At 37.3% G+C, this 49,394-nt stretch carries 42 protein-coding genes and 1 pseudogene; 7 read left to right on the plus strand and 36 right to left on the minus strand.

The window, feature by feature from the left end; translation table 11 throughout:
* Positions 1–218 precede the first annotated feature (218 nt).
* A complete protein-coding gene (locus FGQ66_RS04475; protein WP_005878127.1) occupies positions 219–419 on the minus strand; it encodes a cold-shock protein in 201 nt (66 codons plus the stop codon).
* A gap of 697 nt (positions 420–1,116) precedes the next feature.
* On the opposite strand from FGQ66_RS04475, the gene FGQ66_RS15110 reads away from it, so the two are divergent.
* The 6 genes and pseudogenes from FGQ66_RS15110 to FGQ66_RS15785 all read left to right on the plus strand — a co-directional run.
* A complete protein-coding gene (locus FGQ66_RS15110) occupies positions 1,117–1,266 on the plus strand; it encodes a hypothetical protein (RefSeq protein ID WP_005878128.1) in 150 nt (49 codons plus the stop codon).
* 514 nt (positions 1,267–1,780) lie between these two features.
* A complete protein-coding gene (locus FGQ66_RS04480) occupies positions 1,781–2,035 on the plus strand; it encodes a hypothetical protein (RefSeq protein ID WP_138301808.1) in 255 nt (84 codons plus the stop codon).
* 250 nt (positions 2,036–2,285) lie between these two features.
* Positions 2,286–2,447, plus strand: a complete 162-nt coding sequence (locus tag FGQ66_RS15115) for a hypothetical protein (protein WP_171024563.1) — start codon at positions 2,286–2,288, stop codon at positions 2,445–2,447.
* A gap of 951 nt (positions 2,448–3,398) precedes the next feature.
* Entirely contained in the window at positions 3,399–3,611 is a 213-nt protein-coding gene (locus tag FGQ66_RS04485) for a hypothetical protein (RefSeq protein ID WP_138301810.1), read from the plus strand.
* A 360-nt stretch (positions 3,612–3,971) separates the two neighbouring features.
* On the plus strand, positions 3,972–4,670 hold the full coding sequence (locus FGQ66_RS04490) for a YdeJ family lipoprotein (RefSeq protein WP_138301812.1): 699 nt from the start codon (positions 3,972–3,974) through the stop codon (positions 4,668–4,670).
* A 164-nt stretch (positions 4,671–4,834) separates the two neighbouring features.
* Positions 4,835–4,966, plus strand: a pseudogene (locus FGQ66_RS15785) (DUF3788 family protein); the annotation flags it as partial.
* Positions 4,967–5,664: 698 nt separating this feature from the next.
* Here the strand turns inward: FGQ66_RS15785 and FGQ66_RS04505 are convergent.
* Positions 5,665–6,660: a S41 family peptidase gene (locus tag FGQ66_RS04505; protein ID WP_138301816.1), complete on the minus strand. Its 996-nt coding sequence runs from the start codon at positions 6,658–6,660 to the stop codon at positions 5,665–5,667.
* A 321-nt stretch (positions 6,661–6,981) separates the two neighbouring features.
* On the opposite strand from FGQ66_RS04505, the gene FGQ66_RS04510 reads away from it, so the two are divergent.
* On the plus strand, positions 6,982–7,488 hold the full coding sequence (locus tag FGQ66_RS04510; protein WP_138301818.1) for a hypothetical protein: 507 nt from the start codon (positions 6,982–6,984) through the stop codon (positions 7,486–7,488).
* Positions 7,489–7,614: 126 nt separating this feature from the next.
* On the opposite strand, the gene FGQ66_RS04515 is transcribed toward FGQ66_RS04510, so the two are convergent.
* The 34 genes from FGQ66_RS04515 to FGQ66_RS04675 all read right to left on the minus strand — a co-directional run.
* Positions 7,615–8,841 carry a glycoside hydrolase family 28 protein gene (locus tag FGQ66_RS04515; RefSeq protein ID WP_138301820.1) on the minus strand — a complete coding sequence of 409 codons (1,227 nt, stop codon included), beginning with the start codon at positions 8,839–8,841 and terminating at the stop codon, positions 7,615–7,617.
* A 135-nt stretch (positions 8,842–8,976) separates the two neighbouring features.
* Positions 8,977–10,575, minus strand: coding sequence for a glycoside hydrolase family 43 protein (locus tag FGQ66_RS04520; protein ID WP_230315246.1), 1,599 nt, complete (start codon positions 10,573–10,575; stop codon positions 8,977–8,979).
* A complete protein-coding gene (locus FGQ66_RS04525; protein WP_138301822.1) occupies positions 10,572–11,501 on the minus strand; it encodes a glycoside hydrolase family 43 protein in 930 nt (309 codons plus the stop codon). Before FGQ66_RS04525 ends, FGQ66_RS04520 begins: the two co-directional genes overlap by 4 nt.
* The gene (locus tag FGQ66_RS04530; protein ID WP_138301824.1) at positions 11,491–12,285 is read right to left on the minus strand and encodes a hypothetical protein; all 795 of its coding nucleotides are present in this window, start codon (positions 12,283–12,285) and stop codon (positions 11,491–11,493) included. Before FGQ66_RS04530 ends, FGQ66_RS04525 begins: the two co-directional genes overlap by 11 nt.
* A gap of 245 nt (positions 12,286–12,530) precedes the next feature.
* Positions 12,531–13,661 (minus strand): glycoside hydrolase family 88 protein, encoded by a 1,131-nt coding sequence (locus FGQ66_RS04535; protein WP_138301826.1) that lies wholly within the window; start codon positions 13,659–13,661, stop codon positions 12,531–12,533.
* Entirely contained in the window at positions 13,661–15,460 is a 1,800-nt protein-coding gene (locus FGQ66_RS04540; RefSeq protein ID WP_138301828.1) for a DUF2264 domain-containing protein, read from the minus strand. The genes FGQ66_RS04535 and FGQ66_RS04540 overlap by 1 nt, the downstream gene beginning before the upstream one ends.
* A complete protein-coding gene (locus tag FGQ66_RS04545) occupies positions 15,447–15,857 on the minus strand; it encodes a PTS sugar transporter subunit IIA (RefSeq protein ID WP_113845659.1) in 411 nt (136 codons plus the stop codon). The genes FGQ66_RS04540 and FGQ66_RS04545 overlap by 14 nt, the downstream gene beginning before the upstream one ends.
* 450 nt (positions 15,858–16,307) lie before the next feature.
* Complete coding sequence (locus tag FGQ66_RS04550) at positions 16,308–17,150, minus strand: PTS system mannose/fructose/sorbose family transporter subunit IID (protein WP_113845660.1); 843 nt, start codon at positions 17,148–17,150, stop codon at positions 16,308–16,310.
* Complete coding sequence (locus FGQ66_RS04555; RefSeq protein ID WP_138301830.1) at positions 17,143–18,003, minus strand: PTS mannose/fructose/sorbose/N-acetylgalactosamine transporter subunit IIC; 861 nt, start codon at positions 18,001–18,003, stop codon at positions 17,143–17,145. The genes FGQ66_RS04550 and FGQ66_RS04555 overlap by 8 nt, the downstream gene beginning before the upstream one ends.
* 5 nt (positions 18,004–18,008) lie before the next feature.
* Complete coding sequence (locus FGQ66_RS04560) at positions 18,009–18,500, minus strand: PTS sugar transporter subunit IIB (protein WP_113845662.1); 492 nt, start codon at positions 18,498–18,500, stop codon at positions 18,009–18,011.
* 72 nt (positions 18,501–18,572) lie between these two features.
* The gene (locus FGQ66_RS04565; protein WP_138301832.1) at positions 18,573–19,385 is read right to left on the minus strand and encodes an HAD family hydrolase; all 813 of its coding nucleotides are present in this window, start codon (positions 19,383–19,385) and stop codon (positions 18,573–18,575) included.
* Positions 19,386–19,638: 253 nt separating this feature from the next.
* Positions 19,639–22,389, minus strand: coding sequence for a sigma 54-interacting transcriptional regulator (locus FGQ66_RS04570; protein ID WP_138301834.1), 2,751 nt, complete (start codon positions 22,387–22,389; stop codon positions 19,639–19,641).
* 384 nt (positions 22,390–22,773) lie between these two features.
* Complete coding sequence (locus tag FGQ66_RS04575; protein WP_171024564.1) at positions 22,774–23,499, minus strand: alpha/beta hydrolase; 726 nt, start codon at positions 23,497–23,499, stop codon at positions 22,774–22,776.
* Positions 23,500–23,600: 101 nt separating this feature from the next.
* Positions 23,601–24,431 carry a PTS system mannose/fructose/sorbose family transporter subunit IID gene (locus tag FGQ66_RS04580; protein ID WP_113845666.1) on the minus strand — a complete coding sequence of 277 codons (831 nt, stop codon included), beginning with the start codon at positions 24,429–24,431 and terminating at the stop codon, positions 23,601–23,603.
* Positions 24,428–25,243 carry a PTS mannose/fructose/sorbose/N-acetylgalactosamine transporter subunit IIC gene (locus FGQ66_RS04585; protein WP_138301838.1) on the minus strand — a complete coding sequence of 272 codons (816 nt, stop codon included), beginning with the start codon at positions 25,241–25,243 and terminating at the stop codon, positions 24,428–24,430. The genes FGQ66_RS04580 and FGQ66_RS04585 overlap by 4 nt, the downstream gene beginning before the upstream one ends.
* Positions 25,244–25,257: 14 nt before the next feature.
* Positions 25,258–25,740 carry a PTS sugar transporter subunit IIB gene (locus FGQ66_RS04590; RefSeq protein ID WP_138301840.1) on the minus strand — a complete coding sequence of 161 codons (483 nt, stop codon included), beginning with the start codon at positions 25,738–25,740 and terminating at the stop codon, positions 25,258–25,260.
* Between the two features lie 130 nt (positions 25,741–25,870).
* Positions 25,871–28,399 (minus strand): sigma 54-interacting transcriptional regulator, encoded by a 2,529-nt coding sequence (locus FGQ66_RS04595; protein ID WP_138301842.1) that lies wholly within the window; start codon positions 28,397–28,399, stop codon positions 25,871–25,873.
* A gap of 88 nt (positions 28,400–28,487) precedes the next feature.
* Positions 28,488–28,904, minus strand: coding sequence for a PTS sugar transporter subunit IIA (locus FGQ66_RS04600; protein ID WP_230315247.1), 417 nt, complete (start codon positions 28,902–28,904; stop codon positions 28,488–28,490).
* A gap of 275 nt (positions 28,905–29,179) precedes the next feature.
* Positions 29,180–31,354 carry an alpha-galactosidase gene (locus FGQ66_RS04605; RefSeq protein WP_138301844.1) on the minus strand — a complete coding sequence of 725 codons (2,175 nt, stop codon included), beginning with the start codon at positions 31,352–31,354 and terminating at the stop codon, positions 29,180–29,182.
* Between the two features lie 3 nt (positions 31,355–31,357).
* On the minus strand, positions 31,358–33,253 hold the full coding sequence (locus FGQ66_RS04610; protein WP_138301846.1) for a glycoside hydrolase family 36 protein: 1,896 nt from the start codon (positions 33,251–33,253) through the stop codon (positions 31,358–31,360).
* A gap of 36 nt (positions 33,254–33,289) precedes the next feature.
* Positions 33,290–33,484, minus strand: coding sequence for a hypothetical protein (locus FGQ66_RS15120; protein ID WP_171024565.1), 195 nt, complete (start codon positions 33,482–33,484; stop codon positions 33,290–33,292).
* 771 nt (positions 33,485–34,255) lie between these two features.
* Entirely contained in the window at positions 34,256–36,307 is a 2,052-nt protein-coding gene (locus FGQ66_RS04615; protein ID WP_138301847.1) for a pectate lyase-like adhesive domain-containing protein, read from the minus strand.
* A gap of 34 nt (positions 36,308–36,341) precedes the next feature.
* On the minus strand, positions 36,342–36,689 hold the full coding sequence (locus FGQ66_RS04620) for an EF2685/EF0750 family sortase-dependent surface protein (RefSeq protein WP_138301849.1): 348 nt from the start codon (positions 36,687–36,689) through the stop codon (positions 36,342–36,344).
* 17 nt (positions 36,690–36,706) lie between these two features.
* Complete coding sequence (locus FGQ66_RS04625) at positions 36,707–37,750, minus strand: WxLIP family cell surface protein (RefSeq protein ID WP_138301852.1); 1,044 nt, start codon at positions 37,748–37,750, stop codon at positions 36,707–36,709.
* A complete protein-coding gene (locus FGQ66_RS04630) occupies positions 37,737–38,396 on the minus strand; it encodes a WxL domain-containing protein (protein ID WP_113845676.1) in 660 nt (219 codons plus the stop codon). The genes FGQ66_RS04625 and FGQ66_RS04630 overlap by 14 nt, the downstream gene beginning before the upstream one ends.
* Positions 38,397–38,633: 237 nt before the next feature.
* The gene (locus FGQ66_RS04635; RefSeq protein ID WP_138301854.1) at positions 38,634–40,115 is read right to left on the minus strand and encodes an AcpB/EbpR/MafR family transcriptional regulator; all 1,482 of its coding nucleotides are present in this window, start codon (positions 40,113–40,115) and stop codon (positions 38,634–38,636) included.
* 282 nt (positions 40,116–40,397) lie between these two features.
* The gene (locus FGQ66_RS04640) at positions 40,398–41,732 is read right to left on the minus strand and encodes a replication-associated recombination protein A (RefSeq protein ID WP_138301856.1); all 1,335 of its coding nucleotides are present in this window, start codon (positions 41,730–41,732) and stop codon (positions 40,398–40,400) included.
* Positions 41,733–41,788: 56 nt separating this feature from the next.
* Entirely contained in the window at positions 41,789–44,299 is a 2,511-nt protein-coding gene (locus tag FGQ66_RS04645; RefSeq protein ID WP_138301858.1) for an ATP-binding cassette domain-containing protein, read from the minus strand.
* Positions 44,300–44,314: 15 nt separating this feature from the next.
* Positions 44,315–44,767: a MarR family winged helix-turn-helix transcriptional regulator gene (locus tag FGQ66_RS04650; protein WP_113845681.1), complete on the minus strand. Its 453-nt coding sequence runs from the start codon at positions 44,765–44,767 to the stop codon at positions 44,315–44,317.
* A 456-nt stretch (positions 44,768–45,223) separates the two neighbouring features.
* Positions 45,224–45,652 (minus strand): hypothetical protein, encoded by a 429-nt coding sequence (locus tag FGQ66_RS04655; protein WP_138301860.1) that lies wholly within the window; start codon positions 45,650–45,652, stop codon positions 45,224–45,226.
* A 159-nt stretch (positions 45,653–45,811) separates the two neighbouring features.
* Positions 45,812–46,183 (minus strand): hypothetical protein, encoded by a 372-nt coding sequence (locus FGQ66_RS04660; protein WP_113845683.1) that lies wholly within the window; start codon positions 46,181–46,183, stop codon positions 45,812–45,814.
* Between the two features lie 29 nt (positions 46,184–46,212).
* Positions 46,213–47,634, minus strand: coding sequence for a helix-turn-helix domain-containing protein (locus tag FGQ66_RS04665; protein ID WP_138301862.1), 1,422 nt, complete (start codon positions 47,632–47,634; stop codon positions 46,213–46,215).
* 294 nt (positions 47,635–47,928) lie between these two features.
* Positions 47,929–48,351, minus strand: coding sequence for a beta/alpha barrel domain-containing protein (locus FGQ66_RS04670; RefSeq protein WP_138301864.1), 423 nt, complete (start codon positions 48,349–48,351; stop codon positions 47,929–47,931).
* Positions 48,352–48,669: 318 nt separating this feature from the next.
* A partial coding sequence (locus FGQ66_RS04675) for an LPXTG cell wall anchor domain-containing protein (RefSeq protein WP_171024566.1) occupies positions 48,670–49,394 on the minus strand: 725 nt, incomplete at its 5' end.

Here is a 49,394-nt window from a genome sequence, read left to right on the forward strand (position 1 = left end):
TGGTAACTTCAATATAACATGGAATTCACGTGGCGTTTTTTTTATTTTAAATGGCTAAGTTCATTATAAAATCCGCCAATAAATACTTAATAAAAAATTTACTATTTCAAAACAATTCGACTTCTTGTACTATACAAAACAAAAAAGCTCACTAATAAATGGACGGTTGCACAAAAAAAGACCTCTCATTTAAGAGAGGCCTTTTGTTCATTCACTGATTAAGCTTTAACGATGTTAACTGCTTGAGGGCCACGTTGACCGTCTTCAATATCAAAAGTCACTGCTTGACCTTCGTCTAATGTTTTGAATCCGTCACCTTGGATAGCTGAGAAATGTGCAAAAACATCATTTCCGTCTTCAGCTGTGATGAAACCAAAACCTTTATCTGCATTAAACCATTTTACTGTACCGTTATTCATGTATATTTCCTCCTGATACGTATCAAAATACGTTGATTGATGCAATAAATTATTGATAGGCAAAAGGAGTCTTAAACTAAAATAGTAGCTCGAATTACGTTTCAAAATAGATTACTTATATAATATACCATGGTTCAAATCGAAACACAAGAATAACGATCGCATCTTTAGCTATTTCTTTTTTAAGCGCATGGATCCTCCAATAGTCGGGGAATAAAATGTGGTTTCACTTCTTACTCAATAAATCAGTCCAACGTTCAATAGAGGTTTTTAATAAATCTGAATTGTCTCACTAATAAAACAGTATCCCGATCATTAAGTAATCTATGTGCTTTATTTCAACTATTATTTTTTGAGACTCGTCTTCTAACTTGGACTCATTGATCAATCAACTAAATGAAGATTCAAACTCCAGTTAAATCATTGCCATTTCACGATCATGCTCATTTTATTGAGACTTACACTATTGTTTATCTCTTTCCCCTACACTCCACAGGATTTTGTTCTTTGCCCCCAATACATTTTTTTCAAAATAAGCTATATTTTTTCTCATTTTATCGTTGCAATTACTGCCTTCTCGTTTTGTTAATAAATATTTAAGTAGCAATTATTCGTTGTTTGTGTTATATTTAAAAGTGGAATTTCGTTATCAACGTGTAGTTGCCTTTCGTATGAAACAAAGAAAGGAGAATGAATTATGACATTCTATAACAAAGAATTACAATATCGCGTAACATTGGATACACAATTGAATCTATTTATCGTATTTGATAAAAAAGATGAAAATCGTGTGGCTACAGGTGTTACGATCGAACAAGCTGTCCAAGAATTGAAAAAATCCGCATAGGAGTGAAAAACTCAATGAACGATTGCAGTTCTAGTTCACTGTAAAAGCATCTACTTTTAACTGAAAGTAGGTGCTTTTTTGTTTCCATTTTTATTTTCTTCCATCTATAACAACGGTCATTTTTTAAATCATTACGTTTTATCCATTTTTATTCTTCAGCTCTACATATCGATTAAAAAGAGATGGCTAAGACTTTCGTTTAGTCTACATGTGAATGTCTCGCTTATTTATGCAAAAAAATTTAGGACATTCGACTCTTTGGAGATCGTTTTGGGGAGATGTCCTAAATTTTTTACATGTTCATTATCTCACAATGATAAAATGACGTCCACAATTTAGGCGTTGCGAACTTATTTTTTTAATATCGGTAACTCTTTTAGATTTTTCTCTCTTGTCCCAAAAACCTTTCGCTATCCCAGAACTGAGAATTATTCCAAGAAACCCAAATCTCTTTTCCCATTTACAAGAACATGCTATCATTTAGCTTATGTGGGGGCTATAAGAGGGAGATAGTATGATTACTTTAAGCAAGTTATTATTTTGGGTTCCTTTTATTAGTATTATTCTTTTCTTGCTGCTGTTTACCAAATGGAACAAATACGACACGTTGATGTTCCTATCTGCTTTTCCAGCAATTTATTTTATGATTAAAATCATTGAATATTCTTACGAACAACCGATACAATTATTTGACTACTATCTTAAAGGGTTGGTTATTTCGCTTATCCTATACGTGATTTTCGCTTTTTTTATTATTAAAAAAAAATAAAGCATAAGAGCGAACGACTGTGGGACAAAAGTAAGAAACACTTTTGTCTCATTCTTTAAAAACGAATAAGCGACTTTTGTCTCGATCTCACTCAATATGTCATCATCCTTTTGATTTTCTAATGCTTTTTTTGACACTTCTCTTCTATTATCCATTTTGAAAATCTATTATCCATCTTCTCTTTAAGGTATAATTGGTGTTACAGTGGACACACAAACCATTATCCAATTACTTAAATAGGAGGAAACAGATGAAACACATTATATATGTAGGAATGCTTCTACTATGTATTTTGATTGGATCGATCCTTTTACTTTTGAATATCATCAGCTGGTATTCCTATCTAGTCGTAGTAGCAATCGTCGGCATAACTACTTGGCTAGTTGACCCACAAAAAACTCAATCATCATGATCGATCTTTACTTAAAACTAGAGAAGAACCATTTTTTTGATACAGAAAACCTGATTTCTATCCCTTCATAGGATTTGTCAGAATCTCAGGTTTTCTTCACGTTTCATTTTTATTGTATTTCTAGACACTTTCTTCTGATAGTTTTGATCATGTAACTATACGTTCAAAAAAAGATGAGACAAAGTAACGATCACTTCATCTCACCTACGATATCCGAAAAAAGTTGTAACAGGAAGTCCACGCTTTGCAATAGACGACCGTCCTTAAAAAGTTAGCAAAGTAAAAATCCTGCTGATTTTTTCAGGTTTTCATACTCCGACACTCATTTCTTTTAGTTCTTATAAGCTCTGCCGAATCTTTTTTAACATCTAAAAATGAAAAAAATCATCAACTAAAATATTTATCCAAACATATATAGCTAAAAGATAAACTATAAAGTAGCAGCGAATTACTTAAAGATTCAATTAAATGAAAATCATCAACGACACTAAAAGTCCAAAAAAGCCAACAATCGGAATGATTCCCCAAGTTACAAAGGTTCGATCCTTAGCAAGCTTAGAGTCCCTCTGGTCATTATCCATTTCATTCACCTCTACTTTCTACTTAAATAAAACCATAATCTAAAACGTTTGTCAAAAATATATTATTTTTATTCGCAAGATCATTCGTCATTTGTCTAATTGCAAGATCATTTCGTTCTTGATCTGTTAAATTGCAGAACTCTCTGAGTGATTCGGCGAACATTATCGAGCGTTTTCTTATATTGAACGATCCGAAAGATGTTCATTGATAAATACTATCCTCAGCATTATTTGTAACCCTATTCAAAAACAAATATATTTTAAATATAAACTCTCAAATACAAATAAAAGCTTGATTAAATAAAGACAAGTTGTATAATTAAATCATCAGATAAATAACACTGATAAAAAATTAAGGGAGTGTAAGAATATGCCACTTTATATTGCGAATAAAAATCTTGATGATAAAGGTTACCACGAAATTCACGAAGCGTCTTGTTTCCGTTTACCAGATGAAAAAAATCAATTATCGATAGGAAGATTCACAGATTGCACCCAAGCGATTCTCGCTGCAAAATCCTCAGATCCGACCGTAAAATATGATGGTTGTTACTTCTGCTGTCCTGGCTGCCATAGAGGATAAATACTAGTTCAGGAATTTTCCTATTACCGTTTGTGTTTTACTTCACAAAATACAAATATGACTCAAAAAGGTTATAGACTATTTGAAAATGAACCTTCATTCGGGAAGGTAAGAATCAGTTTGGATCATTCAACAATTGATTGCTTTTCCAAGCAAAGTTAGACAGTCTTTCTAATACAGTCAGCGTGGGACAAAAGTAAGAAGCACTTTTGTCTCATTCTTTATAAACGAATAAACGGTGGGAGCAGAATCAAGAAACACTTCTGCCCCAACCTCTTTTTATGAAGTTGTTCGTCTCCATGCTGTTTTTGTCGCTCAAATTATTTTATAATGGAGTATATAAAAAAAGGAGACCTTTAAATGAAAAAATCGATCCTCTTGCTACTTCCAATCATCTTTTTGATTTCTGGATGTAGTCAAAACGATCCTACTGACACAACGAGTTCAAAAAAGGCAACCAATGAGAGTACTTCATCGGTTGAGACTAGTTCGACTGATAGTAACACATCATCTACAAAACAAGTAACAAGTAGCACCCAAAAAGAAAGTAACACATCTGATATTCAATCGACAACGACAACAAATTCTGCTGAAGCAACAACTGAGTCAGCCATCCAATCGTCAGTTGCTGCAACTGACATTTTAGCCGGCTATTCTGATTTACAGATCGAATACGCTAGAGTCTGGTTAGCCACTATGGGGACGCAATATAAAGAATGGTTGACAGATCCAGGATTTAAATTACACGTAACGAAGCAACCTGCTGGTACGCCAATCGATCCTTATGACCAAGGAAGTGTTACTTATCCAACTGAAACGATCATACTTAGTGGTGAGTATGGCTATCAAAGTTTAGTCGTGTACTCTAGCAATCATAATGGTACGATCACCAGATACAATGTGCCGTCTCATTGGCAAGACCCACAAATGGCACAAGATCCAGAATATGCAAGAACGCAAACACAGAACATCCTAGATTCCGTTGCAGTCATTCCCGTACCTGTAGGAAATCCTGAAGATGTCAAACAGCTTATCGATGTCTTAGTGATCAACAATTGAGCACCTCCGCTTTTTTTGCTAGTGAAACATTCATCTCAACCATAAACAGAGGTCGAGACAAAAGTCGTTTAGATTTGAGAAATTGGAGAAAAAAACGAACAATACGCTTTTTGTATTGCTCGTTTTTTTTAATTTCCGAAAAACCTGACTTTTGGACACCGTTTATTGGAGAGAGGCTGGGACAGAAGTGTTTAACTCCGAGAAATAAGAAGAAATGAACGAAAATTGCTTTTCAAATTTTTGTGAATTTCGGCTTATTTCCGAAGGAGTTACTTCTGCTCCCGCCGTTTATTCGAGAGTCTATAGCAAAACTGATTTTTAGATTTATCCCACATTCTGTTTTTCATTACATGGAAGTAGTCAATAACAATAGATTCTATAAAAATTCTTTATACCAACCATTATTAGATTTTATCAATCTTATGTCGGTTATTTGTTACTATTAATTAATGGTTCGGTACTAATGAATCCAATAAAATAAATTCTTCAAAAGGGGGGGAAAAATGCCGTTTATTGTTTATTTTTTTGTTTTGTTATTGACTCTTTATATTCCTTTACCCACTCTCTTATTGCTTATCCATCGTCTATCTTACCAACACGACACGATCACTATGCTATCTAAAGGATTTTTGCTGTTATTTGTTTTCTTGGATTATAAATTTAGTTTCTACTGTATCTATAACTGTCGCGTTAAAAAAAGATACTACTGGTACCTTACACTTGCTAATCTTTTCGAGTTCTTCGTTCACCTTTATTTGCTATTCACTTACCGTACTGTCTATTTAAGTCTCATCTGTCTTATCCAATTTCTTTTACTTGCGTGTATGCTCTTTTTTCCTCTATCAAAAAAATTCAGAAATACATTATTTACTTAATAAGCATAACGAATGGTTCGAGAAAGTAATGAGAGTGACAACTTTTTCGGACCATCCTATTTTTAACGGTTCTTAAAACAAAAAAATAGTCTTTCAACTTCTACCATTTTTCGCTCTATTTACTTATTAGTGGAGAGCGTAAATTTAGAAAACCATTCTTTTGCTGTATCAAGTGGCGCATCTGTTTGTATATCTGGTGAAATCGGTGAATCGATTTTGTGAACAATTTTATCATTTGTCTGGATCGCTTCTGTAGGCAATCCTAGATAAACATTTCCATATAGTTTGTATCCTTCTCTACCGCTTACATACCCACCAGTATCCCTTCCTATAAATATGCTCTCTTTCACAGTAGTAGTGATCGCTAATAACAGTATCTCGGCAGAACTACTCGTTACGTTACTCCCCATCACTGCAACAGGTACATTCAATTTAGGATAATTTTTAATCTGATAAGAATAGTTTCCTGTTTTTATCTCTGTATTAGATAAGTTTAAAGTGAATGAATCATGTTTCCCCTTAAAAGTGAGTAAGTTTCCATTGGGTAAAAGCTGCGAAACACTTGCAAGTAGCACGTTTGAATCTCCACCATTATTTCTTGTTAAATCAATGATTACTCCTTTAATTGTATTTTTGTTTGTTTCGATAAATTGGTTCACCGTTGAAACATACGTTTTTCCTTCATCTTTCGTTCCAGAAAAGCTTGGTAATACAATGGTTGCAATGCCATTTTTGTCTATACTTGTTATCGGATAACTAACAAATTTAGCATATTTATCTTCTTCATTTTCATAAAAATAAATCTGTGTATGCTTCCCGGTTATCTTCTGTAGAGAATTTGTTAAATCAGGCATCATTTTTTGATAAGAATCATAGGTTTTAGCGTCTAGTTTTTTCATTTCTTGTTGAATCATTCTATTTTCCTTTTTTGTCGATAATTCACTAATTCCTCTTTTTTCAATTAGATAAAATACATCCGAAACAAACTTTTTATTTGAAGGTGGAAATAAATAGGTTGCTTCATGGTTTCTTACTAAAGTAATTCTAGGGAGCCAATAGTTTACACTAAATACAATAACTAGTAATATGCCTATTCCCAAAAAAATTCTTTTCATATCCTACCTCCCACTTGTATAGATCTTTTTATAAAAGGACTCGAGAATTACGTTCTTCATTATTTGAAGAAATCAAATCGTTCATTCAACTATAAAAACATGCTAAAATCTTACTGATACTAGACAAGATTCAATCACCCGATCATACTTATACTGTATTCTCTCGTAAAAATATGCGCAACAGAATATCATGAATAGAAGAAAATCGATCCTGAAGTAACTCTAATTAATGAAAATGTTCGCATGAAACCCTGCACAAAAACTAACATTTCTTCGTTTTGTTTATGATTAACTTATTGCAACTGAAAGGAAGTATGGAGAATGAAAAAAATTCTTTTTCTTGGTTTGTTAGGTTCGCTTTTGTTACTTGCATCCTGTGGTACATCCACTTCTAAAAGTGAAGCATCCGCCAACAGCTCTACAACTAGCACTACAAATGAAACTACGTCTGTTGAAGAAACTTCTGACACGAAGATCAAAGAAAGTATTTCTAGTGCCGAAAATTCTGAAACACAAGGAACTATTGATTCAAGCGTTGCCCTTCAAGATAGCGCTGAATCAACAGTAACGACGAATCCCACAGATAATATTCCACCTGTTTTCACACCAGATCAAGAGCAAGCTTTACAGATGCTTTATACAAGTAAACCAGAACTCAAAGATCCTGATATCAGTTTTGCTTTTTTTAAAATGATTGAATCTGATTATCTCTTTAAAGCAACGAGTATTTCTATTCGGCAACAAGGTGGTTCGGGTACGCTAGGCTTTTATCGTGTTTCACCCCAAGGAACCGTTACAGAAACTGATCCTTCAGGTAACCCATATTAAAACAAAAGATCCGGCCTTGATGTTTGTAGCGAAAAGGTCGGATCTTATTTCGGGTTTATTCGAGATGCATGAAAAATATGCAGCTAACAATAGAATGTGCATCCAGCGAACATTGGCATAGCTTGCTTACTTTTCTGCAATCAAGTTTGTTGAAGTGACTTTACCAGTCAATTCAATCTTACTCATCCCTTCTTGTATGATCGTCACAGGTTTAATAAAATCGACATTTTCTAACTTCAACGTAATACTTGCATCAATAATCAAAAATGGTTCATCCATCTCACTGTCAATAATGACATCTTTTAAATGTAATGTTCCATTTTCACTATTTCCTTTGAACAATGAAGTATGTCTAATTCCTGTAATCTTTACTTTTTCCAAGGTAAAATCATTTAGTGGCACATCGTTTTGCAATAATTGCTCTTTTCCGTTGTCATAAGTAATCAACTTATCTGCATTATCTATCACGCAATCGATCAGCTTTATTCCCTTGCTGTTTTCTTTAGTAGGATCTGAGTCTAGGGCGTAATACTTAAAGATTGCATGCGTGTAATACGTATCCTCAGAAAGATGAGGATAGTGTCCAGGACCTTGGAAAGTGCAATCTTTAAAGACAATCTTGCTTCCTCCAATACGCGCGCCATTACATGCTGTATTCAAGAAGCAATGTTCAACTAATAGATCATTGACATCATATCCTGCAAAACAATCATCCCCTGTCTCTAAATGGCAATCGGATACTCGTATTTTTTTCGAATGATGAAAATTAAAGCCGTCATGTCCAGCTTTAATAGCTAAATTTTTGATTGTGACATTTTCGCAACCATCCAACGTATGGCTCCAATTTGCACTATTTTCAAAAACATAGCCTTCTAATGTTAAATTTTTGATTTGAGACATGATGATCCCCATTGGACCACGAAATTTTTCTTCTCCATTTGGATCAAAAGTATCTTGTCCATTGATGATCGATCCTGGTTCGCCAATGATCTTGATGTTTTCCTCTTCAAAAGCGGTGATCATTGCATAAAAATAATAGTCTGGTAGGTTCCATTTTTTTACATATTTGTCATCGTACAAATACTTTATGGTTGTTGGCACATTGAAATTTTCGTACTCTTTATAATTTTTGCTTCCTAATAGGATAGCACCTGACTCAAGTTTCAACGTAATGTTCGAATATAACCGAATAGAGCTGATCAAGTAGATCCCCGTTGTAATTACGATTACTCCACCGCCTGCTTTACTACAAGCATCGATACACTTTTGGATACCTAGCGTTTGGTCTTTAGGATCATTGGCTTTTACTCCATAATCCGATACCAAAAAGATATTGTTTTCTTTTCTGTCCATCGTATACTCCTTTTTTATCTATCATTGTTATATACAGGATTTGAGCAAGAACTTTGCTGGGTCTTCAGAAAAAATCGTATTTCATTCTGCAAGACATGACAGCCAAGCTATATAAAATAGCCTTAACCTACCACTCTATTCATGGACCTCCTGATAATCAAAATAGTCGAAATCAGCAAAACTACTGTGATCATCCATATCTTGCGTACACACTCCCACCATCGCACCAGTAAAGGCTAACTTCCCATTTGCTTTGATGTAATCATCACTCAAATGATCTGCAGCTGTTTCTTCACCTATTGCTTTTAATTCGTTGTCTCCCACTGCATAGAAAAATCGCGCTTTTTCTCGTTCTACTTCGACTTTTAGTTTAACTGGCTGGTTGGATTCAATAACCATTCGTTCCGATGCATAGGTCATACTATTTACTTGGTTGATTTCCAATTGAATATACTTTTCCTTCGTGCTTTCATCATAAGAAAGGTGCAGATAGTGCCAATTGTCTGTATCATAGAATAAAACTAAACCGGCCATTTGCTGGAAAGTCTTCGGATTGAATTCTAGTACAGTTTCTACTTGGAATGAAAAATGCTGCCAACGTCGAGCAACTAATGTTTGTTTATGCAGACTGCTGAGACTTTGTTCTCCATATAATCGCAGCCAACCAGGTCGCTCTGTCAATGAAATCATTGGGTGTCCTTTAATTGGTTGCCGTAAGCTTTTAAAATAGTTAGGCAATACAGTTTCATCAAAATCAGTATACGTAGAAAAATCTTTTTTCTGTTTTATGCCTGCCGCGATACTTGGCATCTCTACTTCTAAGTCTGGAAACATCGTTCCATTGCACAGACGAGGCCAGCCATCGATCCATTCAATTTTTTGTAACGCCGTTTCACGACCTAACGTACAATTGCCACGTTCAGTCAATGGTCGAGCGCAAATATGAACGACATACCATTCGTCTTCTGAAACATGAACAAATGACGCGTGACCACTTTTCTGCAAAGGATTCGTCGGGTCTGGTTTCGTTGTTATAAATGGGTGATATGGTGATAATTCATACGGACCCATCACATTTCTTGAACGGCAGACCGTAGCCGCATGGGAATACCCTGTTCCACCAGCTGCGCATAAAAGATAGTACCAACCTTCTTTTTTTAGAAGTTGTGGTCCCTCACATACACCAAGATCGGTTCCATAAAAGAAATGTTTTCGTTCCCCTACTAACTTCATTTGATCGATGTCATATTCTTGGATCACTAACCCATCAAATCGCGGTTTTTCTAACCGATGATCAAAAAGCATACTCATGATATAGTGTTTGCCGTCCTCATCATGGAAGAACGCTGGATCAAATCCACTAGCTGTAACAAAAATCGGCTTACTCCATTTTCCTCTGATATCATCAGCAGACATCACGTAATTAAGTGTATCTTTAAATTCAGTCCCTGTCTTTACGTCTGTAATCAATAACCAGAACTTGCCATTGGCATAACTGATATGGGGCGCCCAGATACTCCCAGAATTATAATTCCCAATAAGATCAGCATCATCAGATGTTTGTAGTGGACAAGCTACCCACTCCCAATTTACTAAATCACGGGAATGGTAGATCTCTACTCCAGGCATCCATTCAAATGTTGAAGTTGCCAGGTAATAGTCTTTTCCTACCTGTACGACTGTTGCGTCAGGATGAAAGCCACGCAAAATCGGATTCATTACTTTTGTCATCATCTATTCCCTCCAAAAGGTTCATCTGTCCAAACTACTCGTAAGTCACGTTTTTTTTCGCCAAAGATTTCAATGGGTAGAATACTATAACCAGACTCTTTTAAATCATCTGGCTTCCAATGATCTAGCATCAGATAGAACTTATTTTCAAATTCAAAAATATAATTGATTTGAGCATGAAAAGTTTTACGATATCCAGATCCTTCACAAGGATTATCGATCAATTTGTGCGGAGAAAAAAGATGGGTTGATCGAGAATACAGTGCAGCGTTTGGTTCCCATCCAGTTGTTCCTGAGGTTAACATAAAATAATAGCCGTTTTGACTAAAAATCGCTGGGGCTTCTCTTTCTTGGTCTTCCATTATTTTTGTATAGAGTCCCGTACAATCTAAATAGTCTTCCGTTAATTGAGAAATATACATTGTTTTATTCAAATCGGAACTATGGATCAAATAAATATCCTCGCTATCTTTGAATAATGCCATATCTCGAGAATCTTTTCGATTGGGTTTGATTATCTTTTCTAATAAAAATGGTCCTAGTGGCGAATCAGACGTGGCAATACCACAAGCGGCATAAAGATAATCATCATGATCATAGTGAAACCACATCACAAACTTATGAGTGTTCTTGTTATAAACAACTTTCGGTCTCTCAACGATTTTATCTTTAAATAGTAGATCTGTTGGATTAGTACTTGCTTTTAAAACTAAGCCCTGATATTGCCAGTCCTGCAGGTTACCTGAAGAATAGCAAGATATACCAATAAAATCGACCTTTCGACCTCCTATAGAAGATGAGACATTAGGACCTTCCTTATTCTCACCATACCAATAAAATCTATCTTGATAGTTTAGGATCATTCCTCCATGCGCTTGGATTCTTTCTCCGTCTTGGGTATACCACATTTCTCCATTCTTATTGTTCATCTGACCCATAAACCTCCAATTCAGTTAACGCCGGAAATGGTGCTTCATCTTCGTGTTTCACTAAATTTTTCAATGTGATAGAGGTTGTCTTTTTCTGCGGAAACGTGAAGTATTGTCGATCCAATTTATTCGTTGTATGAAGGATTCGTTCTTCACCATCAGAAAAGACCATAGTTATTTGGGTCCAGTAACTGTCGTGAGGGTAATCTCCCCGTAAAACGAGCGCAACTTTATCTGTCCATATCTCTCGTCCAAAGTCGACAGTGATCTCCGCATCTGCTTGTTGATTGATTCCCCAAGATTGATATGGAAAAGAGCCATGACTTTCATTTGCTATCATCCCATCGATCGCATTACGAGCAAAAAATGTCGAGTCGTTTCGCGTCTCAACATTGGCATACGCATGAGGATACGCCCCACTGTCATCCTTTTGGTCATGAGGATTGAGTGCCAAATTACGGTAAGCACGTACTTCATATTCTTGTGGTTGCCATACACGAATGTAATGCCGCTCTCCACTAAAGATTTTAGGCGAATAAGCTCGACGTAATTCAGGATCTGTTATAACAGGAAATTCCCAACGCTTTTCTTTTAAATAAATCAAACTTGGTGCCAATGCTTCGTCTACTTGGACCCATAAATATTGAGGAACTGTTGTCGTTTCTAAAACGATCTTTTCTCCTGGTTCATAGTTTCTCGATTTATAAACCAAATACGTTTCTTCTGCATGCTGACGGCTATCCACAAGCGCGCCATGTACATCGTATAAACTCAATGTCAGCATCGTGTTTCCTCCCGATTTTTATTGTTCGATTTTAAAAAAATGTCTTAAATAGAAGAGGTTCAAAAAACAAGAGAAAATTTATGAAGACTTCTTCAATTTTTTGAGGATCTCGACTAATTTTTCTAACAGGTTGGTTCTATACTTTAGAGAAGGTTGAAGCAGAAGCATCTAACTAGCTTCTGCAACCACCATTTATTCGTGAATGCGGAAAAAAAGTCAGGACCTATCCCGCATTTTTCTCATGATTACCAGATCAAAAAGTCTTTGTCTAATAGACGTAAAATCGCTTCGACAAAATAATAGTCTGCATAGATGATTGGGACTTCGGTCCATTTTTCTTCATGGTAAGAACCTGTTGAATAATCGATCAAGCCATCTTTGTCTTCATCCCAGATTGCATATTTTTCTTCTGTTGCTTTTAAGATATTGACTGCAGCATCGATATATAATTGCTTTTCATATTCTCCTACATGTTTGGCAATCTCTAAGAATCCACATGCTGCACACATCCCAGCAGAAGTGTCCCACATTACTGGCTCTTTAGGTGCTCTAAAATCAACTAGAGGGATCCAACCTGTTTTTGATACCTCAGAAATAAAATAATGGGCTACTTTTTTGGCTGTTTCTAAATATTCTTGTTTTCCTGTGTGGACGTAACTTAAAGCAAACCCATAGATTGCCCAAGATTGTCCTCGTGACCAAGATGATCCTGAAGCGTATCCTTGCCCTCCTGGTGTTTCGACTAATTCTCCTGTATACGGATCAAAAACGCCTATATGGTTAACCGATCCATCTGCACGAACAATGTTATTCATCACTTTGTCTGCATGATCTTCGGCAACAAAACCAAATCGAGGATCACCAATCGTATCTTTTGCCCAGTGTAGCAATGGGATATTCAACATCGAATCGACAATGACCCATCCAGAACGGTCTCGATTCCATGAACGGATAAATTTTCCCCGAGGATTATAGCGCCCAGCTAACAAATGTGCAGCATGTAAGCCACGCGCTTTAGAGCGTTCATTTCCTGTTAAGCGGAAATTTGCTACTGCAGTATGCAACCACATGAAACCAACATCATGATGCAAACCTGTATAGATATCAAATGCTTCATCTAGTCGCTTTTCATTCGATTCGGCAGTTGTTTTGTAGATTTCTTTTTCAGTTGCATGGTACATCTGCCACATCATGCCAGACCAAAAACCATTACACCACCAGACTGGATCTGTTTTGGCCCAGTCTTCGTACAATCCCGTCTCTTCATTGGGAATATAAGGGATCTTATCCCCTAATCGTTCTGCTTCGATTGTCAGTTTATGATCGATTTTGTTGAAAACTTCTTCAGCCCATTGTTGTGTTTTTTCGTTGAACATTAAAATCTCTCCTTAGTAATTTTTACTCGTTCAATTGAATCATTTTGCTGTATTTTGTAATGATCTGCGGATTCACTGATACTGTAATTTTTTTCCTCTAGCGCTTCGGACAAACTGCCACTAACATACGTTGCAAAAACATGCTCTCCTTCGGGTAAGATATTGGTTTTCAATACAGGAATCGCATTTTTTTCACTGGAATAAATATTACTATTTGGTCCTTGTGTTACGACAGCGCCTTCACGATTGCCAAACAGATCCTGTATCCTTGAGTAACCTTCGTGATTTGTCAATAAAACCGTATCTCTTGTAACTACAGGTGTTTGATATTTTCTATTCCAATCATGTAAAGGAAATCCACCTTCAACTGCGATGACTGGTAACTGATTATTGATTTGATGGATGCGGATATGGCCGTTATCTTCTAGAGGAATGAGATATGTGATGATTTTTATCTGTCCCCACAACTGCCAACAACTGACACCATACGTTTCATACATTTTTGTTTTTTCAATCACTCCGCGTGTCTGCCACTGATTCGTCCCAGGAATAGAAAATGCTAAAGTAGAATCTATGGCAAAATTATCTAGTTCTTGGACATCTCGAGTGATATTGAATCCAAATGAAGAAGAATAAGCAAACTTACTATATTTTTCACGACTATGATAAAGCAACTCGTTCGTGCCAAACTGACGAGAACTCAATGCAACGATTTCATTAGACGAAGCTTGGATATGGAATCCGGCATGGTCCTGAACACTTATCTTTTGTCGATTCGGCATGTCTTCTTCGGTACTCTGCCAAAAGGCGGCATCCTCGGATAATTCTAAAACGATAAAAGCTTTGAATGCCCACATTGGTGAACCTGGAGCATTATAATCTTCAGACATCAACAAATTACTATAACCATAACCAATCGTTAAGTTGTGTTCTTTGGGTGCAGTGATCGGTTGGTTCTTCCAAAAGCGCAAGTTCCGCAGAATCAATCCCTTGATCTCACCTAAAGATAGATTCGTTTCTTTCCAAGTATCTGTAACAACCATCGCTGCCCAAAAACTTACATGGGCAAAACGATAAGTCAAACTACGACCATAAGGGATCGACCGTCCAGCAGAATCAAACCAATACAAGAAATCGTTGGAAAAAGTGATTGCCCGTTGTTGGAACTTCTGGGCCGTTGCGGTTTCACCAAAACGGCTATACAGTAAACCATAAAAATGAAAGGCAAAAGAGATATAATAATCTCGTTGTTGATTCTTACCATCCGAGTACCAGCCATCGCCCAAATAGAATCCTTCTATCCCATCTAGAGCAAAAGCCAACCGTTGTTCTGAATACGTCAAACCAACTTTTTTTAAAGCAGCGTTCACTAATACTAAGAAAAAATACCAATTCCCAGCTGGAAACTCTATCTGATTGATTTGATTCAACCATTGGACAAAGTACGTTTGCTCTTCCTCAGAAAGCAAATCTAAGAACTCTGTACCGAATGTTCCAACTGCATAACCGATTACACCCAGCTCTACAGCAATCTGTCGATTTTCTGTCGTTATATTCGGCAAAGTGCGTTCATGGATCATTTTTAGTAGTTCTTGGAATTCCTTTACTTGTAACAATCCAGAAAAATTGTTGCTATATGCTGGAACCAATCCCCATAATGGACGTAGCAATGATTCCAAATAACGGATATTTTCTGGATAAGAGCCTCCACTTTGTGCTAAGTAATCGTTACTCTGGGGCAATAGATCCATCATCCAATGAGATAGTTCTTCTCTTGCACTTGATTTAGAAAAAATCATCGCAATCTTCCCCCATCATCGGCTGTACTTTTAGCGTTTTCATTCCTTCGCGAACGTTTGCGATGATTGCTTCAATCGCTTCCTTGTCTGTCGTTTGTGTCACGATGATTTCCATAGCTAAAGGCAGATTAGTACCACTAACTAGAACAACGTTTGGACGAGTCGTTAAGACTAAGGCAGAATTGCAAACTGAACCACCTGCAATATCTCCCAAAATGACAACTTCCATATCCTCTGTGATCTGTTCTTCGATTTTTGCCACAATATTATCTGGATGATCCCCTGGCATCAAGCCATATGCGGTCAGATTCTCTTGTTTACCAACAATCATCTCAACTGCTTTTTTTAATCCGTATGCAAATTCATTATGAGAAATTAAAAAATATGCTTTTTTCATTTTAGACCTCTTTCTTACATTCATTTCATATTTATATAAGCAATATTTGTGCCAAGATGTGTCGGATGTATGATCAATATTTTTTGTAGAAGTCACTAACCTAAATGAGCCATTGCTTCGACACAAATTTTTTACCTGACTTTTTATTCATTCGTCTCTTTCTTCTTTTATAGAAAAAAGCGTGCGAAAGACACATAACATGCAAATAAATTTTGATTGGGTACTATCCACTCTTTGCTAAAACAATAAACTAATGCTAGATATCAAAGGAAAAAAAGAGTTTTTTTCAAAATGAGAGTTATTTTTTTGAAGAAGAGTGCGGGACAAAAGTAAGAAACACTTTTGTCTCATTCTTTAAAAACGAACAAACGGTGGGAGCAGAAGCAACTCCGTTTAAACAAAAAAAGAGTATGACAACGATTTGCCACACTCTTCTTTCACCTCTTAATATTATCCTGCTATGCCTAAAACAGTCATTACGACTGCCACTAAGAACATGACAACCAATGCAGTTACAGGTTTGTTGTGTTTTCGTAAGTAAGCAAAACAAATCATCGTAATTGCTAACGGCAACAATCCTGGCATAATGGAATCGAACACATTTTGTAAATTGAATGTTGTTCCTGATAGTTTCGCTTCAAAGGTCGTTTTGAAGGTAACAAATTGTGCTGTCATCGCACCTGTCATAATCAACCCTAGTACAGCTGCCCCTTTTGTAATCGCTGAGAAAGTGCCAGATTTTAGTGCATCAGAGATGAACTGACCACCTGCTTTATATCCGATAACAGTTGTAAACCAACGGATCAACATGTTAGGAATATTAACAATCAATAAGAACAAAATAGGTCCTAAAATGCTGCCTTTTTCACTTAAGCCTAACGCAACCCCTGTAGCGATGACACGTAATACAGAAAGATAGATCGCATCACCGATACCTGCCAACGGTCCCATTAACGCTGTTTTCAACGCAGAAATGGATGTTGGATCAAAGAATTGACCCTTATCTTTCATGGCTTTGTTATCTTCTTCCATCGAAACATTCAATGCACCGATGAAACCATTCATTGCTGGTGCTGTATTGAAGAAGTCTAGATGACGTCCCATAGCAGCATAAAAATCATCTGTATCTTTACCGTATATTTTTTGTAAAAAAGGAGCCATCAACCAACCATAAGTGATCCCTTGCTGTTTGGTATAACTTGTACAAAACATCAAATATTGATTACGCCAAAACATTTTTGATACTAATTTTCGTTCATCTTTAGATAATTTAAACATCTCATTTTTAGTCATTGAAGAAATCCTCCTCATCTTCATCATCCGTACTAGCAACGGCACTCGTTGTTTTTGCCTTTGCCTGCTTGTTACTCTTCAATTCAGCCATTACCACTAAAGCAGCAATGATAAAACCGATAAAGGCGATTTGGACCAAACTCAAGATATTTGAAGGAGCAGAAGTAATCACTCCTTTGCTGACCTCAGTAGCTTTTTGATAGAAGAAGAACGCGCCTAATGCAAATCCTAGAAAATAATAAGGTGCTAATGATTTTTGCCATAACATTTTTAACAGTAAAGCTAAACCAATTGCTGGTAACATCGTTGACGCAACAGTCATCGAAGATTGTACCCATGCAGGTAACCATTCAACAAACGCTTTGACAGCATCTGCACCAACCAAAATAACAATGAAACCAAGTAAGAAGTATGCTAGTTCAAAACCCCAGAATTGCATGTGCCATAAGCGGGCAAACTTGCGATAATTTTTATCTTTGATATGTTTTTCAAATCGTGGAACCAATGAAGTAATGACCATTTTCATGAAAGAGTACAATAATGTACCTAACATAGAAATCGGCACTGCCAACGTAATCGCCACAGTTAAATCAGAATTCGTCAACATGGCAAAAGCTGCACCAAAAATAGAACCTAAAGTGATGTCAGAAGGCATTACGCCACCTAAACTAACATTTCCTAAGAAAATAAGTTCTAACTGTGCCCCAATGATGATTCCTTCCGTTGGATGACCTAGTAAAAAACCTAATAAAGCTACAATAAAGATTGGCCGTGCTAACTGAGTCGAACCCCACCAGTCAAGAAATTTTGCAACTGCAACAACTAAACCTACGATCAATGCTTGTACAATCATTTTTATTATCCCCCGATCAATTGTTTTAGTGATTGTGGAGTATCATCAGGTAATGGTTGATATTTGAAGTCATAACCCATATCAAAGATTCTTTCTACTACTGCTTTATCTTCAGGTGATAAATAAACTGTTTCAGTAATCTTTTCTTTGTCAGATAAAGCTCCGCCAATTCGTCCATAGTTCGCCATATTCAAAAATAGTTCTTTTTGATTCAATAGCGGTAATAATTTTTCAACATTTGCAGGATCATTTGTAACTACTAAGATCTTCATTCCTTCCGAACGAGGATCGTTAATGATACTAGCCGCCTTCTCTATTCCTAACACAACTACCTTTACACCTGCAGGAGCTGCCATTTTTAATGCACTTACTTGGATTTCATTTTGAGCAATACTATCACTTACTACCACGATCCGGCTAACACTTAATTGTTTTGACCATTTAACAGCAACTTGCCCATGTACTAAACGGTCATCGATACGTACCATTGAAATCATTTGATGATTCCTCCTTTAAAATATTAATCACTTTTACATTAGCAACAAGTGTGCCAACTTGTGTCGAAAACGCTATCTTTTTTGTAATTTCTGTAAAATAGTGGCTACACCGTCTTGATCATTGGTGCTGGTTTGCAGATCAGCAACCGCTTTTACGTGTGCTTTTGCATTTCCCATCGCTACGCCTATGCCACTCACAGTTAACATTTCAATGTCATTTTCTTGGTCACCAATAGCAACGGTTTTTTCTAAAGGAATCATGAGTTGTTTGCATAGATATTCTAAACTAGCACCTTTATTGATCCCCTGTGGAACGATTTCAATATAATGTGTATCAGAAAAAACAGTTGAGATTCCTTGGTCGACCAAAATTTTTTGTAAGTTTTTGAGTTTTTCGACACTCGTGTCAGTAAAAGCAACTTTCAGATATTCTGTCGTACTATCTTGAATCGCACGCAACATGTCATCTTCTGTAAGATTTCGTAAATCTGGACGCTCCATCATAAATTCTTGCACGACTTCTTTTTCTGTATTGAACAGCACACGATCGCTGCCAAATTCGTTACTTGCAATAAAAGTGATACCTTGTTCCACTGCCAGTTTCAACGCTTCTTCCAAAATAGCATTATCCAAGACTGACTTTCTTAAAATCTTTAGTTCGCCTTGGTGGATCTTTGCGATGAATGTTCCATTCAAAGCCAACACATAAGCAGGAACCCCTAATTCCGCAACGATTTCCTTAACCGAAACGACAGATCTGCCAGTTGCAATGACGACAGTTACTTTTTCAGATGCTAACTGTCTCACTATTTCTTGATTATTAGGTGATATTTGATGGGCACTGTTCAATAACGTCCCATCCAAATCAATTGCGACTAAGTCCATTTTTCCACCTCCCCATAATTACATAAGCAATTATCGTGCCACATTGTGTCTGTTTACACAATATCTGCTGAAGATACAAAAAAAGAGTAGGACAAAAGTAAGAAACACTTCTGTCCCAACCTCTTCTCATTTTGATTATTCGATAGCTGTATTCTTTGAGCAAACAAGCGAAATCTTTCCCCAAATCCTGAATGGCTCTTTTTGCAAATCACGGCTTAAAATCCAAGGGTCCCAGACATCCTGTTTCTTATCGTCAAATATCAAAAATGATATCATAAAGATAATTCAACTCATAGTCACTGATTTTGATAGCATACGCATTCTCCAGTGTTTCTAAAGAATCGGCGATGATTTTTAACGTTTGGTTCCTTCCAGTATCAGGTGTTCCCTTATATTCTACTACTTCATGATTACGGATCAATCGCTCTACTAAACTCGCTATATGAACGTAAAGAATGGCTTTTTTACTATTGATCAACTCTAATTTCAATCTACGTTCGATTTCATTGATCGACTCTTCAATGTAAGTGATGACCCGTTTGACGTCTAAAATCGTGATTGCTGACAATAGTCGTTCGATCGATAAGTTTCGGATCAGATTATTATTGATTATTTTTCGTGTTTCTTCATCTTCAATACCTCTGAAAAGATTGTCGACAGATTTATCGCCTTGTCCAGTAATCAAGTCTTCTAAAGAAACAAAACTGACCTCAGCGATTTCAGGATCTGCTGTGCCAATGATGCCTTGGACTTCATACTGCTTGAACAATGAATTGTCTTTGCCATATTTTTTTAAGTAATGATAGTCGACCGCCTCGACCGAATACCCCAACTCTTTGGGTAAACTACTGTCCATGAATTCTTTTAATTGTTGCGCGGCTCCAAGTCCTGTATGACAGACTGTGATGATCAACGGTTTCTTTCTTATTTTTGGATAAATCACTCGATAATCTGTATGCATACTGTCGCATAGCTTCTCACCGATGATTTCTAGATCCGTTTCTTTTTTGATCATTTCTGCCACAAATAACGCTTGTTGCGTAGTCACGTTATTGATCATCAACAATGGACCCGTTAGTTCATCTTTCAATTTATCTGTTAAAATCATCAACGACCCCATATCCGCTAGTACAACTAATCCCTTACTGCAATCATTTGTTTTAACGTAGTGATGCATGTAGTCTTCTACTTTATCAAGGTTGACATTGAATGGCATATCAAATGAATCAAAAAGATGCTCTTCCATGAAATGGTTCACCACATCGGCGATACTACTTGCAGTTGAAAAACCATGCGCCAAGATGACACTGCGAATTTCTGGTTTACGGATTTTCAAATCCAACCCCTTCAAATAGAAGACCAATAAAACCTTTTCCGATTCATTGATCGATACATCTAATTTAGATTCTACTAATTCCAATAAAGCGTTTAAAATTTTTTTCTCTGTTGGTAAATGCACACTGACAAAATCGTGGATTTTTACCAAGCTGCTAGGATCGAGTGTGATCAGATCCGCTGAAAAATTATTTCGTTTATAAAGGTAGCTTGTTAATGCAACAATAAAATTGCCGGAAATATTCACAAAATAATTGGATTCTAAAAAGTTCACTAGTTCTTTGATACTATTTTTCAGTAATTTAAGGGTATGCCCTTCTTCAGAAGCATCATAAACGATCGTTTCAATCACCGTACTAGCTTCTCGCGAGAGTTGTTTTACAACGTACTCATCCTCCACCTTTTGTTCTCCATATTGCTGAAAGATTCCTTCGAAAACTTTAAAAATACTGCGGATCATCCGGCTATCTTCGTTCTCCGTTCGCATGTAATCGGTTACTTGGCTTTCTGGTGTGATCACCACATCTTTGGTCTCTGTGTTATCGATTTCTTTTAATGACAGGAATTTAGACAATAAACTATTTTCTAATGCACTTGAATTGATCTCGATGTAGTCCTTATGCACTTGTTTACTGTACGCACTCGCACTAATGATCTTAATCAGATTTTTCAATTCGCCCACGTTATCCCGATAATTCAAGGATATCAAGCGGTTCATGATCCAGGGAGAAATGACAAGTTTTTTATTTAGTTTTGAACTTTCACGAATAAAAAAAGTATAGATATATTCAGATATTTCTTGGCTCGTCCGTTCTTGTAGGGAAGGTACATTGATCGTTACTGGCACCCTTCTAGTAAACGTTCTCAAAAAACTTTTGGAGATATCTTCCGTCGTGGCAAAAATCAAGCGGACTTTCGACTCGCGGGATCTATTATTCTCACCAATACGAGAAAAATGGTTCGTATCCATAAAAGTAAACAGTTTTTCCTGACTTTCAGGGGACAAGCGATGGCATTCATCTAAAAACAAAAATCCGCCATTACTGGCTTCAAGTAGACCTACATAATCTTCATTAGCTCCTGTGAATGCTCCTTTTTTGTAGCCAAATAAAATACTACTTAACAACTCTTGGTTATGATAATACTGTGCACAGTTCAATTCTAAGAAAGGTGCATGCTCACCAATGATTCCTTGTTCGACACAATACTCATAAGATTTTGCTGCCAACATACTTTTGCCTACGCCAGTTTCCCCATGAAACATCATCGGAAGACCTGTTCCTGGATAATAGACAGAAGCTTTGATCTGATCGATCGCCATACGTAAACTAGACTTAGCGCCGATGAGGTCTTGGAATGCTGATGCTTCACTTTCTGAAGTGTTTTGCTGTCCATCTTGGATCAACTGATCAAGGTTTTCATACACTTGTTTTGAAGGAACAAAAAATTTTTCCGCAAACGTCGCTCGCTCAAAAAAAATCGCGGGTCTTGTTTTGACCTTGATTGCGATATTACTTTTCACTAATTCATTTAGATATTGACTTGTTGTATTCCTGCGGATTGACACAGCATCAGAAATGGATTCTGTAGTTAATGCTTCAGATAAACTGATTTTTTCTAGATTCTGTGTATTCTTTAGCAGTTCACTTTGTACTTGGTCCTTTGACATATGATTACCCCTCCTATTTACGACATTCGACAGAATGATCGATAGCTCTCAATATGTTCGACACTATTGTAGCACTATTCACTTGTCAAAAATAGTGTGTTTTTTCACAATCCTCAGATAAACAAGAAAATCCGCTTTGTTTCCTCTTCGTTTTTATTTGAATAAAGAACTATCCGTATGGACACCATTTCTTTTTAAATAAAAAAGCATATACAGCAGCCTCTTTTCTTAGAGTACTCTGTATATGCTTTTTTTATAGAAACCACTAAATTAGTTAAGCCAGTTTGCTCTATTGCTTACAACCAGATCTCTACCAAGAACTCTCCGCTACTTTCAGAATGTGTCGGGATTCATCGGACATATCAGAAATAATGGGTAATCCTCTTACTTAGCAAACTTTTCAAGAAACATCGACAAATCATTTTTCCATAAACTAAAATCATGGAATCCTGACTGTGTCTTAAATTCTATTCTTGCTTTTGGATCAATTTCTTTTAATTGTTGAATAATGTTTTCAGTCTGTTGACATAACGGATCTTCTACTCCACAAGTAAAGATGATTGAAGGAATTGGGCTGTCGCTTTCTAGTAGTTCCTGATATCGAACCAAAACATCGTTTTCACTTCCATAATCACCCTTAGAAAAAACGTGGTTGAAGTGAGCTTCGTTGCGTTCTTTTTTATAAAAGACAAAAGCTGGAGAGAATCCACCGATCCAGCCATAAAATTGGCTAAACCGTAATCCTAGTAAAACTGAACCGTATCCTCCCATGGAAAAGCCAGCGATAGCTGTGTTTTCACGAGTCATATCTAAATTGAACACTCTCTGCATTTCTTCATAAAACTCTTTTCCAATCGCTTCTCCATAATTTTGGCCATCTATATGGTCTGTATAAAAACTAATTCCTGCATCAGGTGAAAAGAATGCGACATTATATTTTTCAGAATACTGAACTAAAGGAGTATTGTGCAACCAAGATTGTTCATCAAAACCAAAACCATGAAGTAAAAATATTGCTTTAGTTGCAGCATTTAGTTTGTTCGGTAAAACAGCTGTATAATGATTAGGTCTTCTCAAAACTACTGATGCATAAGTACCTGTAATCACCATGATTAAATTCCTCCCCAAAAATCTATAAGGCATTCTGAGTAAGCGACTTGACTCAACTTAGTTTATACCTATTTTTTGCTACTATCGGATCACAACTATTTCTATTTACCAGCTATTCCCAATCCACCAAGTACAAAAGACACGAGAATGATCCCAATCAATAATTTTGTAACAGACACTTTTTTATTTTTCAGTAGATAAATGCAGATCCAGACTAACCCTAATGGTAACAACCCCGGTAGTATTTGATCCAACACATCTTGCAATACAAACTTCTGCTTCGCCATTTTAGCGACTACATCTACTTTGAACGGAACATTCAAATAAGTCATTGCACCAATCATCATTAGACCCAACATGCTACATCCTTTAGTTATCGAACTCAGTAATCCACTTTCTTGCGCTTCACTAATATAGTTTGCCCCAAGTTTATATCCGATCACACCACCCATATAGCGAACAAAGTAATATGGGATATGATAAATCAATAGGAACAATAGCGGGCCTAAGATGTTGCCTTGTTGAGCTAACCCCATACCTACCCCTGCAGCAATCACTCGAACTGTTCCAGTGAAAAATGAATCCCCAAGTCCAGCCAAGGGACCCATTAAGCCAACTTTGATTCCGTTTACTGATTCATTGATGTTATCCATAGGTTGTTTGGCATTTTCTTTTTCCATATTGTAGACAATTCCTTGGATGAACGGAACAAAAGCAGGGTTTGTATTAAAATATTGTACATTACGCTCTAGCGCTTCATAATAGGCATCCTCATCATCTTTGTATATTTTTTTCAAAAGTGGCATCAAGGACCATCCAAAGCCTGGTCCTTGTAGACGAACATATGTCAATTCGCACATAACTGCTAGTTGTCGCCAGAATATTTGGTTAACATCTTTACGCTCTTCTTTTGTTAAAGTAAGTCTACTCATGATAGGAAATCCTCCATTTCATTGGTCATATTAGGGTCAGAAGTCACAGGTGTAACAGTATTCGTTCGTTTCATCGCTGCCATCTCTTTCTTTCGTTTGAAATCAGTGAAAATGAAGTAGATAGCTGCTGATGCGCCTAAAATTGCAATAGCCATAGTATCTAATCCGAGATAAGCAGCTAATGCAAACCCTATGAAGAAAAACGGCATGATTTCTTTATCCCACATAGATTTTGTCAAGATCGCCATCCCTAAAGCCGGTAACATTTGAGCCATTACATTCAGCATTTGATTGATCTGTACAGGCATATTGTTCATAAATTCTTCAATGGGAGCGACTCCTGCATAAATCGCAAAAAATGCCATGATTGCAAATGGGATTGGATAAAAGAACATAGCGAAATAATGTGCGCCATTAAACTTATAGTCTTGCTTATTTGCAATTGCTCGATCTTCATAATCAACTAAAAAGTTAAAAAATAATACGACTAAATTGAAAAGTAAAGTAGTTAATAAACCGACAGGTATGGCCAGCGCCACCCCTGTTGCCACGCCTTTACCTGTTAAGATCCCAAATGCAGTACCCATTACTGCTCCAGCAGCAACATCGGACGGTACGGAACCACCTACTGAGAATGTGCCCATGAATACTGCTTCAATAGCCGCTCCAATAATAATTCCTTGAGTTAAATCGCCCAACACCAATCCTACTAACGGTCCTAGGATAATGGGCCGAACTTGGATGTTCAAATAGCCCCAATCAAGAAACTTAGATAAATACATAACTAACGCTACCATAAGTGCATTAAACATCTTATCTCCCCCTTTTATAAAATCGTTTTTATATCTATAACAGGTTGATCAGGAACTAATTGGTATTTTGTCGTAATTCCTAAAGCAATGATTTTCTTTAAATCGGAGCGATTTTCTTCGCTCAAGAAAACGTTATCATTTAATTTCTCTTTGGGTCCTCCAGAGGTATCTGCTTTTCCATAATTCCCGATGTTCACTTTGGGGATTCCCTTCACATTTTCAACTAAAAACAACGCATCTTTTGGTGAATTAACTACTACTAAAATTTTCAATGCTGCAGCACGCGGATCATTTAACAATGTTTTAGCCTTTTCTTGATCCAAAATAATTGCTTTTGCTGTGTCAGGTGCTGCCATTTTTAAAGTTGACGTCATGATCGGATCATTTGCTGCCTTGTCGTTCACTACGATAATGCGATCGACTCCTAATTGTTTCGTCCAGATCATCGCCACTTGACCATGAATCAATCGTTCATCAATACGAACCATTTTTATCATTTTATACACTCCTTCAAATTATTTGTTTCACTTTATTACTAGCAATAACCATGCCAATCTTCAGAAATTAAAATCCTTGGTACATAAGTATTTTTGGACAAAAAAAGTGTCCAATTTCAATCGGACACTTCTATTCTTTCATTGATTGTTGAACCAATTGATAAACTAGTCCATATTCGGTTACAGGGATAAGGATATTATATTTTTCTTTGATAGACTGAAAAACCAAATCTGAAAAATCACAAAAGCTTTGAAATTCTACTGTTTTTGGGGGAGTAAACCCTGATTCCTCTTGAGATTCACCATATTTCAGTATTCTTTCAATCATCGATGAAAGATGCAAAAAAAGATTGATTCGTACAAAATTTGGAAATTCTAACTTATAGTATTCTTCATAAGAATCAATGACCTCCCCGACTTCATTGATCACTCTTTCTGGATTCAAAAAAGATAAACGTGAAGCAGCTCCTTCAATAGTAAAAAACTTTAAAATATCAGTCATTATATTTTTTGTATTTTCAGCAGGGATATAGGTGCTCAGTCCATCCAAAGCACTTTGATTCCCAATGATTTCTTCGATTGAAATAACCGGTAGATCCTCACTATCCATTTTCGGCGTCGTTAAGATGGATATAGTATTTTTAAAGAAAACTTCATCTGTTTTTTTTACTTTTTCTTTTAGTAGGTTATAGTCAATCGTAATTACATCAACTTTTTCAGAAATATATTGGACTAAAATATCTCTGATTTTTACAGCGATTCCTTCACCAGACATACATGCTACTAAAATATTCGGTTTTTGTGAAACGCCTTCAAAATACTTTTTATTTACAGCAAAAGATGCCATATCCATTTTCTCTAGTTCCTTGATTGACGTATTCTGCAGTAACTTCATACCGACTTCGGTTGCTAGTGCTGTAGACGTATTATTCATTACGATCAGATCACCAATAACGTTACCTGATATATCTCGATAAATTTTTTCCAACGAACCCATATCAACTAAAATCACTAAACCTAGATTCGTGTCAATTTGGCGCGAATAATTTACGATTTTTTTGATGATTTCACCTGTATTTACTGTAAGAGGCATATCAAAATAGTCAAAGACAAAATTACCGATCATTTCATTAGCGGTAGCTGCTACAGTGGCTGCATTATTCTTACCATGCATGATGACTACCGCATTGATTTTAGTTTCAATAGGGAAATGGGTAGAGAGATAGGCAGCAGTCAATGTACTAAACTGCTCCATAAGTGGGTGCTGATAAAAAAGTTTTTGTACAAATCCTCGAGCCATCTGACTATATTTCCGATACTCTACCTTTTCAGTTGTTGTCGTTAACGGTAGCTGCTTCATTTCATAGCCAAAATCTATAAAAAACATCATGATTTTTTTTAATTGTTGTATCATCTGATTTTCTGGAAGGTAGCCAAACATTCTGAAGTATTCTCTTGTCATTGAACAAAATCCACCATAACTTGAGGATAAAAAATCAATACGTTCCTCGGTTTCTTTGTTTTTGTTACAGATCTCTTCAGCTAAATAACCGATTTCATCTGAATGTTTCACCAACTGTGAAAACGTCTTGATTTTTGCTAATCTATCGTGTAGATCATCATTTTTCGTTGACAAATATTTCCCCACACTAGTTTGTGATTCAGGATCAAAAATACTAAAATGACTGCCCATATCAATAGGAATCTTTATATCTCCCACTTGACAATTTGGTAACTCGTTAGCAACTAGAACCTTTATCTTATTTTTTAATTCACCGACATTTCCATCATAGTCTGTACGCGCTAAGTGTTCTAATAAAACATTATCTACCATGATTTTTCGTTGTATTGCCTTACACTCTGACATAAAGAAGTTTTTTACTAAATCTAATCGCTCATTATAAGGACGATCTAAATACTTAGGCAGAACTACTTCATAGGGAATGCGTCGGCGAAAAGTCGTCAACATCGATGAGCGCGGATCTTCCGTAGTAGCCATGACCAGTCGAACGTTTGTCTTGATCCAACTTTCATTATCTCCCAAACGGCGAAAACGTCCAGAATCAATTAAAATAAATAATTTTTCTTGATTTTCTGCTGATAGATTATGCACTTCATCGAGAAATAGATACCCACCATCCGCCTCGTCAAGCAACCCTCGTTTCTCTTTTTCTGCTCCAGTAAATGCGCCTTTGATATGACCGAACAAAACAGACGAAAGTAGTTCAGGATTATTCGCATAATCTGCGCAGTTTAATACACAAAAAGGGGCATTCGCTGCAATATGACCCGTTTCTTTTGCATACGCATGAATCACTTTCGCAATGAAGCTTTTTCCAGTACCGCTAGGACCATTTAAAATAATGGGAAGTCCTTTAGGGTAAGTAACTGCTGCCTTACATTGCTTGATGATTTCCCGCATAGAGCCTTCATAGCCGATAATGTTAAAAGCATCTTGTCGTTTTTTTGGATCGTTCAATCGAAATCTTGTTGGTTTTTCTTTCATTTTGATCAGAAAGTTTTCGTCAACTAAACGATTCAAATGGTGGCTAACTGTATTGCGGCTTAGACCTTTCAGTTCAGCAATCATTGATGCAGTTACTGCTTCGTTAACAAATCGTTCTTTGATCAAATCTAAAATATCTGATTGTACTGTCATAGTTTCACCTCTTGTCACTTTTATGAATAAGTGTGATGAATACCTTTAGAAATCAGCAGTTAGCTGTAGCCCATTATTTCAAGTTTTTTCACACAAACAGATCATCTTCCGGGCTATCGTTATTCCCTATCTCCAAAGATAATATTTTTATACTTTGACGAACATTGAGAATGATCGAATCAATCACTCCTTTTTTTGTCGCTTTAGTTAAGACAATTTCCATAGCCAATGGTAAATTGATTCCTGAAACTAATACCACATTAGGCAATAGACTTAGGCGCATTGCGGCATTGCACATACTACCACCAGCCATGTCTCCCAAAATCACAACTTCATCCTTTTCATCAAAAGTATTCATTAACTCGCTAATCAGATCATTCGGATTACATCCTGACATCAAACAAAAAGATTGGACACTTTCTTGTGGTCCTGCTATCATCTCAAGAGCACTTTTTAGCCCTTTTGCGTATTCGCCATGCGAAATCAAATAATATTTTTTTGCCATAATCATCTTCCTTTCCATTGTCATTTTTAAATAAGCAATAATTATGCCAAAAAAACAAATCTTTATTCTACCAAGAACTCTCCGCTACTTTCAGAATGTGTCGGGATTCATCGGACACATCAGATAAGGGGCTTTTTATCCATATTCTAAACATGAATAAGCGAAAGCAGAACTACTCTTGCGAAAAAAGCGGAGATCCACCATGATTTGAAAAGCAATTGCCGTGAAGCGTTTCTTATTTTTCGGAGTGAAGCACTTTTGTTCAAGCTTCCATCTTATCTATCTGGAACTTGTGTGAAACACCAACGAGTGGCAAAATAATCGTGCGTCGGAACAGGTAGGCTTAGTCCAATGTGCATTAATTCTTTACCTGAAATCATTTTTCCATCGTCAGCAGACAAATAGTATCGATCTGGTTGCACCCCACTGAGTTTTAGCCTTTTAGGAACTGTATTTCCATGTGCTTGGACAAACACATGACTAACGATCACCTGATCATTTTTTTGCTGTAACCAAGCATATTCATTCCTGTTATCATAGACTTGCAGTTGTCGAAACTCTCCAAGTTGCATCGTTTCTCGAATGGTCTTGTATTCTGTGATCTGCTGCTGAATGTCTGCTTTTTCTTTTTCTGATAGTTCTAACAAATTGAGCTCATAGCCAAAATTTCCTTGTTGTGCCACAATCCCGCGAGTTTTCAAAGTCGTGATCCGACCTACTTGATGATTGGGAACTGCCGATACATGACAACTCATAGATGCTTGAGGATAAATCAGTACGGTACCTTTTTGAATCTCTAAGCGTTCGATAGCATCCGTATCATCGGAAGTCCATATTTGCGGGCTATAGGCTAACATCCCCGGATCAAAACGTCCCCCGCCACCAGCGCAACTTTCCAATAGAACATCAGGAAAGCGTTTAGTGATCTCGTCAAGTACGCGATACAGTCCTAAAATATAGCGATGGGCTAACTCTTTTTGTTGTTCCCTTTCCAAAGAAGAGCTTCCAGAGTCAGTGATATTTCGATTCATATCCCACTTGATATAAGAAATATTGTTTTCCGTCAAAAGATTGGTCAATGTAGTAATTAGATAATCTTGGACTTCTTTACGGGATAGATCCAGCACATATTGGTGGCGCACTTGTTGCGGTTCTTGATTTGTCACTCGAATGATCCAATCAGGATGTTTTTGATATAGCCGACTATTGGGTGAAACCATTTCTGGCTCGACCCATAAACCGAATGCCATCCCTATTTGATTGATTGCTGCAATCAATTGTTCCAACGTTCCTCCTAACTTTTCTACATTTGGTTGCCAATCACCTAATGAAGAAGTGTCGTCATTTCGTTGACCAAACCAACCGTCGTCTAACACAAACAGCTCCATTCCAAGCTTTTTTCCTTCTGCCGCTAAGGCTAAAATCGTTTCTTTATCAAAGTCGAAATACGTAGCTTCCCAATTATTCATCAATATCGGACGTGTCTTTTTTGCAAATTTTTTGGGAATCAAACACTCTGTGTAAAATTTATGATAACGAGCGGATAACTGATTCAATCCTTGTTGCGCTTCGACCATCACAACTTCTGGCGTATGAAAGATTTCTTTAGCATCTAGCTTCCAAGAGAACTCAAAAGGATTTATCCCAATTTGTAAACGAGTATTTTGATGCATGTCGACATCTGCTAATGCCAAGAAATTGCCACTGTACACTAGATTCATACTATATATTGAGCCATGGTTTTCATCGACTTCTTGATCTAATAACGCGATAAAAGGATTTTGACCATGCCCACTAGCTCCACGTTTACTATCTACCCCTTGAAATCCTTGAACCAACCTTCGTCTATTTTGATGGGCTTCTCGTCCCCATGCACCACCTAAAGTCAATAAATCATACTTGTCTGAAAGAAAATCTAAACTTCCGCTCATACAACGATCAATAGTAATTGGTGTACTACCTAGATTTTCGATTTGGATGTTTTGTGTGAAAACATCATGTTGCGGAAAGACACTGATCAATAAAGAAACTCTAAGGTTATTTTCTTGGTCCACCAGTCGTATCGTCAACATCTCAGCAGTTTCATGCTGACAGGAAGGCAGTCCAGGAATCGGCTGTTTCTCACTGATTCGATGATCTAAGTAGCGTAGATTAGTGATTCTAGTTCCATCCGCTAAAATCAGTTGGACTGCTGGTGTCCGCATATCTGGATTCCCATATGCAGGATAGGCAAGAGGAATCTGCTCCAGTTTAAAATCTTTTATACAATCCGTATCAGCCATATAACTTGCACGTTTGATCTCTTTTACTACATAACTTAAATCTACCGTTCCCACTTTCTCACCGTAATAGTAAGTTGCCAAATGACCGCTTGGTAAGACACCCAAAGACAATTGAGAATTTTCCGAGATCAAATCAAATTGTTGTGTTTCTTTTTGAAAATGGATCATTTTTTACTCTCCCACCTTTTTTAAATAAAATGCAGCACCTTGAAAATCCTCTGTAAAGCAACATCGAAATCCTTTCTCTGACTGATCCAAAGCTACTGTTGCTCCATACCTATCGATGATCTCATATCTTGCTTCTGTTTCAATGCTGATTTCTCTCGACATTTCGAACCCGTGAACTACTAATAATGCCTCGGTACCATCATCAGAATACCGCAAAACTGCTTGTTCACCTTTAGGATCACGATAAGATAATACTGACTTACCGAATCGACGACTATTCCCTGATTTTATGATATCTTTTACTTTTCGATAAAATCCGATTCCCTCATCCACTGCTCTCCACTGAAAATCTGATAGCTCGGTAATATCTCCTGAGAGACATATCCGACCTAAAAAGTTAGCGGTCATCGAGTAGTAGATCCGCTCAATTGGATCTTCCTTTCGCAGAACAGCCCACATCAAATTTTGACGGGGTGGGATCAATTCGTGCATGTTTGCACCAATGATCGGCAAACACACTGCCTCATGGGCGTCAGAAAAGGAAGAAAGATCTGTTCGCCTCATCATCGAAGGTTCTAAACGATGGCCGCCAGATGAACAGTTTTCAATAATCAAATCTGGTAATTCTCTCTGGATCTTGTCTATAAATCGCTGTGTCCCTTCTAATTGTTTTCGGTTTTCTTCACCCAACGATTCTTCCCCATCAAAACCAATACCAAAATTATCATTGTAATCGATTTTCAGATAGCCAACTTCACTTTCTTTCAAAAAATCGATGACTCGTTCCGATAAATAGTTGATCACCCAAGGATCATTCATATTCCAAAAACGGCGATCGCCTGTAGTGATGACAACTCCTTCTTTTTTTAATAGATGATCCACTAAGCTAAATGCAGTAGCATCTCGCCCGACTGTCTCGATTTCAAACCAAATACCAGGGACCATCCCCGCATCACGAATCTTATCGATCACAGGCTTCACTCCATTTGGGAATTGCTGCGGATTTGGAAGCCAGTCCCCCATATTCTTTTCCCAACCTTTGATTGCATCGGCGTACCAGCCACAATCAATAATGTAGTAATCTAGATCATGTTGTTTGAGAATAGGAATAGCCTCTGTGACAGATTTTTCAGACGGTTTTCCCCAAGTCGTACAAAACTCATTGAACATGACCGCCAATGACTCTTCCGTTTCATGCTGATTGTTTGAAACTAAATCGGAAAAATACTTATTGAATTGATTGCCACATTTTTCTTCAGAACCGATACAAACAGTTAGAAAAGCCGAGGGTGTGCGATAAGATTCACCTGGCGCCACCGTTTTTGTCCAATCCCCATAATCATGATCTGCTAATCCTCCTGAGAAACATAGATCTTCATCTAGCCGATAAAATTCTCCTTGCCATGATCCCGGATGAGCCAATCGGATTCCCCAAGTGACATTCTCTTTGACATCGGTAATAGCGGCAGTTGGAAAATAATTTCTGACAGGCATGGAACCGATCTGACCAAATTTTTCTAATCCTACTCCTGATGGTTTCCATGACGGCTCCAACTGGTATTCTTCGATAGGATTCTTTTCTTTGCGTCCTTCAAAACTCCATTTGCTCCGATAACGTGTCATCAAAAGATTGCCTGCTTTATTCCGAGTGTTGAAAGGAGACAAATTAGACAATGAGAAACTACTGACCATTTCCAATGTTTGATTTCTACCTGACTCATTGATAAATCTCACAGAAGTCTCAAAAACATTTTTTTCTTTATCACCACTCAAGATATGTTCATAACAGTTATGATGGGCATCTCTCAATCGAGTGATGATCTCCACTCGATTCTCTTCAAACTCATAAACTTTTTGTGTCTCATAAACCAAGCCTTTAACAGTTTCGCTATTGCGCATCGTACTTCCAGTGACAAACCCTTTTGGATAATCATCCTAACGTAGTTTGACTTGGATAATCGAATCTTCTTTTAGACGATTTGGCAACTGAACAGCTTCTAATTTTGCTGTTGGAACAATTATCCACTCACAACCCCCAACAGAATTTTTATAATAGATGATCGTTGTTTCAGCAAATTGGTACTTAGCGATTTCCTTCATAGCTGTTTTTCCTCCCAAAATACGTTTCATTCATTAAACAAGCAAAAACTGTACCAGTTTTTTGAAACCCACTCGTTAGTAGCTTTCTTCAGGAAACATCGCCACAATAGGAGAAGTTTTCGACAGATCGTACCACTTCTAAGAATGAATCAGAGAAGAATAATGTGGGACAAATCTAAATATCAGTTTTTTTTACAGACTCTCGAATAAACGGTGTCCAAAAATCAGGTTTTTCGGAAATTTCAAAAAAAGAAAAACGAGCAATACAAAAAGCGTATTGTTCGTTTTTCTCTCCAATTTCTAAAACCTAAACGACTTCTATCCCGAACTCTCGAAATACGAATAAAAGTCGAGAGCAAAAGCAACTCCTATGAAAAATAAGTCGAGATTCACAAAAGTTTGAAAAACGATTTTTGTAGATCCCTTCTACTTTCTCGGAGTAAAATACTTCTGTCCCGACCTCTACTCTATGAGTATCATCAAAGATTATTTTTTTATCGATCAGCGATTTTAATTTCGCCTTTTCCTTATATTTTTCCTTCTTGGTGATCCATTACCATTAAAAAGTACGTAAAAAGAAGATGCTAACGGACTAGGACACCCCGAAATTTTACGGTGACTGACTTTCCCCATGTAATTTCTGTAACAGACTAAATTAAAACAAATATCTTATTAAAAACATTCGTTTCATACCTTGACTACCCCGGTTGCCTCCTGTAAACGCAATGAGCAAATCGCTACTTTTGATTACTCAATAGCAGACAAGTCTTTTCTCTACTTCAAGTTCTATACTAGATGCTTTTATTGCGGGCCATTCATAAACGTCCAAGTCAATGTACCTTCATATGAACCCGTCTTATCGGTAGGATGTAAAGTGAGTCCCATACAGTCGGCGAGTTTCAGCTGAGCGGAACCTGTTCCTTCCAAAACTGGCTGATTCGCCGCAGTGATCTGGATCAAGTGATCTTGCGCAGAGATGCTTAGACGATTGGCAAGTTCTCCATTTGTTTTGTTTTTTAGTGGCTGCTCTTCACGCACTAGCAATGTCCATTTTATTTTTTGCTTTTGGCTATTGTCGGAAACATTGATTTCCTGCGCATTCGCCAAATTGACAAGTCTATCTGAAGCAGGAATTTCCTGTACATCGAAAGTAAGATTCTCAGGTAGTTCAATACGTGGACCAGCATATTGAACGACTGTGCTAGCTTCGGCACTCAAATTTTTTCGCTTCGCAACCGCAACCACTATGGTTCCCTCTTTTTGGTTTGGGATCGGTAGTTGATACTTTCCATTTGGATCAACAGTACCGTTAGCGATCACCTTGTCGTCCACTTTGATGTCGATCGTTGCGCCTGGCTCAGCATTTCCACTCACTTGTGTACTCTCTGTAGTCAGTGCTTCGATAGTCGTTGGTGTCATTTCAGTATTTTTTGCGAAGCAACCACCAGTGATTTTCCCAACTTTCCCTGAATCAAATTGTTCCTTGAATGTAGGATCATTCGTTGTCAATTCCATAGTATGTTGAGCAGTCGTAAATGTATCCAATTTAAAACTTGCTGAAAGTGGTCCTTGATACGCAGCATCTGGTTCTTCTGCCTCGGTCTGCCCAACTTTCCAGGTACTTACTCCTTGAGAAGAGGAAAGAGCTACTGCAGTTTGCAGTTCCCACGCCCCCAAAGCGCTTCCTTTTCTATTTGCAACCAGAAAATTGGCTCCTTCTTCTATCTCTAATTGTTTACCTGTTTGAAGCGTAGCTTGCAGTCCTTCCGATGTTGTAACTAAAGTACCATTACTTTTTACGATGACAGAGCCGTTATACAGTAGGATCGCCTCTTCATCTGTTATTTTTGAATGGGCCTCCAATTCAGCATTGGGTTGTACCACCAACGTACCATTAGCTGCTCCGCCTCGAATTGCAGAATCTGTAGCAGAATCAATGATCACTTTTCCATGCAAATCGATTTTACCGGTAGGATTGTACATAAATAACCCTAATCCTTTCGCATCAACAGACAAGTTCGCTTTGTCTTCAACAGTTAAACCATCACCAGTATTGATTGCAATTGCGCTTGCGGTATCTTTAAAGTGCACATCAGCGTTCTCTTTTATGGTAAGCTTTTTTCCTTGAAAGACTTCTTCTAACTGGGCAGTTGCCTCAATGGTTCCTTCCAGATTGGCCGTGCCAGCAGCTAGATAGATGAATTGGTAGCCAGAAGAAGTCACATTCCGATAATTGACTGTTACTCCTGGAAATTCAGACCAGAAAAGTGGATATATCGGTTGATTGATCAGATGTACCTCTTCAATCGTACAAACTGCATTGTTTTGAGCCACTCCGATGCTTTGAAAATTCACATCGATCGTCTGACCATTCCCGCAAATCTTTTTACCCCCGACAAAATTAAATGATTCTACTAATTTGATGTCTTTTTCTAAAGAAATGGTTTGCACATTTGAATCTAACAAAGCCGCTTTGAACGCATTATAGGTGCTGACCTTTGCTACTTCTTGGCTACTAGCACGTTTAGTTTCTGGTGTATCTTCCTGACCTTTTTGTTTTTCAGTCGAAGATGTATCTGTCCTTGGTAGAAGTTCTTCCGCACTTTGAACCGTATTTTCTTCCCCTGAAAAAGAAGTGCTAGCCGACTGCGTATTATCCATAGATGTATCTTCTTTCGTCTGTTGACTTGGTTCATCTGTCTCAGTCGTTGACTGGCTGACAATCGTTGAACGGTCATAAGAAGCTTTTTTTTCTTCAGAGAATCCCACTTCGGCTTTATAAAGGAAACTACTTGTTAGACCGAATACTAAGACGATCGATAAAAGATATTTTGTTCCTGAAAAATTTTTCATGTTAAAACTCCTTTATTGAGTTGCCAAATCATGGCTACAGTTTCCCATCTGGCATCTCACCATGTATATGTTTATTTTTCAAAAAAGAAAGGAAGACCATCAGGAGTAATACCAACATTCCAACTCCAGCAAATAAAAAAGGTTTTGCTTCATTTGTTTTGGGATATATTTTGGAACCTACATCTGCTGAGATCCTACTCGCCTGTCGCTCATTCTTTTTTGGATTTTCTATTGTCACTCTTTCCATTGGGATCGTTTGATTTTTGTTCGTAGGTTGATAAAACGTGATACCTACTTCATTGTTTGCTTGTTCAACCGCTGACACTGGTATGGAGATACTAAACAATAGCATCAACAGAAAAAGAGTAATCGCTTTTTTCATTTTCCTCCTCCGCTCTATCATTTATTCCGTTTTAATTTGTAAATATACGCGATCAAGCCAAGAATGATCCCTAAAAATACAAGACTTATCAGAACGAACGGTGCATTATGTGTTTGTTCTTCTTTGACTTCCACGGCTTGCTTGTTCAATTTCTCGTCCGTACCTTTGATTTCGAAATCTTTTCGAAACTGCCATTTCTTACCGGCATCATTTTTTACATGTATCGTTAATTCATATTTGCCTTTTTTTAGCGGTTCATTGTCCCAACTGATAGGCATGCAAAACTTGGTTCGTGGCGCAAAAGAGATTTTCTTATCCAGTACTTTCAATACATCCTTTTCTCCCTTTTTAGTAACCGTCGCATGCATGTCTACCTTACTCATCAGAACTGGCTGTAGATTTTCCAAATCCGCAAATACTGTCAAGTATCCGTTATCTAGCCCTGGCTTCACTTTTTTCAATGCGATTTCTGGCTGGATCTCTTTGTCTGAACAGTTAAGCTTGACCCCAATCGTATACGCAAATTTATTTTTCAAACTAAATCCTTCACTACTTTTCTCTTGTTCCTTTGCATCTTCATAGCAATAAAAACCGCCTAGAACTGTTCCATCAAAACCTTCCGCAGGTATCTTTAATTGAAAATGGACATCCCGCTCTTCTTCAGGTTTTAGCACAATCGTTTGTGGTCCTGAAATCAGCTCTTTAAAGGTTGGACCACCAAGCAACTTGGCGTCAGGATCGGAATAATCGATTGCCCCATTTTGATTCGTTGCAGCATTATTCCCCTCGACGATCACCTTAACTTGATCTGTACTTGTATTACGTAATTTAAGGATCAAGTCCTGTGTTACGCCTGGTTGGACCTTCAAATCATAATAACTTGCATCGGATTGCTGGTTCTCTGGTAAAACGGCTTGGGCATCAAAGGAAATGTTGTTCGCCTGTTTATCGGCTGTAGCAAAAACTTGAGCAGGCAAAGCAAACAGCATAAAGTAAAGCGAACAAATAAAAAAGAGGGGAAATGTTTTTCCCCATCCTCCTGATACTTTATGCTGGGGCATCAGTCAACACCCATGTAAGGTTTGCTGTGTAGCTTTGCGCTTCTACTCCTGCTCGTGGTACATGAAGCTTGACGTTCTCATTTTGCCCATCTTTCCCTTCAAAGACTACCGCGAATGCCCCAGCCCCTTGACCTTCTTTCGCTTGCATCACATCTTGGTATTTCCCATTCAATTCAAACACATCGCCAGCTAATTCTGGGGGTGTTGATTGATTGTTTTTTGTTACGATTTTACCTTTCATAAGGGACATTTTAGCACCTGTCAACTCTTTACCATTTTCACCGACAAAAGGTGAGATCGATACCCCTAGCTTCCAACCTTTTGCGCCCCCACGAGTATCATTTACTTGGACATGAGGTTTTTTGTTCAATGCGAAGTAATCCGTATCTCCCTGCTTGATTTCTTGTTGCCCAAATGTGATATTCGATGCATATGGGATCGACAACGCTCCAACATTGTCCGTGTTTGGATGATCATCATGTGTGTCATCTGGAACTATTGGATCGACATCTTTCCCTGATCCAGCTGTCAAAGTAACATCTGTTTTGTTTTTTGCTTCCATAGGTTCATCAGCAAATACTGACATACTTGTTGCACTCATAGCCAATAAACTAAGTGCTGCGGTCGTAACCATCATTTTTTTCATTTTATTCTTCCTCCTAGATAATAATCAGTCTAATTTGACCTAGGACAATTCTTACATGGACACATATTTTTTTCTAGTTCGTCATTTTTCCAAGATCCGGAAAAAAATTGAACGTTTTTCTTCCAAAAAAAAATGTAAGACAAATCTAAAAATCAGGTTTGCTACAGACTCTCGAATAAACAGCGAGAGCAGAAGCAAGAAACACTTCTGTGCCAGCTTCTTTTCAATTTCTCAGACCTAAACGACTTTTGTCTCGAACTCTTTTTGGTTCGTCAAATGATAAACCAGCTCCCCAAACTGGCGCCAATTGCGCTCTGTCGGGATATTTTTCATTAAAACTAACGGCGTTTCTCCTGTGTTGAAATAATAATTCGACACAACCAGGTCCACTTCTGACACTTTTGTTTTATAATCATAAAAAGCAAACGTGTAAGAATGACCGAAATAGGCATTGATTTTATTCATCAGCCACAAACGATGTGTATGATGCAAGTCATCTTGGATCAACACTTTCAATGGCGGATATTTACTTAAAAATAAATCATAATAATCTAATATAAAGTAGTAATTTAAAAATAATTGTTCCCAATTTTCTAATACACTCGCTAGGTCAGGGTCCGCTTGCTGTTTTAATGTGTCGTGAAGTGATTCAACGAGGCTGTAGTTTTTCGGTTTCTCTGCTTGTACTTCTTTTCGATAGGATCGATTAAAAAAGAGATCGGTATTTCCATAGAAAAGCCGACTGCGCTCATGAAAAGCAATAAAATTGAACAGCAATTCTGGATCAGTGACTGCTAGTTCAAAATGAAAATTCTGCTTTAAAGCCACTGCCAAATTCTCTACTGCTCGATAAGAACAGGTCAGCATCTCCTGATGTGCTATGGCATAACTGTTTTCATAACGTGCATTCCCATCGATAATCCCAAAAGAATAGATGATCTGATAAAGAAAATACACTTCGTTTACTGCTAACCTCAAAGCAGATTCTCTCTGCCATTTTTTCAACTGTAAAAAATGCGGATCACGATCGATCACTGCCTGCGTGTGAGTATCGATTGTGACACTCGCTACATTGCTTCTTTCCAAAATTATCGCTAGCCAGTAAGAAAAAATCCTTTGTTGTAGCGGTTCCAATGAAAGATGGTAAACATTCTCAAAATCTTTTATATATTTCTCTATCCTACTCAATTCCGTGTCAAAGGGCCAGCTATCCCTATTTTCACGAGTGGAGTTCCAATAAAAATAATAGTAAAAGCAACGAATCTCTTGTTCTTTAGCATTCAAGTGCAACTTATATGGTTGAAAGCCAATCTGGTACCGCTGAAAATAAGGCGTAAGCAACTTAGCGTAACGAAATACTGTTGAGATACTCGTAAATTGCTCTTCCGCAAAATCCTTTAGTGATTTTTCAGGTTGGCGGTACATGAAATCAATCAATTGATAATTATAGGAAGCTTTATAAAAATATAAGTAAATCGTATAAATTGGAAAGTCTTCTTCCTTTTTCACTCGAAATCGTTTGTTTTCATCATTCAGCAAGTGTATCCCATCATAGTTCTGGAACAATTCTGTCAACTCTTCGATGTAATGTAAAATAGATTTGTCTGTAACTTTGAGTTTTTTTTGTAATTCTTTGATTGTTGACCAGTCATCTTTTTCCAACAGATAATCAAGTAAAACTACTTTTTTCACAGAAGTTTTCGTTAAGAACGTTTGCATTTTTACATATCCACCTTTCTACGAAAGAAATCACTTTTTCTTCGATTATACCCTGTTTCTCCAAATTAAAAGAATGCGTTTTCTCTTTATGAAGAAAGATCCTTTCATAAGTTGCTCATAGAACAGGCAAGTCTAACTTCTAAAAGTAAAACCTCATTGTTCCTTACTTAAAAAACAATCAAGAAAATCCCTTCCAGCACGAGATAACCATCATCTTGTGTTAAAAGGGGCTTTTCCTATTAGAGTTATCCAACATAACTTTGTTGATACAACTCTCACGCATTAGATAGGCTCACTATCATGGTTTTTCTTCCATTCCTCAATGTAATCCAATCTTTTAGCTATTTTCGCTTCATTTCCTTGCTCTGTCGGCTTGTAATATTTATGATCAGCGATACTTTCCGGACGAGTACTCATAGTGGTGAGTTTTTCCTCATAATGATGTGCCAATTTGTACCCTTTACCGTATCCGACTTCTTTCATTAATTTCGTTGCTGCGTTGCGAAGGTGCAATGGAACAGGCTCACTTATCGTTTGTTTGATATCTTCTTTTACTGCTAACCTTGCTTTGTAAGTGGCATTCGACTTTGGTGCCAATGACAAATAGATCACACATTGCGTAAGATGCACATCACATTCGGGAAGTCCGATATAACGGCAGGCTTGAAATACATTCACAGCTAAATTAAGTGCATTATTATCAGCTAGACCGATATCTTCACTTGCAAAACGGATCAGCCGTCTGGCAATATAGATCGGGTCTTCGCCACCATCAATCATTCTCCCAAGCCAATAAATCGCCGAGTCAACGTCACTATTACGCATGGATTTATGCAGGGCTGAAATGATATTGTAATGCTCCTCACCATTTTTATCATAATAAGCTGTTTTCTTATCAAGCAATTGATCGAGCAATCCTCCAGATATGGTTGTTTTTTTATCTGTTATATCACTGTTGATGACTAACATTTCCAGCGTATTCAGTGCTGTTCTAGCATCGCCATTTGAGTAAACCGCAATTTGCTTTAATAACTCATCCTCTATCTGGATAGTCAAACCTGGAAAAGCGCGTGGTGCTGTGATGACTTGACGTAAAAGTGTCACTATATCCTTTTCTGTCAGCTGATTCAGGATAAACACACGTAGCCGTGAAAGCAACGCTGAATTGACTTCAAAAGAAGGATTTTCTGTTGTTGCACCGATCAAGACGATACTTCCCTTCTCAACATAGGGCAAAAAAGCATCTTGTTGTGCTTTATTAAAGCGATGGATTTCATCGATGAAAACAATGGTCCGTTCGCCTAGTTGCCGGTTTTCTTCTGCTTCATCCATGATTTTGCGAATCTCTTTGATCCCATTCATTACTGCACTAAATGTAATAAACGTTGACTGTGTTTTTTGAGCAATGATCTCTGCTAAGGTGGTTTTTCCCACACCTGGTGGTCCCCAAAAAATCATTGATGGCACTTGGTCGTTATCGATCATCTCTCTAAGGAATTTTCCTTCACCCACCAGATGGCTTTGGCCCACGAAGTCATCTAAACTCGTTGGCCGAACACGGCTAGCTAAAGGCGCAGTCCGCTCGTTTTCCTGATCAAAAAGTGATGTTTGTGGCATTTGAATTCCCTCCTCAGTGCTAAACTTTCTTCTCTTCATCCTGTCCTTATTTGAATCTATAATCGATATGTTTCAATATGTTCTCTAAGATAATCCAAAGTCAAACTCTTTTTAGCTGACCGAACCAATTCGAATGGATTTCCCTGTGCCATTATTTGGCCACCTTGATCCCCACCTTTTGGTCCTAGATCAATCAAATAATCTGCGTTCGTGATCAGATCAAGATCATGGCTAATCATAATGATCGTTGCACCTTGTGCTTTGAGCTTATTGATCACGCCCAGAAACACTTGGACATCACTTGGATGGAGTCCGATCGAAGGTTCATCAAAGACAAATAGCGTTTCAGCACGTTTTTTATTGAGATGTTTTGCCAGCTTCAATCGCTGTGCTTCACCTCCTGAAAGACTAGGCGTGCTTTCTCCAAGATGGAGATACGGTAACCCTATTTCGTCTAAGATCGTCAATTCTTTTAAAATCTTCGGTTCATTCTTAAATACCTGAAGTGCTTCCTCTACTGATAAATCTAAAATATCAACGATACTGTAGCCTTGCCACTGCACTTCCTGTATCTCCTTTTTATACCGTTTGCCATTGCAAGTAGGACATGGTTCTTCCATATCAGGCAAGTATTGGATATCAAGCACGATATTCCCAAGTCCCCCACACGTAGGACATGCACCTTCTTTATTGTTATAAGAGAAATGAGCGATTCCATAGCCTTTTTCTCGGGAAACTGGTAATTCAGAAAATAGCTGACGAAGATTATTCATGATCGTCGTATACGTAGCTATCGTTGAGCGTGTATTTTTGCCAATAGGTTTTGCATCGATACTGACTACTTCTTTTAACGGTGTATCTAATTTACGGATATGAGAAGGGAGCTTTTCTTGGTGTTGCTTTGCAGAAATCGCCACTACTAGACTATCCAGAATAAGACTTGTTTTTCCTGCTCCAGAAAATCCTGTAACAGCCGTTATTTGATTCGTTGGAATCTTGATTGAAAGATTCTTAAGATTGAAATACTTATTCACTTGCAGAGTTGTCTCACTAGTTATTTGTGTTTCTACTTTCGTGTGCAAAATATCTGCTTTTCCAGTAATAAACGGTCCAATCAGAGAATTAGGATCAGAGACGATATCCCGTGGTGTCCCTTGTGCGACAATTTGTCCTCCGTTTTCCCCTGCTCCAGGACCTATCTCAATGATCCAGTCCGCTTGACTAATAATACTTGCATCATGGTCGACCACAACTAATGAATTTCCTTGGGCAATCAATTGTCGAAAAATGGCAACCAACCCCTTGATATTATCCGGATGTAACCCGATCGAAGGTTCATCTAATACGTAAAGCACGCCAGTAGTTTCTGTTCGTAATGTTTTAGCTAATTGGATACGTTGTAGCTCACCCGTAGAGAGTGTATTCCCGTTGCGTGATAAGGTAAGATAGTCTAATCCTAGATCAAGTAACGGCTTCAGCGTATCTGTTAGATTTTTAAATAAGATCGTTGCCATATTTTGAATTTCTTTAGGTAACGTTTCTTTTGTCTTTTTCTCCCAATTTTGTAACTCACCTAAAGTCAGCTCAGCTACTTGAGCAATATTTAAGCCACCAGTTGTTTGCTTCAATAGTTCAGGATTCAAACGAGTGCCTTGACAAGTCGGGCATGTCGAAAAATGGAAAAAAGAATTGATCTTAGCTAATGCCCGATCACTTTTGACAGATTTTTGGGACGCAAACACAGCCTCATACGCATTTTCATATAAAGTGTTTTCAGTGCTGAACACCCGCCCAGTAGAAGTTGGAAAATCGACTGCTACTTTTTGTTTTTGACCATGTAAGACAACCTCTTTTTCCTTCTCAGTCAAATCTTTGTAAGGAATATCGGTCCTGACACCTAATTTGGCTACGACCGTAGGCATAAAGTTCCTTCCAGGTAACCGCCAAGAAGCAATAGCGCCATCGGCTAGTGTCAGATTTTCATCCGCAATAATCTTATCATGATCTAACTCCTGTACTTTCCCTGTACCATGACAAGTAGGACAAGCTCCCGTAGAGTTGAACGAAAAATCTTCCGCAGATTTCGCCATAAACTGAATGGCACATGTTGGACAAGTAATCACACCCATTCGTTCACCGGAAAGATCCATCGCTTGAGCAATTTCCAAACTAGGCTCAATTTTGTGTCCATTAGGGCAATATGTTGTCCCTAACCTCGAAAAAATAAGTCGGACAATATTGAAAACTTCACTCATCGAACCCACCGTAGAACGTTCAGATGGCGTATTTGGACGCTGACTAAGTGCAATAGCAGACGGAATATGTCTGACTTCCTGTACACTAGAACGTTTGGTTTGATGGATACGACGTCTAGTATAGGTAGATAAAGCTTCTAAATACCGTCTTGAGCCTTCCGCATATAAAATATGCATAGCTAAGGAACTTTTGCCTGAGCCTGATGGGCCTGAGATTGCAACAAATTGATTTAATGGGATATCGATATCAATATTTTTTAGATTATTGACATTTCCGCCTCTTACTTCTATCGCCTTTGGATAATCATTCATAGTTATTCGCCTCTTTTATTTTCTAGGAAATTTCGCAGATTCGTTTTCAAGGTTTCTCAAGATACGTTCCAAAAGATGTTCCACTTCACTGATCTCTTCATCCGAAAAATCTTGGTAAAAAACTTCACTCAATCGATCGCTGATTTCATTTCCAATCGCTTCCTGCTCTAAGCCTAATGCAGTAAGCTCAATCACTTTCTTGCGTTTATCCTCCTTTGAAAGAAAACTCTTTATTAACTTTTTTTCCTCCAAACGTTTCAACATTATTGATAGGCTGCTGTTCGCTAAACCAGTTACTTGAGCCAATTCACTCGCAGTTTGTGGATGCTTATCCCATAAAGCGGATAAAATCTTTCCTTGCTCCGCGTTATAAAGTGCTCGCCCATCCATTAATAAATACCGATTAAACAAGCGAGCGTTCAATAAGTGGATTTTCAACGTCAAGTAGCCACCATTTTTTGTTTTCATATTCCACCTCTTTTGTTTTTATATAGTAACACATTTAAAATAAATGTTACTATATAAAAACAAATGATGCAAATAAAATTCACACAGTTTCCGATTCACAGTGTTCAGCTTCAAGAAAGAGATATTTTTTGTAATTATTTCTTGGATTTTAGTGGACTCTCGTCTTACTTTCCACGCATCTTCCTACATGGAAATATCGGTTATAAAAAAAGATGTGACTTGACTCTTGCCACATCCTCTTTTCCAAAAATTAAAAACCTTTCGTCTATCTGTCAATTAGTGATAACACAATTCTTCTACCCATTTGATTAAATGGTTTCTTTTCTTAGATACATCCATGTTTTAGAGTCAAGGCAAAGAAAAATCTTAGAACAAAATTCATTTTTTCTAGCATAATGATATAGTTCCCGTTTTATTATAAGCACTACTTATTTTTAAATCAGTCTCAAATAACTATTATTTTTGCAGTCCATAAAAATTCTTTTCAAGTAATGAATAGTAGTTGTAGCTTGAATAGGAAAAATCACCTAAGGAAAAGACGTCATCAGCATCAATGTAGAAATAGTATTTTTTCTTCAATACCCTAAAACTGATGCAATGATAACTTGTTAGGGGCAGTTCTCTTGCTTTGAAATCCAAAACAGCTTCATGTGTAACGATGAGGGGCGTTGGTTGATCCTCTTTTTTTAGGATCAATTCAGATGGATTAAAGAGCAACAAGTATCTTCTTGAGATAAAAAATTCGTAAAAAGCACTACCTTTCGCATATGTAAAAAAGATTGGGTTCAGCCCTTTTGATACTGCGATAAAATTGTGATTCGGTACAATCCCTAATTCTCTAATAAAATTTTCGTAGGCCTGTTTTTCCTCATATTTAGACTGCATACTTAAAATTCCTTTCGTTAGGTAAATACTACAATAACTGCCCTCCATTCTTGAAAAATCATGAGGACCTAGCACAAACGCAGTTATAACTATCAAAAACTTGTCGATATTTTAAAAATAAATCATAGAAATGTATCTAGTCTGCTCTTGAATATCTATTCAGTGGATCAAACGTAGTTTTGTAAAGGGAATATCTGGATCGATTTCTAAGTATTCGGTTTTATAGTATTTTTCAAATTCTTCAATCACCCCTGCATAGGTCCGCTCCTTCTCGGAAACCAATATCTCGATTATAAGATAGTACAAACGTGCATCCAGATCTACTAATTCCTTTGTCTTATTGGCAATTCCATAGATAGATGTTTTGTTCTTATTTATTGCCTGAGCCTCCATGGCATAGGATTGATACAATTCAATCAATTGATTTTCCACTTGTGGGAGTATCTCACAAGGAAATGTTCCTTTGATTTTATCATTTTTCTTTAGTTCTTCTAAATATTCTTTAATGTCCAAGTCCCATAAATACATCATTATAGGTCATCCCTCTCTGAGATTTCCAATTACATTTTTATAAGTTTTCTTATCTCCCTGATATCCGCATCTCTAATCGGGGATTTAATGAGCAAAACCTTTTGAAGATCAAATTTTTCATGTCCAATTGGTACAGTGGACAAAATAAAACGCGCATCAGTAGCATTTTCCACAAAATCGATTTTATAATCACTTCTCAATATCGATTTCACGCGGTTCTTTAAATAATGATTGTATAGTTGATCTCTGTCTGAATACAGGAATAACTTCAATTCTGGTAAGATCTCTTCTGTTGAGCAGATCGATAAACATAGCAATAAACTTTTGTGACGAAAATAATTATTTCCGACCTTATTTAAATTCGTTTTTTCCAAAAATGATGCCCAAAAATCCGCAAAAACAGTAGCATAACAGGGAAATAGCTTTTTGAAGGTATTCATATTAAAGCTATTTGTCAACGTGAACAAATCATCTATTTGGGGAACAAATACCCCTTGCATGAACTGCTGATAAATTTTTTGCTTAGCACATTCCTGTTCACTTTCGTCAAGTATTTTAAAGTATTCCTCAAACGTTTCAAGCCATCCGTCCGAAATCTTATGGTAGAATGCCTCCAATCGGGTATTTTCAAATGTCTGGATCGTTATAGGAACCTCATACATATCGGAGGTGCAGATGACTACGTATAAAAAGTGCCAATCCAATTGTGACCAACTGAAAAGACTCTCGGGCTGTTCAGGGAACTCCATTGTTTCAAGAATCGATGCTTGGTATTCATCCAATTGCAATTCTTGATTATGTGAGCGTGAGAGATTGATACAAAACAGCCAAATAGCAAGTTCTTCCACCTGGATATCAAAGTGAGGGATAGCTAATCTTTCCAGGATATCTTCCGCCAGATCTAGTGTGAAAGACTTGTTTGCAACCCAAGGAATCCTTGAAAACTGCCTATGGATGCCTAATAAAAACAGGTTAGTCATATTTCTTATATCAATCTCTGCACCAACAAAACTTGTCCTATTTGACACCGTGATATGAATCCTATAATTCGACAATGATTGGTTGATCATTTGTATCTTTCTTCTTAATGTGGACAAGCTTATCCCATTTTGGAAACAGAAATCATCGGTATGAAATATACGATGAACAATAAGTGTCTTGATAATTTGATAGGACAAATCTTGAGAAAATAACGCCTCAAAAAAATACTGCAAGCTAGAGTTTGTTCGTAGTAAAGTGATTCCATTTTTTTCTATCAAAAGTTTTACTCGCCCGTCTGGATAAACATTTGAAAAAGTCTCTTGGATTTCTTTGCATGTATCTAAGATCAACGCTGAAGAACCTTCCCCGATTTTTTGCCGAAGCTCTCTGGAAGAGACTGGTTGCAGTTCCATATCTAAAATATCCACGATGTTCCTTTTCAAAATTGTTTTTTTATCTAACCCAAACATCCAAACACTCCAATCTTGAGTACAATTGAGTTTTTTGACAAATCACTGATTCTTGCTGATACTCGCAGACAATCCCTCCACTTTGCTTCGTTTAGCGAGAGGATCGATTTGATAGAAGAAAGCTACTTTTATGTACATGCATAATTATCCAAAGCTGTCATCATGTGACATTTGTTAGGATAAAGACTTCCAACTTACTTCTGCCGTTTTAGATTTCTGCTTATACTATGAATTTATCAATTTTTACACAATTCGTCCATACAAAAAGGATATTTTTTCAATTTTTCAGTTGAATCAGATTATTTGAAGTGAATAAATCAAACAATATTTCGTAAAAGGTAGTGAAAGATTCAATTCCAAGTAGCCTGATTGATAATATCGCTCAAACTCTTCCATTACTTCCGAGTATGTGTCGTCAACTGATGCAGTTAACATCTCAACAAGAAGATAATTTAGGCGCGCATCTAAGTCTAATAATTTCTTTACAGTAGGTAGGAAATCATCAGCCACTGGGTCACAATCAACAATTGCTTGGGCTTCTTCAGCGTAATGCTTGTAAAGTGCTACTAGTCTATCTGTTTGCGGAAAGCTACATGGAAAAACATTTCTGACTGCTTTGTCATTCTTTAATTGAACCAAAAATTTCTCTATATTTAGATTCCATAAATACATACCTACACCTTCATTTTTGCTAAAATGGCATTCGATCTTATTCATTTTTAGATGGACTACGCACTTCTTGTGATCATTCTTTTCTATTGCTCACAAGAAAATCCACAGTTATTGAGCATTTGTTTATACTTTTACAGAACAAACGAAATGAACATGCACGAGTACAAAAGAAAAAATAATTTCTACTTCTTCCATTCAATCCTTATAAATGATTAGAAACAGAAACAATCAATTTGGAAATAAGCCGAAAATCCCAAGAATTCCATTCACAATTCTCGTGATTTCCGGCTTATTAGAGAGGCTATATACTTTTATCATATCCTCATACATTCATTGACGCTTGATTGCTTCTAATCCTTGTGGTTAATCTTCCGATTTTCTTTTTTTGCTAAGAAACATAAGGCTAGATAAACCAACAGTAAGAATCCCAATCAACGATAGATTTGATTTTGTTTCACCTGTTTTAGGATAACTTTTTTCCTGACTAGCTTCATTCGTCTTGAGAGGAATATTCACTAAGGTACTGTTCGCTTTTAAAGTTGTATTCGTTAAGTTACTGTTTGTTTTTACAGTTTCATTCGCTAAGGTCTTGTTCCCTTTTGACGATCCTTTTTGTGTCGAGACAGCTAGAAGAGAAACAACAGCTTGTTTTTCTTGAAGATGTTTAGCTATATCCTTTTTCTGATTGTTAGATTGGTCAATGATTGGTTTAGTTGGCACATTGGTTTTTGTAAGTGATACAACTGATCCATCTTGATTGGTTGGAGACTCTTCAACAAAGACTGCAGGTGGAACTGCTGCTTTTGTATAAACTTGGATTCCTTTACCAGCGATTGCTGTATTATACGTGACTGTAACATCACTATTTACCAATGAAGTCAAATCAGTCGTTGGCGCAATAGCCTGTTCCGCTACCTTTGTTTCATCTGGTATATAGGACCGTTGATTTCCTTCTGTGTCACTCGTTGTTCCTAGTTTTGGTGTATCGACTGATTGATAGATGGCTTGCGGTGTAGCGACCTCTTTACCCGTCACTAAATCGGTATTGATTGCCCAAGTGATTTCTTGGACCTTATCCGCTGGTGCTG

Source organism: Enterococcus sp. BSD2780061688st2 D3, from assembly GCF_005844145.1.
Classification (GTDB): Bacteria; Bacillota; Bacilli; order Lactobacillales; family Enterococcaceae; genus Enterococcus_B; species Enterococcus_B durans.

What these genes read in the sequence shown, in the direction of transcription:
- FGQ66_RS04475 (WP_005878127.1), bottom strand. Translation starts at nt 419, where the DNA reads ATGAATAACGGTACAGTAAAATGGTTTAATGCAGATAAAGGTTTTGGT.
- FGQ66_RS15110 (WP_005878128.1), top strand. Translation starts at nt 1,117, where the DNA reads ATGACATTCTATAACAAAGAATTACAATATCGCGTAACATTGGATACA.
- FGQ66_RS04480 (WP_138301808.1), top strand. Translation starts at nt 1,781, where the DNA reads ATGATTACTTTAAGCAAGTTATTATTTTGGGTTCCTTTTATTAGTATT.
- FGQ66_RS15115 (WP_171024563.1), top strand. Translation starts at nt 2,286, where the DNA reads ATGAAACACATTATATATGTAGGAATGCTTCTACTATGTATTTTGATT.
- FGQ66_RS04485 (WP_138301810.1), top strand. Translation starts at nt 3,399, where the DNA reads ATGCCACTTTATATTGCGAATAAAAATCTTGATGATAAAGGTTACCAC.
- FGQ66_RS04490 (WP_138301812.1), top strand. Translation starts at nt 3,972, where the DNA reads ATGAAAAAATCGATCCTCTTGCTACTTCCAATCATCTTTTTGATTTCT.
- FGQ66_RS04505 (WP_138301816.1), bottom strand. Translation starts at nt 6,660, where the DNA reads ATGAAAAGAATTTTTTTGGGAATAGGCATATTACTAGTTATTGTATTT.
- FGQ66_RS04510 (WP_138301818.1), top strand. Translation starts at nt 6,982, where the DNA reads ATGAAAAAAATTCTTTTTCTTGGTTTGTTAGGTTCGCTTTTGTTACTT.
- FGQ66_RS04515 (WP_138301820.1), bottom strand. Translation starts at nt 8,841, where the DNA reads ATGGACAGAAAAGAAAACAATATCTTTTTGGTATCGGATTATGGAGTA.
- FGQ66_RS04520 (WP_230315246.1), bottom strand. Translation starts at nt 10,575, where the DNA reads ATGATGACAAAAGTAATGAATCCGATTTTGCGTGGCTTTCATCCTGAC.
- FGQ66_RS04525 (WP_138301822.1), bottom strand. Translation starts at nt 11,501, where the DNA reads ATGAACAATAAGAATGGAGAAATGTGGTATACCCAAGACGGAGAAAGA.
- FGQ66_RS04530 (WP_138301824.1), bottom strand. Translation starts at nt 12,285, where the DNA reads ATGCTGACATTGAGTTTATACGATGTACATGGCGCGCTTGTGGATAGC.
- FGQ66_RS04535 (WP_138301826.1), bottom strand. Translation starts at nt 13,661, where the DNA reads ATGTTCAACGAAAAAACACAACAATGGGCTGAAGAAGTTTTCAACAAA.
- FGQ66_RS04540 (WP_138301828.1), bottom strand. Translation starts at nt 15,460, where the DNA reads ATGATTTTTTCTAAATCAAGTGCAAGAGAAGAACTATCTCATTGGATG.
- FGQ66_RS04545 (WP_113845659.1), bottom strand. Translation starts at nt 15,857, where the DNA reads ATGAAAAAAGCATATTTTTTAATTTCTCATAATGAATTTGCATACGGA.
- FGQ66_RS04550 (WP_113845660.1), bottom strand. Translation starts at nt 17,150, where the DNA reads ATGACTAAAAATGAGATGTTTAAATTATCTAAAGATGAACGAAAATTA.
- FGQ66_RS04555 (WP_138301830.1), bottom strand. Translation starts at nt 18,003, where the DNA reads ATGATTGTACAAGCATTGATCGTAGGTTTAGTTGTTGCAGTTGCAAAA.
- FGQ66_RS04560 (WP_113845662.1), bottom strand. Translation starts at nt 18,500, where the DNA reads ATGATTTCAATGGTACGTATCGATGACCGTTTAGTACATGGGCAAGTT.
- FGQ66_RS04565 (WP_138301832.1), bottom strand. Translation starts at nt 19,385, where the DNA reads ATGGACTTAGTCGCAATTGATTTGGATGGGACGTTATTGAACAGTGCC.
- FGQ66_RS04570 (WP_138301834.1), bottom strand. Translation starts at nt 22,389, where the DNA reads ATGTCAAAGGACCAAGTACAAAGTGAACTGCTAAAGAATACACAGAAT.
- FGQ66_RS04575 (WP_171024564.1), bottom strand. Translation starts at nt 23,499, where the DNA reads ATGGTGATTACAGGTACTTATGCATCAGTAGTTTTGAGAAGACCTAAT.
- FGQ66_RS04580 (WP_113845666.1), bottom strand. Translation starts at nt 24,431, where the DNA reads ATGAGTAGACTTACTTTAACAAAAGAAGAGCGTAAAGATGTTAACCAA.
- FGQ66_RS04585 (WP_138301838.1), bottom strand. Translation starts at nt 25,243, where the DNA reads ATGTTTAATGCACTTATGGTAGCGTTAGTTATGTATTTATCTAAGTTT.
- FGQ66_RS04590 (WP_138301840.1), bottom strand. Translation starts at nt 25,740, where the DNA reads ATGATAAAAATGGTTCGTATTGATGAACGATTGATTCATGGTCAAGTG.
- FGQ66_RS04595 (WP_138301842.1), bottom strand. Translation starts at nt 28,399, where the DNA reads ATGACAGTACAATCAGATATTTTAGATTTGATCAAAGAACGATTTGTT.
- FGQ66_RS04600 (WP_230315247.1), bottom strand. Translation starts at nt 28,904, where the DNA reads ATGGCAAAAAAATATTATTTGATTTCGCATGGCGAATACGCAAAAGGG.
- FGQ66_RS04605 (WP_138301844.1), bottom strand. Translation starts at nt 31,354, where the DNA reads ATGATCCATTTTCAAAAAGAAACACAACAATTTGATTTGATCTCGGAA.
- FGQ66_RS04610 (WP_138301846.1), bottom strand. Translation starts at nt 33,253, where the DNA reads ATGCGCAATAGCGAAACTGTTAAAGGCTTGGTTTATGAGACACAAAAA.
- FGQ66_RS15120 (WP_171024565.1), bottom strand. Translation starts at nt 33,484, where the DNA reads ATGAAACGTATTTTGGGAGGAAAAACAGCTATGAAGGAAATCGCTAAG.
- FGQ66_RS04615 (WP_138301847.1), bottom strand. Translation starts at nt 36,307, where the DNA reads ATGAAAAATTTTTCAGGAACAAAATATCTTTTATCGATCGTCTTAGTA.
- FGQ66_RS04620 (WP_138301849.1), bottom strand. Translation starts at nt 36,689, where the DNA reads ATGAAAAAAGCGATTACTCTTTTTCTGTTGATGCTATTGTTTAGTATC.
- FGQ66_RS04625 (WP_138301852.1), bottom strand. Translation starts at nt 37,750, where the DNA reads ATGCCCCAGCATAAAGTATCAGGAGGATGGGGAAAAACATTTCCCCTC.
- FGQ66_RS04630 (WP_113845676.1), bottom strand. Translation starts at nt 38,396, where the DNA reads ATGAAAAAAATGATGGTTACGACCGCAGCACTTAGTTTATTGGCTATG.
- FGQ66_RS04635 (WP_138301854.1), bottom strand. Translation starts at nt 40,115, where the DNA reads ATGCAAACGTTCTTAACGAAAACTTCTGTGAAAAAAGTAGTTTTACTT.
- FGQ66_RS04640 (WP_138301856.1), bottom strand. Translation starts at nt 41,732, where the DNA reads ATGCCACAAACATCACTTTTTGATCAGGAAAACGAGCGGACTGCGCCT.
- FGQ66_RS04645 (WP_138301858.1), bottom strand. Translation starts at nt 44,299, where the DNA reads ATGAATGATTATCCAAAGGCGATAGAAGTAAGAGGCGGAAATGTCAAT.
- FGQ66_RS04650 (WP_113845681.1), bottom strand. Translation starts at nt 44,767, where the DNA reads ATGAAAACAAAAAATGGTGGCTACTTGACGTTGAAAATCCACTTATTG.
- FGQ66_RS04655 (WP_138301860.1), bottom strand. Translation starts at nt 45,652, where the DNA reads ATGCAGTCTAAATATGAGGAAAAACAGGCCTACGAAAATTTTATTAGA.
- FGQ66_RS04660 (WP_113845683.1), bottom strand. Translation starts at nt 46,183, where the DNA reads ATGATGTATTTATGGGACTTGGACATTAAAGAATATTTAGAAGAACTA.
- FGQ66_RS04665 (WP_138301862.1), bottom strand. Translation starts at nt 47,634, where the DNA reads ATGTTTGGGTTAGATAAAAAAACAATTTTGAAAAGGAACATCGTGGAT.
- FGQ66_RS04670 (WP_138301864.1), bottom strand. Translation starts at nt 48,351, where the DNA reads ATGAATAAGATCGAATGCCATTTTAGCAAAAATGAAGGTGTAGGTATG.